General features: G+C 63.2%; 42 protein-coding genes and 1 riboswitch. Of the genes, 32 read left to right on the forward strand and 10 right to left on the reverse strand.

Going from position 1 to position 47,049, the window contains the following annotated elements; genetic code table 11:
- The 4 genes from MESS2_RS03450 to uraH all read right to left on the reverse strand — a co-directional run.
- Nucleotides 1-292 (reverse strand): XdhC family protein (locus MESS2_RS03450; protein WP_040591992.1); only part of this gene is annotated, 292 nt, incomplete at its 3' end.
- Between the two features lie 62 nt (nt 293-354).
- Complete coding sequence (gene xdhB, locus MESS2_RS03455) at nt 355-2,703, reverse strand: xanthine dehydrogenase molybdopterin binding subunit (protein WP_008872684.1); 2,349 nt, start codon at nt 2,701-2,703, stop codon at nt 355-357.
- A gap of 206 nt (nt 2,704-2,909) precedes the next feature.
- Nucleotides 2,910-4,391 carry a xanthine dehydrogenase small subunit gene (gene xdhA / locus MESS2_RS03460; RefSeq protein ID WP_008872685.1) on the reverse strand — a complete coding sequence of 494 codons (1,482 nt, stop codon included), beginning with the start codon at nt 4,389-4,391 and terminating at the stop codon, nt 2,910-2,912.
- A gap of 3 nt (nt 4,392-4,394) precedes the next feature.
- Nucleotides 4,395-4,769 carry a hydroxyisourate hydrolase gene (uraH, locus tag MESS2_RS03465; protein ID WP_008872686.1) on the reverse strand — a complete coding sequence of 125 codons (375 nt, stop codon included), beginning with the start codon at nt 4,767-4,769 and terminating at the stop codon, nt 4,395-4,397.
- Nucleotides 4,770-4,966: 197 nt separating this feature from the next.
- On the opposite strand from uraH, the gene puuE reads away from it, so the two are divergent.
- The 11 genes from puuE (at nt 4,967) to MESS2_RS03520 (ending at nt 18,263) form a co-directional block, all read left to right on the forward strand.
- Complete coding sequence (puuE, locus tag MESS2_RS03470) at nt 4,967-6,391, forward strand: allantoinase PuuE (RefSeq protein ID WP_008872687.1); 1,425 nt, start codon at nt 4,967-4,969, stop codon at nt 6,389-6,391.
- An 11-nt stretch (nt 6,392-6,402) separates the two neighbouring features.
- Nucleotides 6,403-7,266 carry a bifunctional allantoicase/(S)-ureidoglycine aminohydrolase gene (locus tag MESS2_RS03475; protein WP_040591994.1) on the forward strand — a complete coding sequence of 288 codons (864 nt, stop codon included), beginning with the start codon at nt 6,403-6,405 and terminating at the stop codon, nt 7,264-7,266.
- Nucleotides 7,263-7,766 (forward strand): ureidoglycolate lyase, encoded by a 504-nt coding sequence (locus MESS2_RS03480; protein ID WP_008872689.1) that lies wholly within the window; start codon nt 7,263-7,265, stop codon nt 7,764-7,766. Before MESS2_RS03475 ends, MESS2_RS03480 begins: the two co-directional genes overlap by 4 nt.
- On the forward strand, nt 7,766-8,359 hold the full coding sequence (locus MESS2_RS03485) for a nucleoside deaminase (protein WP_008872690.1): 594 nt from the start codon (nt 7,766-7,768) through the stop codon (nt 8,357-8,359). The genes MESS2_RS03480 and MESS2_RS03485 overlap by 1 nt, the downstream gene beginning before the upstream one ends.
- A 70-nt stretch (nt 8,360-8,429) precedes the next feature.
- Nucleotides 8,430-10,415, forward strand: a complete 1,986-nt coding sequence (locus tag MESS2_RS03490; protein WP_040592001.1) for a CocE/NonD family hydrolase — start codon at nt 8,430-8,432, stop codon at nt 10,413-10,415.
- Nucleotides 10,416-10,570: 155 nt separating this feature from the next.
- Nucleotides 10,571-12,157 carry an ABC transporter substrate-binding protein gene (locus MESS2_RS03495; protein WP_008872692.1) on the forward strand — a complete coding sequence of 529 codons (1,587 nt, stop codon included), beginning with the start codon at nt 10,571-10,573 and terminating at the stop codon, nt 12,155-12,157.
- 16 nt (nt 12,158-12,173) lie between these two features.
- Nucleotides 12,174-13,133: an ABC transporter permease gene (locus MESS2_RS03500; RefSeq protein ID WP_008872693.1), complete on the forward strand. Its 960-nt coding sequence runs from the start codon at nt 12,174-12,176 to the stop codon at nt 13,131-13,133.
- A gap of 10 nt (nt 13,134-13,143) precedes the next feature.
- Nucleotides 13,144-13,968 (forward strand): ABC transporter permease, encoded by an 825-nt coding sequence (locus MESS2_RS03505; RefSeq protein WP_008872694.1) that lies wholly within the window; start codon nt 13,144-13,146, stop codon nt 13,966-13,968.
- Nucleotides 13,968-15,623, forward strand: a complete 1,656-nt coding sequence (locus MESS2_RS03510) for an ABC transporter ATP-binding protein (protein ID WP_008872695.1) — start codon at nt 13,968-13,970, stop codon at nt 15,621-15,623. Before MESS2_RS03505 ends, MESS2_RS03510 begins: the two co-directional genes overlap by 1 nt.
- 118 nt (nt 15,624-15,741) lie before the next feature.
- Nucleotides 15,742-17,331 (forward strand): ABC transporter substrate-binding protein, encoded by a 1,590-nt coding sequence (locus MESS2_RS03515; protein ID WP_008872696.1) that lies wholly within the window; start codon nt 15,742-15,744, stop codon nt 17,329-17,331.
- A gap of 92 nt (nt 17,332-17,423) precedes the next feature.
- On the forward strand, nt 17,424-18,263 hold the full coding sequence (locus MESS2_RS03520) for an alkaline phosphatase family protein (protein ID WP_083918350.1): 840 nt from the start codon (nt 17,424-17,426) through the stop codon (nt 18,261-18,263).
- A 203-nt stretch (nt 18,264-18,466) separates the two neighbouring features.
- On the opposite strand, the gene MESS2_RS03525 is transcribed toward MESS2_RS03520, so the two are convergent.
- Entirely contained in the window at nt 18,467-19,489 is a 1,023-nt protein-coding gene (locus MESS2_RS03525; RefSeq protein WP_008872699.1) for a substrate-binding domain-containing protein, read from the reverse strand.
- 362 nt (nt 19,490-19,851) lie between these two features.
- Between MESS2_RS03525 and MESS2_RS03530 the strand changes: the two genes are divergently transcribed.
- From MESS2_RS03530 to MESS2_RS03550, 5 genes are all read left to right on the forward strand, one after another.
- Nucleotides 19,852-21,207 (forward strand): ABC transporter substrate-binding protein, encoded by a 1,356-nt coding sequence (locus tag MESS2_RS03530; protein WP_008872701.1) that lies wholly within the window; start codon nt 19,852-19,854, stop codon nt 21,205-21,207.
- A gap of 231 nt (nt 21,208-21,438) precedes the next feature.
- Complete coding sequence (locus tag MESS2_RS03535; protein WP_008872702.1) at nt 21,439-22,452, forward strand: carbohydrate ABC transporter permease; 1,014 nt, start codon at nt 21,439-21,441, stop codon at nt 22,450-22,452.
- Between the two features lies 1 nt (nt 22,453).
- Nucleotides 22,454-23,608, forward strand: coding sequence for a carbohydrate ABC transporter permease (locus tag MESS2_RS03540; protein WP_008872703.1), 1,155 nt, complete (start codon nt 22,454-22,456; stop codon nt 23,606-23,608).
- 4 nt (nt 23,609-23,612) lie between these two features.
- Nucleotides 23,613-25,277, forward strand: coding sequence for a beta-galactosidase BglA (gene bglA / locus MESS2_RS03545; RefSeq protein ID WP_008872704.1), 1,665 nt, complete (start codon nt 23,613-23,615; stop codon nt 25,275-25,277).
- Between the two features lie 27 nt (nt 25,278-25,304).
- Entirely contained in the window at nt 25,305-26,417 is a 1,113-nt protein-coding gene (locus MESS2_RS03550; RefSeq protein ID WP_008872705.1) for an ABC transporter ATP-binding protein, read from the forward strand.
- An 82-nt stretch (nt 26,418-26,499) separates the two neighbouring features.
- Here MESS2_RS03550 and MESS2_RS03555 read toward each other — a convergent pair whose 3' ends face one another.
- The 3 genes from MESS2_RS03555 to MESS2_RS03565 all read right to left on the reverse strand — a co-directional run bounded on the left by MESS2_RS03555 (nt 26,500) and on the right by MESS2_RS03565 (nt 27,352).
- Nucleotides 26,500-26,736, reverse strand: coding sequence for a DUF680 domain-containing protein (locus MESS2_RS03555; protein WP_008872706.1), 237 nt, complete (start codon nt 26,734-26,736; stop codon nt 26,500-26,502).
- A gap of 130 nt (nt 26,737-26,866) precedes the next feature.
- Nucleotides 26,867-27,073 carry a DUF680 domain-containing protein gene (locus MESS2_RS03560; RefSeq protein WP_008872707.1) on the reverse strand — a complete coding sequence of 69 codons (207 nt, stop codon included), beginning with the start codon at nt 27,071-27,073 and terminating at the stop codon, nt 26,867-26,869.
- Nucleotides 27,074-27,145: 72 nt separating this feature from the next.
- Complete coding sequence (locus tag MESS2_RS03565) at nt 27,146-27,352, reverse strand: DUF680 domain-containing protein (RefSeq protein ID WP_008872708.1); 207 nt, start codon at nt 27,350-27,352, stop codon at nt 27,146-27,148.
- 511 nt (nt 27,353-27,863) lie between these two features.
- A riboswitch (cobalamin riboswitch) is annotated at nt 27,864-28,068 on the forward strand.
- Nucleotides 28,069-28,179: 111 nt separating this feature from the next.
- On the opposite strand from MESS2_RS03565, the gene MESS2_RS03570 reads away from it, so the two are divergent.
- The 16 genes from MESS2_RS03570 to dhaL (MESS2_RS03650) all read left to right on the forward strand — a co-directional run bounded on the left by MESS2_RS03570 (nt 28,180) and on the right by dhaL (MESS2_RS03650) (nt 45,595).
- Nucleotides 28,180-29,424, forward strand: coding sequence for an aromatic ring-hydroxylating oxygenase subunit alpha (locus MESS2_RS03570; protein WP_008872709.1), 1,245 nt, complete (start codon nt 28,180-28,182; stop codon nt 29,422-29,424).
- A 20-nt stretch (nt 29,425-29,444) separates the two neighbouring features.
- Nucleotides 29,445-30,545, forward strand: a complete 1,101-nt coding sequence (locus tag MESS2_RS03575) for an FAD-binding oxidoreductase (RefSeq protein WP_008872710.1) — start codon at nt 29,445-29,447, stop codon at nt 30,543-30,545.
- A 164-nt stretch (nt 30,546-30,709) separates the two neighbouring features.
- Nucleotides 30,710-31,138, forward strand: a complete 429-nt coding sequence (locus MESS2_RS03580; RefSeq protein WP_008872712.1) for a PqqD family protein — start codon at nt 30,710-30,712, stop codon at nt 31,136-31,138.
- Between the two features lie 53 nt (nt 31,139-31,191).
- Nucleotides 31,192-32,250: a serine kinase gene (locus MESS2_RS03585; RefSeq protein WP_244439860.1), complete on the forward strand. Its 1,059-nt coding sequence runs from the start codon at nt 31,192-31,194 to the stop codon at nt 32,248-32,250.
- A complete protein-coding gene (locus tag MESS2_RS03590) occupies nt 32,247-32,999 on the forward strand; it encodes a glycosyltransferase family 2 protein (RefSeq protein WP_008872714.1) in 753 nt (250 codons plus the stop codon). The genes MESS2_RS03585 and MESS2_RS03590 overlap by 4 nt, the downstream gene beginning before the upstream one ends.
- A 76-nt stretch (nt 33,000-33,075) precedes the next feature.
- Entirely contained in the window at nt 33,076-33,828 is a 753-nt protein-coding gene (locus MESS2_RS03595; RefSeq protein ID WP_008872715.1) for a glycosyltransferase family 2 protein, read from the forward strand.
- A 16-nt stretch (nt 33,829-33,844) separates the two neighbouring features.
- Entirely contained in the window at nt 33,845-34,522 is a 678-nt protein-coding gene (locus tag MESS2_RS03600; protein WP_008872716.1) for a glycosyltransferase family A protein, read from the forward strand.
- Nucleotides 34,522-36,012: a nucleotidyltransferase family protein gene (locus MESS2_RS03605; RefSeq protein WP_040591999.1), complete on the forward strand. Its 1,491-nt coding sequence runs from the start codon at nt 34,522-34,524 to the stop codon at nt 36,010-36,012. The genes MESS2_RS03600 and MESS2_RS03605 overlap by 1 nt, the downstream gene beginning before the upstream one ends.
- A gap of 347 nt (nt 36,013-36,359) precedes the next feature.
- Entirely contained in the window at nt 36,360-37,838 is a 1,479-nt protein-coding gene (locus MESS2_RS03610) for a sugar ABC transporter ATP-binding protein (protein ID WP_008872719.1), read from the forward strand.
- 40 nt (nt 37,839-37,878) lie between these two features.
- Nucleotides 37,879-38,919 carry an ABC transporter permease gene (locus MESS2_RS03615; RefSeq protein WP_051069026.1) on the forward strand — a complete coding sequence of 347 codons (1,041 nt, stop codon included), beginning with the start codon at nt 37,879-37,881 and terminating at the stop codon, nt 38,917-38,919.
- Between the two features lie 141 nt (nt 38,920-39,060).
- A complete protein-coding gene (locus MESS2_RS03620) occupies nt 39,061-40,047 on the forward strand; it encodes a substrate-binding domain-containing protein (RefSeq protein WP_008872721.1) in 987 nt (328 codons plus the stop codon).
- A 57-nt stretch (nt 40,048-40,104) separates the two neighbouring features.
- On the forward strand, nt 40,105-40,875 hold the full coding sequence (locus tag MESS2_RS03625; RefSeq protein ID WP_008872722.1) for an SDR family oxidoreductase: 771 nt from the start codon (nt 40,105-40,107) through the stop codon (nt 40,873-40,875).
- Nucleotides 40,876-40,897: 22 nt separating this feature from the next.
- Nucleotides 40,898-41,890: a dihydroxyacetone kinase subunit DhaK gene (locus tag MESS2_RS03630; protein WP_008872723.1), complete on the forward strand. Its 993-nt coding sequence runs from the start codon at nt 40,898-40,900 to the stop codon at nt 41,888-41,890.
- 10 nt (nt 41,891-41,900) lie between these two features.
- A complete protein-coding gene (gene dhaL, locus MESS2_RS03635) occupies nt 41,901-42,563 on the forward strand; it encodes a dihydroxyacetone kinase subunit DhaL (RefSeq protein ID WP_008872724.1) in 663 nt (220 codons plus the stop codon).
- Between the two features lie 203 nt (nt 42,564-42,766).
- The gene (locus MESS2_RS30580; protein ID WP_008872725.1) at nt 42,767-44,863 is read left to right on the forward strand and encodes a bifunctional sugar-binding transcriptional regulator/dihydroxyacetone kinase subunit DhaK; all 2,097 of its coding nucleotides are present in this window, start codon (nt 42,767-42,769) and stop codon (nt 44,861-44,863) included.
- Between the two features lie 63 nt (nt 44,864-44,926).
- Nucleotides 44,927-45,595: a dihydroxyacetone kinase subunit DhaL gene (gene dhaL, locus MESS2_RS03650; RefSeq protein ID WP_008872726.1), complete on the forward strand. Its 669-nt coding sequence runs from the start codon at nt 44,927-44,929 to the stop codon at nt 45,593-45,595.
- A gap of 35 nt (nt 45,596-45,630) precedes the next feature.
- On the opposite strand, the gene MESS2_RS03655 is transcribed toward dhaL (MESS2_RS03650), so the two are convergent.
- Nucleotides 45,631-46,377 carry an FAD-binding oxidoreductase gene (locus MESS2_RS03655; RefSeq protein WP_008872727.1) on the reverse strand — a complete coding sequence of 249 codons (747 nt, stop codon included), beginning with the start codon at nt 46,375-46,377 and terminating at the stop codon, nt 45,631-45,633.
- The gene (locus MESS2_RS03660; RefSeq protein WP_008872728.1) at nt 46,374-46,985 is read right to left on the reverse strand and encodes a molybdopterin-dependent oxidoreductase; all 612 of its coding nucleotides are present in this window, start codon (nt 46,983-46,985) and stop codon (nt 46,374-46,376) included. The genes MESS2_RS03655 and MESS2_RS03660 overlap by 4 nt, the downstream gene beginning before the upstream one ends.
- Nucleotides 46,986-47,049: the final 64 nt, after the last annotated feature.

Below are 47,049 nucleotides of genomic sequence, written 5' to 3' on the forward strand. Positions count from 1 at the left end.
CATTATACGGGGAGAGGGTCCCGGCAGGGGGATGAGGGGCAGCGTCGACATTGGCAATTTCTGGAGAACTGAAACTTGAAGAGGCAGATCGAACCAGCAGCTGGCGCGCCTTGTCGATGGCCATGTATTCGAGCTGGCCGCCGCCGATCGTGCCCGATATCGCCGATGCCGAGACCAGCATGAAGGCGCCCTTCTCGCGCGGCGTCGAGCCCTTTGTGCCGGCGACCTCGACCAGCGCAATGCGGCCTTGCCCAGCAAGGAAGTCTTTCAGGCTTTGCACTTTCGAGTTCATGGCTCACGTTTCCGAAGGGGAAATATAGGCTTTGTCGACCGGTTTTGCACGGTTTGGCCGATTCAGTCCCTAGTCTTGGCCTCCCGCTTCAGCCGCTCGATCGCCATCAGCACGCGCTCCGGCGTCGCCGGTGCATCGAGGCGCGGGCAGACCTGGTGACCGGCAACGCTCGCCACCGCATCCGACAGCGCATGCAGCACCGACATGCCGAGCGGGAAGGGCGGCTCGCCGACGGCCTTGGAGCGATGCACCGTCGGCTCGCTCGCTTCCGGCCAGTCGGCCAGCGTGACGTTGAAGATCTTCGGCCGGTCGGAGGCCAGGGGGATTTTGTAGGTCGACGGCGCATGGGTGCGCAGCCGGCCCTTGGCGTCCCACCACAATTCCTCGGTCGTCAGCCAGCCCATGCCCTGGATGAAGCCGCCCTCGATCTGGCCGAGGTCGATGGCGCGGTTCAGCGAGCGGCCGGTCTCGTGCAGGATATCGGTGCGCTCGACCACATATTCGCCGGTCAGCGTGTCGACCGAGACTTCCGAGCAGGAGGCGCCATAGGCGAAATAATAGAAGGGACGGCCCTGGCCCTTGTCGCGGTTCCAGTGGATTTTCGGCGTCTTGTAGAAACCCGCCGCCGAAAGCTGGATACGGGCCATATAGGCCTGTTTGACGAGGTCGGCGAAGGCGATCTCCTGATTGCCGATGCGCACCCGGTTGGGCAGGAACAGCACCTGATCGCGCGGCACCTGGTATTTTTCGGCGGCGAAATCGGTCAGCCGGTCCTTGATCTGGCGGGCGCCGTTCTGCGCCGCCATGCCATTGAGGTCGGAACCGGAGGAGGCAGCGGTGGCCGAGGTGTTCGGCACCTTGCCGGTCGTCGTTGCGGTGATCTTGACCTGGTCGAGATCGATCTGGAACTCTTCGGCCACCACTTGCGCGACCTTGAGATAGAGGCCCTGCCCCATCTCGGTGCCGCCATGGTTCAGATGCACCGAACCGTCTGTGTAGACATGCACCAGCGCGCCGGCCTGGTTGTAATGCGTGGCGGTGAAGGAGATGCCGAACTTGACCGGCGTCAGCGCCAGGCCGCGCTTGACGAAGCGGCTGTTGGCGTTGAAGGCTTCGATGGTGCGGCGGCGGCGTGCGTAGTTGGAACCCGCCTCCAGTTCGGCGACGATGCGATGGATGATGTTATCCTCCACCGTCTGGTGATAGGGCGTGATGTTGCGGTCTGAGGTGCCATAAAAATTCTGCTTGCGGATTTCGAGCGGATCCTTGCCGACGGCAAAGGCGACCTCGTCGATGACACGCTCGGCGCCGACCATGCCTTGCGGGCCGCCGAAACCACGAAAGGCGGTGTTCGACACGGTGTTGGTGTAGAGCGGCGCCGACTGTGCATGCACCGCCGGCCAGAAATAGGTGTTGTCGCAATGGAACAGAGCGCGGTCGGTGACCGGGCCGGACAGGTCCGACGAGAAGCCGCAGCGCGCCGCGAACATGAAGTCGACGCCAAGGATGTTGCCCTCATCGTCGAAGCCGACTTCGTAGTCGACGAGAAAGTCATGACGCTTGCCGGTGGCGATCATGTCGTCGTCGCGGTCGGGGCGGATTTTGACCGCGCGATGGTGCCGCTTCGCAGCGATTGCCGCGAGCGCGGCGAACTGGTTGCCTTGTGTCTCCTTGCCCCCAAAGCCGCCGCCCATGCGGCGGATTTCCACGGTGATGGCATTGCTCGGCACGCCGAGCGCGTGGCTGACCATATGCTGGACTTCGCTCGGATGCTGGGTCGAGGAATAGATGGTGACATCCTGGTCCTCGCCGGGAATGGCCATGGCGATATGGCCTTCGAGATAGAAATGCTCCTGGCCGCCGACGCGCATCTGCCCCTGGAGCCGGCGCGGTGCCGCCTTGATCGCGGCGGCGGCATCGCCGCGCTTGAGGGTCAGAGGCGGCGTGACCAGCTTGTCCTTGCGGGGATCGAGTTCGCCGATGTCGGTGACGAAAGGCAATTCCTTGTACTCGACCTTGGCCAGCCTGGTGGCGCGGCGCGCCAGTTCGCGCGTCTCGGCGATGACGCAGAAGATCGGCTGGCCGTAAAACTGAACCTTGCCGTCTGCAAGCACCGGCTCGTCGTGACGGCCGGTCGGCGAAATGTCGTTCTCGCCGGGCACGTCCCTGGCCGTCAGCACGTCGACGACGCCGGGTGCGGCGCGCACCGCCGAAAGGTCCATCTTCGTGATGGTGGCATGCGTGGCAATGGAAAGTCCGAGGCAGCCATGCAGCGTGCCTGCCGGCTCCGGCATGTCGTCGATATATATAGCCGTGCCGCTGACATGCTTGTGCGCGGAATCGTGGCGCTGGTCGGTGGCGACGCCGCCCTTGATCTTCTGCGCCTTGAGGTTGGGGGCATGTTTGGTCATTCAGCCTCCTTTCCCTTCTCCCCGTTCACGGGGAGAAGGTGGCCCGAAGGGTCGGATGAGGGGAAGCAATGACGTTGACGACCTCGCAGACAACGATCGACGACGGCGCCGCCCCTCATCTGCCTGCCGGCATCTTCTCCCCGTGAGCGGGGAGAAGGACGCTATTCGCGACAGTTCGGCTGTTTGTTCGCTGGCGTTGATGTACATCACGCTGCCTCGTACCGCGTCACCTGGATCGGCGCCTTGGTGCCGCTGCTTTCGGCGAAGAAACGCAGCAACAGGTTCCTCGCCGCCAGCGCCCGGTATTCAGCGCTTGCCCGCATATCGGTCAGCGGTGTGAAATCGCTGACGTATTCGGCCATCGCAGCCTCTACACTGGCTTCCGTCCAAGGCTTGCCGAGCAGTGCCTTCTCGACCCTGAAAGCCCGCTTCGGCGTTGCCGCCATGCCGCCATAGGCGATGCGGATATCGACCACGCTGCCGTCCCTGGCGAGCGTCAAATAGAAGGCGCCGAGGACTGCGGTGATGTCCTCGTCGCGGCGCTTGGTGATCTTGTAGACGGCAAACTTTGTGCCCTTGGCCGGCACCGGCACGTGCACGGCCTCGACGAATTCGCCTGATAGCCGATCCTGCTTGCCATAGGCGATGAAGAAGTCTTCCAACGCAATCGTGCGCCACTTCTTGCCTCGGCGCAGCGTGAGTTGTGCACCCAGCGCGATGAGCGGCGGCGGGGTGTCGCCGATCGGCGAGCCGTTGGCTATGTTGCCGCCGATCGTGCCCATGTTGCGCACCTGCTCGGCGCCGAGGCGGTCGAACAATGGCCCGAGCGTCGGAATGCGCTTCGACAGCAGCGCGAAGGCGTCGCTATAGGTGACCCCGGCGCCGATCGAAATCACGCCCTTATCCTCGGAAATCGTGCACAGACCGTCGAGATTGCCTATGAAGACTGCCGGCGCGATGTCGCGCATATGCTTGGTGACCCACAGGCCGACATCGGTCGAGCCGGCAACGATGGTGGCGCTTGGCTCCTTGTCGAGCACGCTTGCCAGATCGTCGGCGTTGGCCGGCACAACCAGCCGCTGCTTGCCGACGCCGATCTCGACGCGCGAACCATCCTTCATCGCCGAAAGCCTGATGGTGATCGCCTTGCGTTCCGCCGCCAACGGATCCTTAGCCGCCTTGCCGTAGCTGGAGATGGCGCGTGCGGCCCGTACAATCGCCTCATAGCCGGTGCACCGGCAGAGATTGCCCTGCAAAGCCTTCTCTATGGCCGCGTCCGACGGCTCGGGCGAGCGCATCCACAGAGCATAAAGCGACATGACGAAGCCCGGCGTGCAGAAACCGCATTGCGAGCCGTGGAAATCGACCATCGCCTGCTGCACGGGATGCAGTTTTTCACCATCGCCGCGCAGATGCTCGACGGTGACGACGTGCGTTCCGTCGAGCGAGCCGAGGAAGCGGATGCAGGCATTGACGCTTTCATAGACCAGCCTGCCGGCGGAAAGCCGCCCGACCAGTACGGTGCAGGCGCCGCAATCGCCCTCGGCGCAGCCCTCCTTGGTGCCGCGCAGCGAACGGTTGAGCCTGAGCCAGTCAAGCAAGGTCGCGTCGACCGCGACAGTCGTCAGCGCCACATCCTCGCCGTTCAGGATGAAGCGGATTTCGTTGCGGGTTCTGACTTTGGCCATGGCTCAACTCCCCCTGTAGGTCGAATAGCCGTAGGGCGAGATCAGCAACGGCACATGATAGTGCACCGGTTCGGCCATGCCGAAGCGGATCGGCACCCTGTCGAGAAAGGCCGGTTCCGGCAGTTTTGTTGCCTGCCGGCGCAGATAGTCGCCGGCGGCAAAGACCAGTTCGTATTCACCAGCGTGGAAGTCGGCGCCGGCAAGCAGAGGCGCGTCGCAGCGACCGTCATTATTGGTGACCACCGTCTTCAGATGCGTGCGCGTGTCGCCATCGAGACGGTAAAGCGCAATCGACAGGCCCGCCGCCGGTCGGCCGGTCGCGGTGTCGAGGACATGGGTCGTCAGACGCCCGCCATCGGCTTTCGACGTTTCTGCCACCTAGCCGTCTCCTGTTTTTCGATATGAACGAATTGGCCCGGTACAATCGAACATAGTGATGAATTGTGCGCCCATTAAAGGCCATGCATAAGTCCCGGTCGAGCGGATCGCGGCAAAAAGCACTTTCAAAAATTTTCGGGGGAATGCGCGGGCGCTCCTTTCGATATCTTCACCTCAACCATCCGGCAGGAGTGACAATGCGTTACGAACGGGACATGCGCGGCTACGGAGCCAATCCGCCCGATCCGGAATGGCCCGGCGGCGCGTATGTTGCGGTGCAGTTCGTCGTCAACTACGAGGAAGGCGGCGAGAACTGCGTGCTGCATGGCGACAAGGCGTCGGAAGCGTTCCTGTCCGAGATCGTCGGTGCCGCACCCTGGCCCGGCCAGCGCCACTGGAACATGGAATCGATCTACGAATATGGCGCCCGCGCCGGTTTCTGGCGGCTGCACCGGCTGTTCACCGAGACGCAAGTGCCGGTGACCTGCTACGGCGTCGCCACCGCACTGGCACGCTCGCCCGACCAGGTGACGGCGATGCAGGAGGCCGGCTGGGAGATCGCTTCTCACGGGCTGAAATGGATCGACTACCGAGACCATGCGCCGGAAGACGAGCGCCGCGACCTCGAAGAGGCGATCAAGCTGCACTACGAGGTGACCGGCGCGCGGCCGACCGGCTGGTACACCGGCCGCACCTCGGTCAACACTGTGCGGCTGGTGGCCGAGGAGGGCGGCTTCGACTATGTGTCGGACACCTATGACGATGAGCTGCCCTACTGGCTCGAGCATGACGGAGCCGAAAAGCCGCAGCTCATCATCCCCTATACGCTCGACGCCAACGACATGCGTTTCGCCACGCCGCAAGGCTTCAACTCCGGCGACCAGTTCTTTGCCTATCTGAAGGACAGTTTCGACACGCTCTATGCCGAGGGCAAAGATGGGCGGCCGCGCATGATGAATATCGGCCTGCACTGCCGGCTCGTCGGCCGGCCGGGCCGGGTCGCGGCGCTGAAGCGCTTCGTCGACTACGTCAAGTCGCATGACAAGGTCTGGCTGGCGCGACGCATCGACATCGCCAGGCATTGGCGTGAGACGCATCCGTACAAGCCGCCGGCACTACGTCCTTCAAAAATGGAATTCGAGGCCTTCGTCCACGCTTTCGGTGGCGTGTTCGAACATTCGCCCTGGATTGCCGAGCGCGCCCATGAATTGGAACTCGGCGCGGCGCATGACAGTGCCGGCGGCCTGCACAATGCGCTCTGCCGGGTCTTCCGCGCGGCGACAGAGGCCGAGCGGCTGTCCGTGCTCAACGCCCATCCCGACCTTGCCGGCAAACTGGCAAAGGCCAAGCGGCTGACGGCAGAGTCGGCGAAAGAGCAGGCTTCCGCCGGGCTCGACGCGCTGACCGACAGGGAGCGCGAGCTGTTTTCCAAGCTCAACGCCGCCTACGTCACCACTTTCGGCTTTCCCTTCATCATCGCGGTGAAGGGCAAGACCAGGCAAGAGATCCTGGCGGAATTCGAGACGCGCATCGGCAACAGCCGCGGCGCCGAATTCGACACCGCCTGCAAACAGGTCGAGCGCATCGCGCTGCTTCGGCTGAGAGACATGCTGCCGCAATAGGTTTGAAACCCATGGATACGATTAGGATGCCCGAGCGAACCTATTATGCGCCGCATGGCGGCCATCCCGGCCAGAGCGAGCTGTTGACCGGCCGCGCCGTTTTCACCGAGGCCTATGCCGTCATTCCCAGGGGGGTGATGCAGGACATCGTCACCAGCGCCCTGCCATTCTGGGACAAGACGCGAGTCTGGGTGCTGTCGCGGCCGCTATCGGGCTTTGCCGAGACGTTCTCGCAATATATCGTCGAGGTGGCGCCAGGCGGCGGCAGCGAGCGGCCGGAACCTGATGCCAGCGCCGAAGCCGTGCTGTTCGTGGTCGAGGGCGAGCTCAGCGTTTCGCTGGCCGGCAAAAAACATCTGCTTAGGCCGGGCGGCTTTGCCTTCCTGCCGCCGGCCAGCGGCTGGACCGTCCGCAACGAAAGCGGGGCGGCTGTGCGCTTCCACTGGGTCCGAAAAGCCTATGAGGCGGTCGAGGGCCTCGATACGCCGCAAGCCTTCTTCACCAGCGAACAGGACGTTGCGCCGGGCCCGATGCCCGGCACCGAGGGGCGCTGGGCGACGACACGCTTCGTCGATCCTGAAGACATGCGCCACGACATGCATGTCACCATCGTCACGCTGGAGCCGGGCGCCGTCATCCCCTTCGCCGAAACCCACGTCATGGAGCACGGCCTCTATGTGCTTGAAGGCAAGGCGGTCTACCGCCTCAACCAGGACTGGGTCGAGGTCGAGGCCGGCGACTATATGTGGCTGCGCGCCTTCTGCCCGCAGGCTTGCTATGCCGGCGGCCCGGGCAAATTCCGCTATCTGCTCTACAAGGACGTCAACCGGCACGCCAAGCTCGGCGGGGCTGGTGTCGGGGGTCAAGCGCGGTGACCCGCATCACCGCCCGGCCGCTGACCCGCGAGAGCTTCGCCGAATTCGGCGACGTCATCGACATGGGCGGCGACAATCACTACCCGATCAATGGCGGCAAGGCCGAGCGTTACCACGGGCTTGCCACCGCGGAAGCCCAGGGGCCGAATGCGCGCGTGCTGATCTCCATGGTGCGAGGCACGCCCTGCGAATTGCCGCTGAAGCTGACCATGGTCGAGCGCCATCCGTTCGGCAGCCAGGCTTTCATCCCGCTGTCGCCGCGGCCGTTCCTGGTCGTCGTCTGCCATGACGGCAAGGACGGCCCCGGCGAGCCGCACGCCTTCATCACCGCTCCAGGGCAAGGCATCAACTATCGGCGCAACCTCTGGCACGGCGTGCTGACGCCGATCGGCGAGGCTCAGGACTTCCTGATCGTCGACCGTGGCGGCGACGGCTCTAATCTCGAGGAGTGCCATTTCTCGCACCCTTACGAGATCCATCTTCCTGACAGGATTGCATAGTGACCGACATATCGCTGATCGACCGCCTGCTGGACGTGATCGAGCACGACATCGTGCCGAAGACGGAAGCAGGCGTCGCCCATGGCAACAAGCTGTTCGGCGCGGCGATCCTGAGCAAGGACGACCGCTCGCTGGTGCTGGCCGAAACCAACAACGAGATCGAAAACCCGCTCTGGCATGGCGAAGTGCACTGCCTGAAGCGCTTTTATGAGATGCCCAAGGCCGAGCGCGTCGATACGAAGGACGCCATCTTTCTCGCCACGCACGAGCCTTGCTCACTCTGCCTGTCGGCGATCACCTGGACCGGCTTTGACAATTTCTACTATCTGTTCAGTCACGAGGACTCTCGCGACAGCTTCGCCATCCCGCATGATTTGAAGATCCTGAAGGAGGTCTTCACCCTCGACCCAGGCGGCTACAATGCCGAAAACGCCTATTGGAAGAGTTTTTCCATCCGCAAGCTGGTGCGGGCGCTGCCGGAAGCCGAGCGCCAGCGGCTGGAAGCGCGCATCGGCAAGATCTCCGCTCGCTACGACGAGCTGTCCGGCGCCTATCAGGCAAGCAAGGCCGAGAACGACATTCCGCTGAATTGACGCGGATTGACCAGCCGATTTCGCCGGCTGGCCCATGACGCAACGGCGCGCGCTCCATCATGTGCCTGCCATGAAAACCGTCACCGAATTTCCCCGCAAGGTCGTCGAATTCCCTGACATGGGCATCGTCATGCCGGATGGCTGCCGGCTGTCGGCGCGGGTGTGGATGCCGGAAGACGCCGGCGACGATCCGGTGCCGGTCATCCTCGAACATCTGCCCTACCGCAAGCGCGACGGCACGATCTTTCGCGATCAGCTGACGCATCCCTATTTCGCCGGCCACGGTTACGCTTCGATCCGCGTCGACATGCGCGGCAATGGCGATTCCGAAGGGCTGATGGACGACGAATATTCCGAGCAGGAATTGCAGGACGCCTGCGATGTCATCGCCTGGGCGGCATCGCAGCTCTGGTGCAACGGCAATGTCGGCATGATGGGCATTTCCTGGGGCGGCTTCAACTGCCTGCAGGTGGCGGCCAGGCAGCCGCCGGCGCTGAAGGCGGTGATCAGCATCTGCTCGACCGTCGACCGTTATGCCGACGACATCCACTACAAGGGCGGCTGCCTGTTGATCGAGAATTTCGGCTGGGCCTCGACGATGCTCTCCTATTCGTCGCGGCCGCCGGACCCGTTGCTCGCCGGAGACAATAGGTGGCGCGATTTGTGGCTGACCCGGCTGGAGAACCAGACCTTCCTGGCGCCGCTGTGGCTGAAGCACCAGCATCGCGACGCCTATTGGAAGCGCGGCTCGATCTGCGAGGATTTTTCCGCCGTCAAGGCTGCGGTACTGTCGATCGGCGGCTGGCATGACGGCTACCGCAACACGATTTCCCATCTCGCGACCAACATCGAAGCGCCGGTCAAGGGCATCGTCGGCCCCTGGATCCACAAATACCCGCATTACGCGGCACCCAAGCCCGCCATCGGTTTCCTGCAGGAAGCCTTGCGCTGGTGGGACCGCTGGCTGAAGGGCATCGACACCGGCGTCGAGGCCGACCCGGCCTATCGTGCCTATGTGATGGACAGCGTGCGCCCGGCGCGCTGGCACCCGGAACGGTCGGGCCGCTGGGTCGCGGAACAGGAATGGCCGTCGTCCGACATCAAGACGCAGACGATCGAGCTGATCCCCGAAGGCAACAGACCGGCCATCGTCGCTTCGCCGCAGAGTTGCGGTCTTGCCGGCGGCGAATATTTCCCCTTCACCTTCGGCCCGGAACTGCCCGGCGACCAGCGCCCCGACGATGCGCTGTCGGTGTGTTTCGACCAGCCGGCGCTCACCGAGGCGATAGACATTTTAGGCGCGCCGGAGGTTCTTATCAGGGCTGCCTCCGACCGGCGCCAGGCGAATATCGCGGTGCGGCTGTGCGACGTGCACCCGGACGGCGCCTCCGAGCTGATCTCCTACGGCGTGCTCAACCTGACGCATCGCAACTCGCATGAATTTCCGCAGGCGCTGGTGCCGGACGAGACGGTTTCGGCGCGGATCGTGCTCGACCAGTGCGCCTACCGCGTGCCTGCCGGCCATCGCCTGCGCATTGCCGTCTCCAACGCCTATTGGCCGATGATCTGGCCCTCGCCCGAGCCTGCACGCCTCGACCTGTCGGCGGCGACGCTGATGCTGCCGCTGCGCCCGTTGGCGAAGGGCGACGAAATCAGTTTCCTCGCCCCCGAAGGTGCTTCGCCCTGGGCAACCGAGACGGTTCGACCCGCAAATTCCGAGCGTCATGTCGATCGCGACGAGAAGACCGGCACCGTCACGCTCTCCATAACAGACGATTTCGGCGAAGTGCGCGATCTCGCCCACGGCCTTGCCAATGGCAGCATCGCCCGCGAGACCTGGACAATCCATCCTGACGATCCCTTGTCAGCATCGGGCAAGACCCACTGGACGCAAACCCTGTCGCGAAATGGATGGTCGGTGCGCACCGAAACATCGGCCGAAATGCGCTCCGATGCGCAAAACTTCGTGGTTACGGCCAGAATCGAGGCCTATGAGGGCGAAATCCTGGTTTTCGAGCGCGATTTCGAGGAGAAAATCCCCCGCTCCCTTGTCTGAGCGCTTATCGGATTGGTCCAATTGCGACGTACGATTTACGCCACGGCATGTCGCATTCGGTCTTGCTTACCGCTTTCCCTTGCGGTCATTATTCTCCTCACAAGAAACAAGAAAAACGACCGTAAGGTCGTACCAACAGAGTGAGGAACTCAAACATGTCCAATGAACTGGAATATCTCAGCAGGCGCGTCGCGTTCGGCAAACTCAGCCGTCGTGATTTTCTCGGCCGGGCGGCAGCGCTCGGCGTCACCGCAGCCTTCGCCAACTCGCTGCTTTCAAGCGCAGCCCGCGCCGCCGGTCCGGTCAAGGGCGGCACGCTGAAGGCCGGCCTTGTCGGCGGCGAATCCACCAACAGCCTCGACCCGGCGCTGATGATGACGCAGGTGCCGTTCGCCTTCGGCAAGTGCTGGGGCGAAATGATCGTCGAGCTCTCGCCCGAGGGCAAGATCGAGAGCCGCATCGCCGAGGAGATCGGCTCGTCGGACGACGCCAAGGTGTGGACGCTGAAGATCCGCGACGGCGTCGAATTCCACAATGGCAAGACGGTGACAGCCGAGGACGTGGCCGCCACGCTCGAACGCCATTCCGACGAGAAGTCGAAGTCCGGCGCGCTCGGCTACATGAAGGGCATCGAGACCATCAAGGCCAGCGGCAAGGAAGTCGTGCTAACCTTGAAGGAGGCGAACGCCGACCTTCCCTACCTGCTCACCGACTACCACCTGATCGTCCAGCCGAACGGCGGCAAGGACAAGCCCGATGCCGGCATCGGCGCCGGCCCGTACAAGGTCGTGACCAACGAGCCTGGTGTTCGCCATGGCGGCGAGCGTTTCGCCAATTATTGGCAGGGCGACAAGATGGGCCATGCCGACCAGATCGAGGTCATCGTCATCAACGATGCCACGGCGCGCACGTCAGCCCTGCAGGGCGGCCAGGTCAACATGATCAACCGCGTCGAGCCGAAGATCGTCGACCTGATCAAGCGCCTGCCCGGTGTCACCATCCGCAACCATGCCGGTCCCGGCCACTACGTGTTCATCATGCATTGCAACACGGCGCCGTTCGACAACAACGACCTGCGCATGGCGCTGAAGCTGGCGATCGACCGCGAGGAGATGCTGGACAAGATCCTGCGCGGCTACGGCTCGCTCGGCAACGACTTCCCGATCAACGCGTCCTATCCGCTGTTCACTGAGATCGAGCAGCGCAAATACGACCCCGACAAGGCCAAGTTCCATTTCAAGAAGTCGGGTTACGACGGCAGCGTGCTGCTCAGGACCTCGGACGTCGCCTTCCCGGGCGCCGTCGACGCCTCCCAGCTCTTCCAGCAGAGCGCGGCCAAGGCCGGCATCAAGATCGAGCTCAAGCGCGAGCCCGGCGACGGTTACTGGAACGAGGTCTGGAACAAGCAGCCCTTCTCCGCCTCTTATTGGGGCGGCCGCTCCACGCAGGACCAGATGTATTCGACCGCCTATCTGTCGACGGCCGACTGGAACGACACGCGTTTCAAGCGCCCGGACTTCGACAAGATGGTGCTGGCGGCGCGCGCCGAGCTCGATGAGACCAAGCGCAAGCAGATGTATCACGACATGGCTGTCATGGTGCGCGACGAGGGCGGCCTCATCCTGCCGATGTTCAACCAGTTCATCGACGCGACGGGTGCCAAGGTCGGCGGCTGGGTCAACGACCCGCATCAGGAACTGATGAACGGCTACGCTTTGGCGAAGTGCTGGCTCGAAGCCTGAGCCTGGCCTTGCGGATATGTCCTCACCCATCGTGAAACTGGTGGCCCAGCGCGTTGCGCTGGGCATCCTTCTCCTGTTGGCCGTTTCGGTCCTGATTTTCGCCGGTACCCAGATCCTGCCGGGCGACGTCGCGCAAGCCATTCTCGGACAGTCGGCGACACCGGAGTCGCTCGCCAATCTGCGCGAGCAGCTCGGCCTCAACCAGCCTGCCTATATCAGGTATTTCCAATGGCTCGGTGGCGTGCTGACCGGCGATCTCGGCACCGCGATGTCGAGCGGGCAGGACATTGCGACATCGATCAAGGGACGGCTCTGGAACACCCTGTTCCTCGCCTTCTGGGCGGCAATCGTGGCCGTGCCGCTGGCGATCATCCTGGGATTGATCGCGGTGCGCTACCGCAATGGCTGGGTCGACAAGCTGATCTCCGGCCTGGCGCTCGCCTCGACCTCGTTTCCCGAATTCTTCATCGGTTATGTGCTCGTCTATTTCTTCGCGGTGAAGTGGCAGATCTTCCCCGGCATCTCGACCGTCTATGACGGCATGCCCTTCGGCGAGCGCATGCAGGCGATCGCGCTGCCGGCGACAGCGCTGACGCTGGTGGTGCTTGCCCATATGATGCGCATGACGCGCGCCGCGATCCTCAACGTCATGCAGTCGGCCTATGTCGAGACGGCGGAACTGAAGGGGCTTTCGGCCTTCAATGTCATCCGCAAGCATGCCTTTCCCAACGCCATTGCGCCAATCATCAACGTCGTCATGCTCAACCTCGCCTATTTGATCGTCGGCGTCGTCGTGGTCGAGGTGATCTTCGTCTATCCGGGCATGGGGCAGTATCTCGTCGACCACGTCACCAAGCGCGACGTACCGGTGGTGCAGGCGGTCGGCCTGATCTTTGCCGCCGTCTATATCAGCCTGAACATCATTGCGGACATAGCGGCCATCATCGCCAATCCGCGCCTCAGACATCCGAAGTGAGGGAGCGGGCATGCTCGATATCAAACGCATCCCCATTCCCGCGCTGATCGGCATCGTGCTGACGGCGCTGTTCGTGCTGGCGGCGATCTTCGCGCCGTTGATCGCGCCGTACGGCAATGGCGAAATCGTTGGCGACGTCTGGGAACCGATGTCGGCGACCCATTTGCTTGGCACCGACAATCTCGGGCGCGATCTGCTGTCGCGCATGATCTACGGCGCCCGCATCACCCTGTTCATCGCGGTGCTGGCGACCGCGCTGTCGTTCTCGCTCGGCGCCGTCCTCGGCTTCTCGGCGGCGGTTTTCGGCGGCTGGTTCGACACGCTTTTGTCGCGCCTCGTCGATCTCCTGATGTCGATCCCGACGCTGATCATGGCTCTTGTCGTGCTCTCGGTGCTGCCGACCAATCTGGTGACGCTGATCCTGGTCATGGGCATTCTCGACTCGACCCGCGTCTACCGCCTGTCGCGCGCCGTCGCCGTCGACATCAACGTCATGGATTACGTCGAGGCTGCCAAGCTGCGCGGCGAAAACGAGGCCTGGATCATCTTCCGCGAGATCCTGCCCAATGCGTTGTCGCCGCTGGTCTCGGAACTCGGCCTGCGCTTCATCTATGCGGTGCTGTTCCTGTCGACCCTGTCCTTCCTCGGCCTTGGCGTACAGCCGCCTGACGCCGACTGGGGCGGCATGGTCAAGGAGAACAAGGACGGCATCGTCTTCGGCATAGGGGCAGCCCTCATCCCGGCGGCGGCAATTGCCGCGCTGGCGATCTCGGTCAACCTGGTCGCCGACTGGGTGCTCAACCGCACGACAAGCCTGAAGGGAGGACGCGGGTGATGGCTGACAACAAAGCGAAATCCGGCCTCCTGCTCGACATCCGCAATCTGCGCATCGAGGCCACGGTGTTCCCGCCGGGTGAAGCGCCAAAGAACATCGTGCTTGTCCACGACGTCTCGCTGACACTCGAGAAGGGCAAGGTGCTTGGCCTGATCGGCGAGTCCGGCGCCGGCAAATCGACGATCGGCCTGTCGTCGATGGGTTATGGCCGCGGTGGCGTGCGCATCACCGGCGGCGAGGTCATCCTGAACGGCCGCGACATCCTCAAGGGCGGCAAGGAGGGTTTCCGCAAATTGCGCGGCCGCGAGGTCTGCTATGTCGCACAATCGGCGGCGGCGGCCTTCAACCCGGCGCACAAGCTGATGGACCAGGTGGTGGAAGCCACGCTGTTGCATGGCACGGCGACGCGGGCAGAGGCCGAAAAACGTGCCGTCGCGCTGTTCAAGAAACTCAGCCTGCCCAATCCCGAAAGCATCGGCGAGCGCTTTCCGCATCAGGTGTCCGGCGGCCAGCTGCAGCGCGTGATGACGGCGATGGCGCTGTGCTCGGAGCCCGATCTGATCGTCTTCGACGAGCCGACCACGGCGCTCGACGTGACGACGCAGATCGACGTTCTGGCGGCGATCAAGGACGCCATCCGCGATACCCATGTGGCAGCCCTTTACATCACCCACGACCTTGCCGTCGTCGCCCAGGTGTCGGACGAGATCATGGTGCTGCGCCACGGCCGGCTGGTCGAATGGGGCGGCACGCGCCAGATCATCAAGGAACCGCGCCAGGAATACACCAATGCGCTGGTCTCGGTGCACGAGATAGAACACCAGGAGCAGAACCCCGGCACGACGCCATTCCTGTCGGTCAAGAACGTCACCGCCGCCTATGGCCGCAGCCATATCAAGGTGCTGAAGAACGTTTCCGTCGATATCTATCCGGGTCAGACCCTGGCCGTCGTCGGCGAGTCCGGCTCCGGCAAGTCGACGCTGGCGCGGGCCATCACCGGGCTGTTGCCGCCCGAAGAGGGCACTGTCACTTTCGACGGCAGGCCGCTTGCCAACAAGCTTGCCGACCGGCCGAAGGAGGATCTGCGCCAGTTGCAGATGATTTACCAGATGGCCGACGTGGCGATGAATCCGCGCCAGGCCGTCGGCACCATCATCGGGCGGCCGCTCGAATTCTATTTCGGCATACGCGGCCGCGAGCGCGACAGGCGCGTCGCCGACCTGCTCGACAAGATCGAGATGGGCAAGGGTTTCATCGACCGCTATCCGGCGGAGCTGTCCGGCGGCCAGAAGCAGCGCGTCTGCATTGCCCGCTCGCTCGCCGCCAAGCCGAAACTGATCATCTGCGACGAGGTGACTTCTGCGCTCGACCCGCTGGTGGCCCACGGTATTTTGAAGCTGCTGCTCGACCTGCAGAAGGAAGAGAGCGTCGCCTATCTGTTCATCACCCATGACCTTGCAACGGTGAAGTCGATCGCCGATTCGATTGCGGTGATGTATCGCGGCGAGGTGGTGCGCTATGGCGCCAAGAGCACGGTGCTGACGCCGCCCTTCGACGCCTATACCGATCTTCTCCTGTCCTCCGTTCCCGAAATGGAGATCGGCTGGCTGGAAAAGGCGATCAAGGGACGGCGCATGGCGAGTGCGGGGAATTAAGGTCCAGGCGGCCGCGCCAAGGGTGAATGGCGGCCGTCATCCAGATGCAACGTGAAACAGGGAGGATCGGCACCAGCGGGCGGTGCTCGTGGGACGCTGTCAGGAAAAGGGGTAGCAAATGCGGAACGAACTCGACCATCTCGCTGATCTCGCCGGCAAGGGCGGGATATCGCGCCGCGACTTTCTCGGCCGCGCGGCAGCGCTCGGCGTGTCGGCGGCACTGGCGCCGGTACTGGCCGGCAAGGCCTTTGCGCAGACGCCGGTCAAAGGCGGCATCATCAAGGCGGGCCTGCAGGGCGGCGAATCGACCAACAGCCTCGATCCGGCACTGAACCTCAGTCAGGTGACCTACAATTTCTGCAAGCAATGGGGCGAGTTCCTTGTCCGCCTGAAGCCGGATGGCGGCGTCGAAAACCTCATCGCCGAGGAGATCGGCGCGTCGGATGACGCCAAGACGTGGACGATCAAGGTGCGTGACGGCATCGAATTCCACGACGGCAAGACCGTCACCGCCGAGGATGTCGCGGCCACTCTCGAGCGCCATGCCGACGAGAAATCCAAGTCGGGCGCGCTCGGCGTCCTGAAGAACATCAAGACGATCAAGCCGAGCGGCAAGGAGGTGATCGTCACGCTGCGCGACGCCGACGCCGACTTCCCCTATCTGATGGCCGACTACCACCTCGTCATCCAGCCGAATGGGGGCAAGGACAACCCGAATGCCGGCATCAGCGCCGGCCCGTACAAGGTCAGCGTCAACCAGCCCGGCGTGCGCCATGGCGGCGAGCGCTTCGCCAATTACTGGCAAGGCGACAAGACGGGCCATGCCGACCAGATCGAGATCGTCGTCATCAACGACGCGACGGCGCGGCTCGCCGCGCTGCAGGGCGGCCAGGTCCAGCTGATCAACCGCGTCGAGCCGAAAGTTGTGGATCTGGTCAAGCGCATTCCCGGCGTCAGCATCGAGAACGTGTCGGGCCGGGGCTACTATCCGTTCAACATGTTCTGCGACACGGCTCCCTTCGACAACAATGATCTGAGGATGGCGCTGAAGCTCGCCATGGACCGCGACGAGATGCTGGAAAAGATCCTGCGCGGCTATGGTTCGGTCGGTAACGACTTCCCGATCAACGAGGCCTATCCGCTGTTTTCGACGGATATCGAGCAGCGCAAGTTCGATCCGGAAAAGGCGGCGGCAGCCTACAAGAAATCGGGCCATAGCGGCTCGGTCCTGCTACGCACCTCCGACGTCGCCTTCCCGGGCGCGGTCGACGCCGCCCAGCTCTACCAGCAGTCCTGCGCCAAGGCCGGCATCAAAATCGAGATCAAGCGCGAGCCTGGCGACGGCTACTGGTCGGAAGTCTGGAACAAGCAGCCCTTCTCGCTGTCCTACTGGGGCGGGCGGCCGACGCAGGACCAGATGTATTCCACCGGCTACGTCTCGACCGCCGACTGGAACGACACCCGCTTCAAGCGGCCGGAGTTCGACAAGATGCTGTTTACCGCCCGCGCCGAGCTCGACCAGGCCAAGCGCAAGGCGATCTACCACGACATGGCGGTGCTGATGCGCGATGAAGGCGGGCTGATCGTGCCGTTCTTCAACCAGTTCATCGACGCGGCCGCCACCAACAAGATAGGCGGCTACGTCAAGAACCCGAATGGCGAGATGATGGACGGCTATGCGCTTGGCGCGTGCTGGCTGATCGCCTGATTTCGGCCTCTCCACTTCACAAGCAGGAACGCCGCGTGTCACAGAGACTCGCGGCGTTCTGATTTCAACTAACAAATCGCATGGAGCCGCCCGTGGCGCCCGAGACAAAACTCCTGCTCATCATCCTTGACGGCGTGCCCTATCGGAACTGGCGACGGCTGATGGGCAATCTCGAAGGCTGGGTGCAATCGGGCGAGGCGCGCGTCTGGAAGATGCGTTCGGTGCTGCCGTCGACCTCGGCCTGCTGCTATGCCTCGATCCACACCGGGGTTGCGCCGCAAGTGCACGGCATCCTGTCCAATGAGAACCGGTTTCGCGTCGAACAGCCGGATATCTTTTCGGAAGTCGCCAGGGCCGGCGGCAAGACCGGCGCGGTGACCCATTCCTACTGGTCGGAATTCTTCCGGGCCTATCCGTTCGACCTGGTCGAGGACATGGAGTTCGACGAGCCGGGCGGGCCGATCACGCATGGCCGCTTCCACACCATGACCGGCTACAATCTGCGCAACCAGATGACGCCCAGCGACGCCGACCTGTTCGCGACGCTGACCATGCTGACCAGGCGCCACGGCATCGACTACGGCATCCTGCACACCTGCACGCTGGACTCGATGGGTCACCGCTTCGGCCACGACTGCCACGAGATGGATCACGCCGTCTATGCCATGGACGGCATGCTGGCCGCCTTCCTGCCGGGCTGGCGAGAAGCCGGCTACGAAGTGATCGTCACCGCCGATCACGGCCAGACCGACCGTGGCCATCATGGCGGCCATGACGACGAGATGCAGGATTTCGCTCTGTATTATTTCGGGGCGGGCAAGGGTCCGGAGGCCGAGACGCTGCTCGACCAGTTGCAGCTGGCGCCGACGGTGCTGAAGCGTCTCGGCGTGCCCATCCCCGCTACGATGAAGGCCAAGCCGTTTCTCGACTGAAGGATTGGCCGCCACGTTTGCGCGCCCCTCTCCCCGTCCCTTACGGGGAGAGGGTAAGGGTGAGGGACAGCGCCAACGTTGGGTAGCAAGCAGCGAGCGCTGGCGCCGCCCCTCATCCGCCGGCAGGCCAGAGGGGGGTGTGACGGAACTCGACGGCGAGTGCTGGTTTCAGTCGGCACACCCGTCGGAACACGATCCCTAGCCTAGCCCGGCGCCCCGGCCACCGATCCCCTGACCACCAAATCCACCGGCCAGACCTCGCCTCGCGCCCCCTCTTCAAGCCCTGATATCCGCGCCGCCAGCCGCTCGGCGATGCGGGCGCCGGCCATGCGGATGGACGAGCGGGTCGTCGACAGCGGCACGGAAAAATTCTCCGGCTTCAGCCAGGGGAAAACGTCGTCATGGGCGATCAGCGACAGGTCGCCCGGAATGGTCAGGCCGAGGTCGCGGACGGCGCGCACGACGCCGAGCGCCATGATCAGGCTGGAGCAGGCGATCGCCGTCGGCGCGTCGCTCTGCTCGAGCAGGCGCCTAGTGGCGCGGTAGCCGTTCTCCTCGGTCATGACCACGGAGCAGACATGGCGCTCGCCAAGCGTCAGGCCGCTGGCGGCGAGCGCCCGGCGCACGCCGCTCTCGCGATGGATGGCGAAGGTCTCGCGGTCGTCGCCGTTGATCAGCGCCAGCCGCCGGTGACCGAGCTGGACGAGCAGCCGCGCCGCCTCGTGGAAGGCGCCCTCATTGTCGATGTCGGTGAAGGGGTAGTCGAAATCGAAGCCTTCGCTGCGGCCATGGACGATGAAGGGGATGCCGAGCGTGTTGACCAGCGCCACCCGCCGGTCGGCCGGCCGCGGCGAAGAGATGTAGACGGCGTCGACCTGGCGGTTGGCGACGATACGCCGGTAGGTCGTCTCCTGGTCGTCGGCGTCGGCCGGCGACAGCACCAGGTCGAGCTCGTGCGAGCGGGCATAGTCGCCGAGGCCGGACAGGAATTCGACAAAGTGCGGATCGATGTCGACGCTGGTTCCGGTCGGCAAGACATAGCCGATCATTCCGGTCTTGCCGGTCGCCAGCCGGCGCGCGCTCGGGTTGGGGCGGTAGCCATGGCGCTTGGCGGCGTCCATCACCCGCCGACGCGTTTCCTCGTTGACCTCGGGATAGCCGTTCAGCGCGCGGCTCACCGTAGTCTGCGAGAGCGACAGCATATGCGAGAGCTGCTTGAGGTTCACGGGAGGCCTCCAAGCCTCAAAGCGCTTTCAATTCTAGATTCCGCCTGCAATAAAAGCGGCGGAGCCAGCGTCCGGCAACCATAAGCAGTGTTGGGACCAGTTTGCAGCAAAAATTGCTGCTGCATCGCCAAAAAAGCATGCTGCAGCGCACATTTTGTACCCTTAATCGCAGAAATTAAATCGATTAGCTCAATGCCCCTCTTGACTTCCGGTCGATTCAATGGCGGGATCAGGAAAGCCAAAGCGCTTTGGAAGACTCTGCGGAAGGTTGCGGTTCCCTTTCGACTGAGTCACAGTCCTGCAGCGCCGGCGGGCGGAATGGAGGTTTCGTCCGGTGTTTGTCACACTGGGAGGAAATACCGATGAAGAAAATGCTTCTGCTGAGCGCCGCTTTTGCCACGCTCGCCCTCAGCGCACCGGCTCAAGCCGAACTGAAGTTCAAGCCGGGCGAGGATCCCCGCTTCAACTGGGCGAACTACGAAGAGCTCAAGAAGGTCGACCTCAAGGGCGAAACGCTGACGATCTTCGGGCCATGGCGCGGCGAGGACGAGGGCCTGGTGCGCGGCGTTCTCGACTATTTCTCGGAAGCCACCGGCGTCGATCTCAAATATTCCTCCTCGGAAAATTACGAACAGCAGATCGTCATCGACACGCAGGCCGGCAGCCCGCCCAACATTGCCGTGCTGCCGCAGCCAGGCCTGATCCAGGACCTGGCATCGAAAGGCCTGCTGACGCCGCTTGGCGACGACACCGCCAATTGGGTGAAGGACAATTACGGCGCCGGCCAGTCCTGGGTCGATCTCGGAACCTTCAAGGACAAGGACGGCAAGCCGGGCTTCTTCGCCTTCCCCTACAAGGCCGACGTGAAGTCGCTGGTCTGGTACTCGCCGGACAATTTCGAGGAAGCCGGCTACGAGGTACCGAAGACGCAGGAAGAGCTGGCCGATCTCGAAAAGAAGATCATCGCCGACGGCGGCACGCCGTGGTGCATCGGGCTCGGTTCGGGCGGAGCGACGGGCTGGCCGGCGACCGATTGGGTCGAAGACATCATGCTGCGCACCCAGTCGCCCGATATCTACGACAAATGGGTGAAGAACGAGATCCCGTTCAACGATCCCGCGGCGGTCAACGCCATCGACATTTTCGGCAAGATCGCGACCGACGACAAGATGGTCGATGGCGGCGCCAAGGCGGTTGCCGCGACCGACTTCCGCGACAGCCCGAAGGGCCTCTTCTCGGTACCGCCGAAATGCTATTTGCATCATCAGGCGTCGTTCATTCCGACCTTCTTCCCGGAAGGGACGAAAGTCGGCGAGGATGCGGACTTCTTCTACTTCCCGCCCTACGCCTCCAAGCCCGATCTCGGCACGCCGGTGCTCGGCGCCGGCACGCTGGCCATGATCACCAAGGATAGCAAGAGTGCCCGCGCGTTCATCGAATTTCTGAAGATGCCGCTCGCCCACGAGATATGGATGGCCGAGGGCGGCTTCGTGACGCCGTTCAAGTCGGTCAACAAGGAGGCCTATGCCAGCGACGCGCTGAGGAAGCAGGGCGATATCCTCGCCAATGCCTCGACCTTCCGCTTCGACGGGTCCGACCTGATGCCGGGCAAGATCGGCGCCGGCGCCTTCTGGACCGGCATGATCGATCTGGTCGGCGGCAAGTCCGCCCAGGATGTCGCCACCGACATCCAGAAGAGCTGGGACGCAATCAAGTAGACGGCCGATCATCGGCTTACCCATCCTTACTGGATCCGGGCCTCGATGGCCCGGGTTCCACCCGTCGGCCCGACTGTATTTTTCGTGAAGCATAGAATTCCGGCATGAAGCGTGGCCGGCCGGGGCAGAAGCCTGCCTGGCACCCGCTCGCGCTTCACAACTGAATCGACTCATGATCCATCGCCAAGGACCATTCCCGATTGGCGGATCAAAACGCAGGGAGAGGGACCCATGGCGGCTCAGATCTTTTCGGCCATAACAGTCATCATCGTCGGCGTTGGCGGCTGCGTCGCCTATTTCTGGGGCGCCAACAGACTGGTGGACATTATTTTCCCGTCGCGCGGCGTCCAGGGTGCGGCAGCCATCGACAATCTGCGCCGGCAAGGAATGATCCGCCCGTGGCTGTTCGTCGGCCCGGCCATGATCATCCTCACCATCTACCTGATCTACCCGGTGATAGAGACGCTGAGGCTGTCGTTCCTCGATCGCGGCGGCGTCAATTTCGTCGGCCTCGCCAACTATCAATGGGCGTTCGGCGACCGCGAGTTCCGCAACTCGATCCTCAACAACATCATCTGGCTGGCGGTGGTGCCGGCCGCCTGCACCTTCCTCGGGCTGATCATCGCCGTGCTCACCGACAAGATCTGGTGGGGCACCATCGCCAAGAGCCTGATCTTCCTGCCGCTCGCCATCTCTTTCGTTGGCGCCAGCGTCATCTGGAAGTTCATCTACGAGTATCGCGGCGAGGGCCAGACGCAGATCGGCCTGCTCAACGCCATCATCCAGTATTTCGGCGGCCAGCCGCAGGTCTGGATATCGCTGCCGTTCTGGAACAATTTCTTCCTGATGATCATCCTGATCTGGATCCAGACCGGCTTTGCCATGGTCATCCTGTCGTCGGCCTTGCGCGGCATTCCCGAAGAGACGCTGGAAGCGGCCGTCATCGACGGCGCCAATCCGTTCCAGATCTTCTGGAAGATCATGGTGCCGCAGATCTGGGGGACGATCGCCGTTGTCTGGACCACCATCACCATCCTGGTGCTGAAGGTCTTCGACATCGTGCTGACCATGACCAACGGCCAATGGAACAGCCAGGTCCTGGCCAATCTGATGTTCGACTGGATGTTTCGCGGCGGCGGCGATTTCGGCCGCGGCGCCACCATCGCCATCATCATCATGATCGCGGTCATTCCGATCATGGTCTGGAACATCCGCCAGGCGAACAAAGAGACGGGGGGACATTGAGATGGCCGTCACAACCGGAAAGTCCTTTGTCGGCCGCTTCGGCGTCCATATCGCAGTGCTGATCTTCGTCGCGATCTGGACCGTGCCGACGCTCGGCATTCTTGTCTCGTCGCTGCGCGACAAGGACCAGATCATCGCTTCGGGCTGGTGGAACTCATTCGCCAGTTCCAGCCAGACCGAAGCGGGCCGGCTGCCGCCCGCCTCGGTGCAGGTTGAGAAGGACGGCAAGTTCGTGCTCGAAGGCAACATCTTCGGCGACGGTGCGGCCCGCGACATCAGCGCCTTCGGCGTCAAGTCGGCCGCGCCGACGCAATATCCCGCCGGCACGACAGCCGAGCTTGGCGACGGCGTCACGCTGCAACTCAACGCCGATGGCGGTTTCGTGATGACCTCGCCAAAGGCCTTCGAGGGCGCGCGCGGCCAGCGCGTCTACTATGCTTCGTCGGCGCCGCCAAAATTCACCAGCGACAACTACAAGACCGTGCTGTTTTCGGAGGGCATCGGCCGGTCCTTCATGAACTCGCTGACCGTCACCATTCCGGCGACCGTCATCCCGATCCTGATCGCGGCCTTCGCGGCCTACGCGCTGGCCTGGATGCGCTTTCCCGGCCGGGCGCTGCTGATCGCGGTCATCATCGGCCTGCTGGTGGTGCCGTTGCAGATGTCGCTGATCCCTCTGCTGAAGCTCTACAACGGCGTCGGCTCCTTCTTCGGCGTGCCGTCGAAGACCTATCTCGGCATCTGGCTGGCGCATACCGGCTTCGGCCTGCCGTTCGCCATCTATCTCCTGCGCAGCTATATTGCCGGGCTGCCGCGCGAAATCATGGAATCGGCGCGCATCGACGGCGCCAGCGATTTCGAGATCTTCGTCAAGATCGTGCTGCCGCTGTCGTTCCCGGTCCTGGCCTCCTTTGCCATCTTCCAATTCCTCTGGGTATGGAACGATCTGCTGGTGGCGATGGTTTTCCTGGGTACCGAGGGCGACCAGATCGTGCTAACCGCCAAGCTCAATGCGTTGCTCGGTTCGCGCGGCGGCGACTGGGAGATCCTGACGACATCGGCCTTCGTGACCATCATAGTGCCGCTGATCGTGTTCTTCTCGCTGCAGCGCTATTTCGTCCGCGGGCTGCTCGCCGGCTCGGTGAAAGGAGGCTGAGACCATGCAATCGGCACTGAAAGCGACCTCGAAACCCGACCTTGCCGTCGATCGCGACTGGTGGCGCAGCGCGGTGATCTACCAGATCTATCCGCGCAGCTACCAGGACTCCAACGGCGACGGCATCGGCGATCTCAAGGGAATCATCCGCAGGCTCCCCTACATTGCCTCGCTTGGCATCGACGCCATCTGGATCTCGCCCTTCTTCAAGTCGCCGATGAAGGATTTCGGCTACGACGTGTCGGACTATTGCGACGTCGATCCGATGTTCGGCACGCTGACCGATTTCGATGCGCTGACGGCGGAGGCGCACCGGCTGGGGCTCAAGGTGATGATCGACGAGGTGCTGTCGCATACCGCCGACAGCCATCCGTGGTTCAGCGAAAGCCGCGCGAACCGCACCAACCCCAGGGCGGACTGGTACGTCTGGGCCGACGCCAGCCCAGACGGCACGCCGCCCAACAACTGGCTGTCGATCTTCGGCGGCTCGGCCTGGCAGTGGGATACCGGCCGGCAGCAATATTATCTGCACAATTTCCTGGCCGAGCAGCCCGATCTCAACTTCCACAACCGAGCGGTCCAGGACGCGCTGCTCGACATCACCCGCTTCTGGCTGGAGCGCGGCGTCGACGGCTTCCGCCTCGACACCATCAATTTCTACTTCCACAGCCAGGGGCTGGAGAACAATCCGCCGCTGCCGCCGGAAGAGCGCAACGACCAGACGGCGCCTGCCGTGAACCCCTACAATTACCAGGATCATCTCTACGACAAGAGCCGCCCGGAAAACCTCGACTTCCTCGAACGCTTCCGCGCGCTGCTCGACGAATATCCGGCGACCGCCGCGGTCGGCGAGGTCGGCGATTCCCAACGGGGGCTGGACGTGGTGGCGGCCTACACCGCCGGCGGCAAGCGCGTGCACATGTGCTACTCCTTCGATTTCCTGGCACCCGAAAAGATCAGCGCAGCCAAGGTGCGCTCGGTGCTGGAAGCCTTCGGCAAGGTCGCAAGCGACGGCTGGTCGTGCTGGGCCTTCTCCAACCACGATGTGATGCGCCCTGCCTCGCGCTGGGCCGCGGACGAAGCAGACCAGACCGCCTATCTCAAGGTAATCTCGGCGCTGCTGATGTCACTGCGCGGCTCGGTCTGCATCTATCAGGGCGAGGAGCTCGGTCTTGGCGAAGCGGAATTGCAATTCGAGGATCTGCAGGATCCCTACGGCATCCGCTTCTGGCCGGAGTTCAAGGGCCGCGACGGCTGCCGCACGCCGATGGTATGGGATGGCAGCGCCCAAAATGGCGGCTTCTCGACAGCAAAGCCATGGCTGCCGGTGCCGGCCAAGCACCTTGCGCAGGCGGTCAATGTGCAGCAGGGCGACGACAATTCGCTGCTCGAGCACTATCGGCGCTTCCTCTCTTTCCGCCGCCTGCATCCGGCGTTGGCGAAGGGCGATATCGCCTTCATCGAAAGCGAGAGCGACACTGTCGCCTTCACCCGCCGCGAGGGCAATGAGCAGATCGTCTGCGCCTTCAATCTCGGCAGCCGGCCGGCGGAAATCAATCTCGGCGGCCGCTCGCTGCAGCCCTTGCCGGGACACGGGTTTTCGGGACAGACTGAAGCCGGCTCCATCCGCCTCGGCGGCTACGGCGCCTGGTTCGGGCGCATCGACTGAATTTGCAAGGGACCATTGGAGGGAATCATGGCCGATGTCACGCTAAGGCAGGTGAAGAAATCATATGGCAGTCTGAACATTCTGCATGGCATCGACCTCGACATAAAGTCGGGCGAATTCATCGTCTTCGTCGGCCCTTCGGGTTGCGGCAAGTCGACCTTGCTCAGGTCCATCGCCGGACTTGAGGAAATCACCTCGGGCGAGCTCAAGATCGATGGCGACGTGGTGAACGACGTGCCGCCGTCGAAGCGCGGCATCGCCATGGTGTTCCAGTCCTATGCGCTCTACCCGCACATGACCGTCTACGACAATATGGCGTTCTCGATGAAGATCGGCAAGGAAAGCAAGGCCGAGATCGACAAGCGGGTGCGTCAGGCGGCGGAGATCCTGCAACTCACCAAATATCTCGACCGCTTGCCCAAGGCGATGTCTGGCGGTCAGCGCCAGCGCGTCGCCATCGGCCGCGCCATCGTGCGCAATCCGAAAGTCTTCCTGTTCGACGAACCGCTGTCGAACCTTGACGCGGCGCTGCGCGTCGCGACCCGCATCGAGATCGCCAAGCTCAAGGAATCGATGCCTGCCACAACGATGATCTACGTTACCCATGACCAGGTCGAGGCGATGACGCTGGCTGACCGTATCGTGGTGCTCAAGGAAGGCCATATCGAGCAGGTCGGCACGCCGATGGAACTCTACAAGAGGCCCGGCAATCTGTTTGTCGCGCAGTTCATCGGCTCGCCGGCCATGAATATCCTGCCGGCCACCATCGACAAATCAGGCAGTCCAACCATCGTCAACCATGTCGGCGGACGCAAGGCGACAGTGCCGATCGCCACGCCGGCGTCGGCGAAGGGCGCGTCGGTGAGTTTCGGCGTTCGGCCGGAAGATCTGATGATTGCGACAGGCGCGGATTATCTGTTCGAAGGGACGGTCGACTATGTCGAGCAGCTCGGCGAGGTTCAGCTCGTCTATGTCGACATCGGCCGCGCCGACCTGCCGCTGGTGACCAAGCTGCCCGGCAATGTCGAGGTCAAGCGCGGGGCAAAGCTGCGGCTGAGCGCCAATGCCGAGGACCTACATATCTTCGACGCGGACGGCCATTCTTTCTCGCTCCACTCGGCGGAAGCGCAGGCGGCCTGAGAACCCGGCGAACGATCTGCCGGGAAAAACAAGAGCGGCGGACCCAACCCGCCACTCTTGTCTTTGGGATCGATTTCGGCTGCTAGCGGCCGAAGAGATTCCGGTCGCTGCCCTGAGGGGCGGACTTCTGTACTTCGCCCGACGAATTGAGCAGCTTGTAGACCGGCGAACCGGTGTTGCGCACCGAAGACGTCCGGGTGTTGTCGACGTTGACGGTCGCCTGCTTGTTGATGTCGGTCCCGCCAACATTGTCATTGGCGGCATAGGCGCTGCCGGCGGCAATCAAAAGCGCGGCGGCAGTAAGAACAATCTTCTTCATTTTTGGTACTCCTGGATTTCATATGCCGGGATTTCGTATCCCTGCACGGCGGCGGGCAACCCGCCGCTCCCTGTCTGATCGACCATGATCTTGCCGAACCCAGGGTTCGAGACCATGAGTCTGGATCGGCTTAGTTATTGCCGAACAGATTGCGGTCGCTGCCGTGCATGACAGGCTTCTCGGCAGCAGGTTCGGACTGCTTGACGGAGGCCGTGTACGAGCTGTCGACTGCGACGGCCGGCTGGTTGGCGCCGTTGGAGCCATAATTGTCGCTACCGGCCAAAGCGCTGCCCGACATGGCCAGAACGGCGGCGGCAGCAAGAACGATCTCTTTCATTTTAATACTCCAGAATTTCTGAAACCCAAGATCCCGGGCGGCAGGCAATCCGCCGCCCTGCTATCTCAGCTGTTAGCGGTTGCCGAACAGGTTGCGGTCGCTGCCCTGAACGATGGGCTGCTCATCAGCGTGCGCCGACTTCTGAGTGGAGGCCGTGTACGAGCTGTCGACTGCGGCGGCAGGCTGGTTCGCACTATTGGAACCATAGTTGTCGCTGCCAGCGAAGGCACTGCCGGTGATGGCCAGAAGGGCGGCGGCAGTAAGAGCGATCTTTTTCATTTTTTGATACTCCGGTATCTCAGTTTTTGCGTCCGTCTAGCGACGTGTCCTGGGAGGAATTCGCGTCGTCCGAACAGCCCCGATGTGGGTGGGTCGTTCACCGGTTTCCAATCACGAAGTTGTTTCGTGTGGACCATGACTCTACATCTTGAAATTGTACCGAGGGTTCCTACCACCATATTTTTTATCAATATTATCAATCTGTTATATTAAATCGGTCAGCGGATCACCAAGTGTGTCGGAGCGCCAGTGTTCACACTGTCCTGCACGCAGCGTCAACAGAAACGAACCGTTCGGTTCGATTTTAGAAACAGCTAATAGTCACTTTTGGAAACTGTTAACCTTTTTTGCCCCCGCCGCGGGTCGGATTCGACGGTGCCGGCAGCCGACAAAGACAGCCGGCAAAATGGGGTTTCAGCCGCGCTATTGCCGGCTTGCAGGTTTCGCCGGCCGTGTCGCGCCGCATGGATACGATGTCGCTTTCATGCCGACAGTCGGCCGGCTGTCGTGATTAGATCATGGCATCTCGGGTGCCGCCTCGTGACGACGAGGCGGAGAATTGGGAAGCCGGTCAGAGTCCGGCGCTGCCCCCGCAACGGTGGTGGAGTTCAAGTCGCAACGGGAGACCACTGGGCCCATAAGCCTGGGAAGGTGTCGCGATGAGTCCGCAAGGACAACTCCAGAGCCCGGAAACCAGCCCGAGGTGTTGAACTCGACTGATCGCGGTGGGCGGTCAAGAGGTGGATAGTGCATGCCGGCCGTTTGCCGGCCTGCGGCCGATCCTTCCTCCATCACCACCAGTTCAGTCCTTAGCTAGAGGACAGGACATGGACACGCGCAACGACATGCTGAGGCTCTTGCATAACCGCAGGGAAGGCTTCTCCCTCGAACAGCCCTTCTACACCGATCCCGATTTCTTCAGGCTCGACATGGAGCTGATCTGGCATCGCGACTGGCTGTTCATCGGCCATGATTGCGAATTGCCGAAGCCGGGCAGCTACCTCACCGCCCAGATCGGCGACTATCCGATCGTGCTGGTGCGCGACCAGCAAGGCAAGATCAACGCCTTCCACAATTCCTGCCGCCATCGCGGCAGCCGCGTCTGCAGCGCCGACAAGGGCACGGCGGCCAAGCTCGTCTGCCCCTATCACCAGTGGACCTATGAGTTGGACGGAAGGCTGCTGTTCGCCCGCCAGATGGCGGACGGTTTCGACAAGAGCCAGTTCGGCCTGAAGCCGGTCGCCTGCGAAAGCGTCGGCGGCTATATCTTCATCTGCCTGGCCAAGGAGCCGGCGGATTTCGCCCCGATGCGGACGATGATCGAACCCTACCTGCTGCCGCACCGGCTGCGCGAGGCAAAGGTCGCCTTTGAATCGACCATCGTCGAGAAGGGCAACTGGAAGCTCGTCTGGGAAAACAACCGCGAGTGCTATCATTGCGCCGGCAACCATCCGGAGCTCTGCAAGACATTCCCGGAGGCGCCGACGGTGACTGGCGTGCAAGGCGCCGACAGCGACCCGGAGATGCTGGCGCATTGGGCCAAATGCGAGGCGGCCGGCCTGCCGAGCAAGTTCCGCATCGATTCGGCCGGACAATACCGCGCCACCCGCGCGCCGCTGCTGCGCGACGCCGTCAGCTACACGATGACGGGCAAGCGCGCCGTGAAGAGGAACCTTTCGGACAGCGTTGCCACGGACCGCATCGGCTCGCTGCTGCTCTATCACTATCCGACCACCTGGAATCACATCCTCGGCGATCACGCCGTCACGTTCCGCGTGCTGCCGATCAGCGCCACGGAAACCGCCGTCACCACCAAATGGCTGGTCCACAAGGATGCGGTCGAAGGCGTCGACTACGATCTCGCCGAACTCACCCATGTCTGGACCGAGACCAACGACCAGGACCGCCGCATCGTCGAGGAAAACGCCTTCGGCATCCTGTCGCCGGCCTACGAGCCTGGCCCCTATTCGGAACTGCATGAAGGCGGCGTCATCCAGTTCGTCGAATGGTACGCGTCCTTCATCGGGCCACGCCTTGCCGAAGGCCGGCCGGCGCTGCGCAGCGTTGCCTGAGGGACCGGGGGATGAATGCGATGACCGACCTTGGCCTCTACCGCCATCTCGACGAGATGGCGCCGTGGAACGACCGGCTGCAGGTGCTGGAGGTGATCGGCGTCAGCGACGAAGCGCCTGACGTGAAGACCTTCACCTTCCGCTCCGACAACCAGACCTGGTTCCGCTACAAGCCGGGGCAATTCGTGACACTGGAATTGCCGACCGCCGACGGTCCGCTGATGCGCACCTATACGCTGTCGTCCTCGCCATCGCGGCCGTTCTCGATCGCGGTGACGGTGAAAGCGCAGGCCGGCAGCATCGGCACGCGCTGGATGTTCGACAATTTGAAACCGGGCGCCCATGTGAAGGCCTACGGGCCGGCGGGCGACTTTTCGCTGCACAGCCATCCGGCAGCCAAATATCTGTTCATTTCGGCGGGCTCCGGCGTGACGCCGATGATGTCGATGCTGCGCTGGCTGAACGACTGCGCGCCATGGACCGATGTCGGCTTCGTCAACTGCGCGCGGCGCGCGGAAGAGATCATCTTCCGCAAGGAACTCGAACTGCTGGGCAGCCGCATGCCCGGCCTCACGCTTGGCTTCATGATCGAGGAACGCTCCAGCCGCGAGGGCTGGTTCGGCCATATGGGCCGGATCGACGCAATCAGGCTGCCGCTGCTCGCACCCGATTTCCGCGAGCGCGAAATCTTCTGCTGCGGCCCCGATCCGTTCATGCGCGCGGTGCGGCAGATGCTGGAGGCTGCCGGCTTCGCCATGGACAACTATCACCAGGAAAGCTTTGCCGCGCCCGCCGTGGAGGAAGTACCGGCTCCCTTTGCCTCGCCGGCGGGAGGCGGGACAGAGATGCCTGCCGCGGTAGCAACGCCGATCCGGTTCTCGCTTTCGGATGTCGATGCCAAATGCCTTGCCGGCCAGACGGTGCTGCAGACGGCACGCGCCTCGGGCGTCAGGATCCCCGCGGCCTGCGAGTTCGGCCTGTGCGGAACCTGCAAGGTGAAGAAGATCTCGGGCAGCGTCGAGATGAGCCACAATGGCGGCATCCTCGACCACGAGATCGACGACGGCTTCATCCTGGCCTGCTGCTCGAAGCCGATGACGGCGATCGAGGTCGAAGCCTGAACGGTCTTCGACCATTTGTCCCGTGCAAAATGTGCCGGGCCGGTCGTTGGTCGGCGCTCTATCTTGCCAAAGAAGGGGCAACTGGCTAGATGCTTTCCCCAGCGGCGGGGCGGACCGCGACGAGCGGCGATTCGCTTCCCGTGCGTCCGAGGCGGGGAAGAACGATGCAACAATTGGTCTACGCGGTGGCGAGCAAGGACATTGTTTTTGAGTCCTTCGACGGCGAAGCCGTCGTGCTCGACCTTTCAACCGGAAAATATTTCGGCTTCTCCGATTCGGGCAGCAGGGTCTGGGAAGCGCTGTCGTCCGGCGTTGCCGCCCATGCGTTGGTCGGACAGACGGCGGGCACGTCAACGATAAGATTGGCCGAGCTCGAGAGCTTCATTTCACAGCTGCTCGAATTCGGCCTGCTCGCACCTGCGGCCGATGCGGCGGCGCAACCCATTTCGGGCGCTCTTCTTGCGGAACTCGCCGACACCAGCGAGCCGCTCAAGGTCGACATCCATGACGACCTTGCCGATCTTATCGTGGTCGATCCGATCCATGAGGTCGAGGAACCTCTCGGCTGGCCGGCGGTCAAACAGGCGTCCTGAAACACAAGGAGCGGCCCGGTCGCCCCTTCGCCACATCGGGGCGATACTGGAACATGTCAGCCATGCCGCGCGTCAACCTCCAATCGCTGCCGGACTATGCCCGCTATATACTGGCTGCGGCGGAAGGTGCTGCCGCCGGCTATGCTGTCACCGCGAAGGTCGACTTGCCGCGGCTGGAGCTGACGGCGCATCTGAGCCCTGGCCCGCTGGCGGCGGCCATCGATCAGGCTTTTGTCCGGGCTCGGGATGACCGAACCGCAACAGGCGACTGCCGTATTTTCTTGGCCAGCCCCGACATTGAGGTCATTCCCGTCCCGGCGAGCTGGGGCCAAGCCCATTTCACGCATCATGCCTTCGCCACCAGCCTGGCCGAGGCCGGACTGCGCGGCAACCACTATCACGACCTGGATTTCTGGCAGTTCTACGATCCGGAGCGCCGCGTCGGGGTGCAGTTGATGGCATCGCCAGAGGCTTTTCCGCCGTGGGAGCCCGGAGCGCCGCTGCGCGCCTTCCTGCATTGGGAGTATGCTGCGCGCGGCATGCGGCTGGCCCACGCCGGCACGCTGGGTATCGATGGCAAAGGCATTCTGCTGGCCGGCTCGGGCGGAGCCGGGAAATCGGGAACGGTCGTCGCCGGCCTGCTCAACGGACTGGACAGCGTCGGCGACGACTATGTGCTGATCGATGCGGCCAATGGCGTGAAAGCCCATCCGCTGTTTGCCACGCTGAAGCAGGATCCCAAGGGTTTCCAGCGGCTCGGGCTGAAGCACAAATTGACGTCTTATGGTCCGTTGAACTGGCAAGGCAAGCATCAGTTCCGCATCGACGACATCGCGGCGCGGCCGGTGCCCGCAAGTCTGGACATCGTCGCGCTGCTGGTGCCACATATCGGCGGAGGTGAAGCAAGCTCGATCATGCCCGTTTCGCGCAAGGACGCCATGATTGCATTGGCGCCATCCGGAATCGCCCAGATGCCGGGCGAGCGGGAAAGCGGCTTTCGCTTCTTCAGCGACCTTACGCGCCTGCTGCCATGCTATCGCCTGTCGCTGGGGACGCGACCGGAGGAGATCGCCGGGACGATTTCGGCGTTTCTCGCGCGGAGCACGCCATGACGCTGAGCGTGATCATGCCCGCCTACAACCGCGAGCGCTACATCGTTTCCGCGCTGCGCTCCCTGCTCAGGCAACGCGACGCCGCCGACCTCGACATCATCGTCGTCGATGACGGCTCGACAGACGGCACGGCCGACGCCGTGCGCGCCATGATCGACGAAACGTCCTGCATTCGCCTGTTCCGGCAGGCGCATATGGGCATCAGCAAGGCGCGCAACAGCGGGCTGAGGCAGTTGCTGCCGCAGACAGAGCTGGTGTCGTTTCTCGATTCCGACGACGTCTCACCCGCCGGGCGCTTCAAGGCCGATCTTGCCTGTTTCGCGGCCGATCCCGGCCTTGACCTGACCTATTCGCTGATGATGCTGGTCGATGGCATAGACGACGAGACGCTGGAACCGGCCGCCGGCTGCCGCACGATGATGCTTCGCGGGCTTTCGCTGAGTGTCGGGATATTCAGCCGGAAGCTCATCGACCGAACCGGCGGCTTCGACGAGGCGTTCAGGCAATCCGAAGACACCGATTACCTGTTGCGCATTTTCGAAAGCGGCCCCCGCTACACACTGCCCGACACCGTGGCGATCTATTACAGGCGCCACCCAGGCAATGCGACGAGGGAGCAAGGTGTCCCGCTTCGCGAATACCTACGGGCGCTCCACAAATCGATGCGGCGGCGCAAGGCCGATCCTTCGCTCCGCCAGGTCGAGGGTATTTTCGAACTCAGGAGCCCGGCCGATTGGCAATTCACGTGACATGTCCAAGGAGAGGATCATCGTCGCCCGTTGTCGGGGCAGGTCGCGCTGCTCTGGCGCGATTGCGGGGTGATGCATGAAACTGAGCGTGATCATGCCTGTCTACAACCGCGAACGCTATGTCGGTTCGGCGTTGCGTTCGCTGCTCCGGCAATGCGATGACGCCGATCTCGACATCATCGTTGTCGATGACGGCTCGACCGACGCGTCGGCAGAGACGGTGCGCTCGCTGATCGAGCAGGCGCCTTGCATCCGCTTGTTCCAGCAAGCCAATATGGGTGTCACCAAGGCGCGCAACACGGGGCTGCGGCAATTGCTGCCGGAAACGCGGCTCATATCGTTTCTCGATTCGGACGACATCTCGCCCGCCGGCCGCTTCAGGGCCGATCTTGCCTGTTTCGCAGCCGACCCAGACCTTGATCTGACCTATTCGCGGATGACGCTTATCGACAGTCTAGACGACGAGACGCAGGAACCGGCCGCCGACAGCCATTCCATAACCGTTCGCGGGATCCATCTGTCCGCAGGCATTTTCGCCCGAAGCCTTGTCGAGCGGATCGGCGGCTTCGATGAGGATTTCAGCCAGGCCGAGGACACCGACTACCTGCTGCGCGTCTTCGAGAGCGGCCCGAGATTCCTCATGCCCGATACTGTTGCCCTCTACTACCGGCGCCACCCCGGCAACATGACCAAGGAAAAGAATGTGCCCTTTCGCGAATTCATGCGCGCTATCCACAAATCGATAAAACGGCGCAAGGCCAATCCTTCCCTGCACGCGGTCGACGGTATATTCGATTTCAAAGACCTCGCGCATTGGCGTTTCCTGTGATGGGGCGTTTCCTGTAATGTCGGGCTACGGCGTCGTTATTCCGGCCTTCAACGCGGCCACCACCATCGCCGAGACGTTGCGATCGGTCGTGGCTCAGTCGGTCAAGCCTGACGCCGTCATCGTCGTCGACGACGGCTCGACCGACGATATGGCGGCCGTGATCAATGCGCTGAACCTGAAGGTGCGGCTTTTGCGCCAGGAGAACACAGGGCCGGGCAGCGCCACGACCAGAGGCATTGCCGCGCTGTCGACGCCGTTCATCGCCACGCTCGACGCCGACGATTTGTGGTTGCCGACCAAGATCGAAGAACAGCTTGCGCATTTCAGGCGGTTTCCGCAGGTAGCGGGCGTCTTTACCCATTGGCGTAATTTCCACCATGACCGGCCCGATGCTCCCGAGGCCGTCACCGTGCCCGGCTGGTCGCGTTCGACAATGATGATCCGCCGCGAGGTCTTCGATGCCGTCGGACCGATCGTCGATCCGCCGGGTGGACGCGGCGAAATGATCGACTGGATCGCCCGGGCACGCGAGGCGGGCCTGGTTCTCGACATGCTGAATGAGGCGCTGACATTGCGTCGCATCAGGCCCGGCAGCCTATCCTATGGGCGCGATGCCGCGCGTGACCGCGGCTATCTCGAAGTCGCCCGGCTCGCCATGCAGCGTCGGGCGCGAAACAGGACGGAACCCAGTTGATGGCCAGGACGATCCGGCGTATCGGCCGCCGGTTTCCGGACTATGGCTGGTCCTGGCCGACCGGCAAGCTCGACCAGTTGCTCAAGGCGGCGCTTCTTCCCGATGAGGAAGCGGCCTGCCAATGCGCCATGCGCTGGCTTGATGAAAACGACATCGACCTCGTCTCCTTTCGCGAGCACCGGCTGCTCGCCGCGATTTCCGACAGGTTCGGCAGGAAGCTTGCCGTCCATGCCGCCTACCCGCGCCTTGTCGGCCTGCAAAAAATGCTGTGGACCAAATCGCGGATGGCGATGCGCGAGGCCGAGCCGGCGTTGAAGGCGATGGTGGAGGCCGGATCGGCGGTGATGTTGATCAAGGGCGCCAGCCGCATTGCCGTCGATGCGTCGGCGCAGCGCGGCCGGGTGGCGCATGACATCGATATTCTGGTGCGCCCGCAGGACATGGTCGCTGCCTTCGATGTGCTGCGCGACCGCGACTGGCAGATCGCCACCGGCGTCAGCCCGCAATATCTCAGGACCAGACTGTCGTCCGTGCGCTCGATGAACTTCTTCAAGGGCAGCTTCGGCGACATCGACCTGCATCAGTTCGGCTATGACGGTTCACAATCCAGCGCGGAAGACGATCTGGCGATCTGGCGACGGGCGATAGCGGCCGAATTCAGCGGCGTCAGCGTATCTGTTCCATCGCCGGCCGATCGCATCGCACTCGCGATCGCGCATGGCGGTCTCGACGCTCACACCCACAGCGACTGGCTGGTCGATTGCGCGGTGGCCATCGATGGCGGCGATGTCGACTGGGATGTGTTCCTCGATATCGCCGCCAGACGCCGCCTTGCCGTGGCGGCGGCGGTGGCGCTCTCCTATCTCGCGCTGGAGATCGGCATTGCCGTGCCCGAGGCGCCACTGGCAAGCATAGTGGAGATGGCGGATCGCGCCGGCCTGGCGCGCTGGTCCTCGGTGCTGCAAGCCAAGCCGCGCACGGATTTCGGCGGCCTCGTCTGGCTGTCGCGCGGGTTTGCCAAGCAGTTGCGCTTGAAACGCAAGAAGGGCCGGCTGCGGCAATCGGCGCCTGATGTCGTCTGGCGCGGCAAATCGGCGACGCAGAAGGTGAAGACGGCGCCCGCGCCATTCGTGCTTTCACAAACGATTCCCTATCCCCAGACGACTCCCTATTTGGAAATGACTGGCGACGTGATGCTTGAGGTGGCCGTCAGGATCTCCGTTCCGCCGGTCCGGCGCCGCATCGAAATGGAGATCAACGCCGCCGGCCGGCATGTTGCCCGCTTGCGGTCCGTGGTGATCAGCCGCACTGGTGGGGAGAGGGTGCTGCACTTTCGCGGCAAGGTGACGCTGGACGGTGAAAGCCAGGCATTGGTGCTCGAAGCCCGGCCATCCCGCCAGTTCCGGCAGTGGGACGATGAGGCGACTGTCGCCACCTATGGCGCGCTGCCGTTCCAGTTGCTGTCGGCGCGTTTTTCGCCACTCGACTGAAGCCGCCCCGCGAGGGAACCGCAGGTACAGGCAACTGGCCGAGTGACCCGGCACCGCGTGGCATGCAACCTGCAAAATGCCGACGCGGCTCTTTGATCCTGACTTCCAGCAGCACGATCCGATCCATGGCCCGATCCCGTCCGGACACAATCCGGATAGCCTATCTATCGGTTTTTTCAATGATTTTTTGGGTACCGAGCTTCATCTCGATGGCCACGCACTAAAACTCTCGATGCGCCTTGACATTTGTCGACCTTAAATTGACTATTGTCACCTTCGACGCTCGGGCGGAGGTCACCCAGCGTCGATCGGCTCCAGGGATTGCCGGATACACGGGAGGAGAGAAGGTGGAGCTTTTGCTCGAGGTGGAAGGGCTGAAGAAGTCGTTTGGTGGCGTCGCCGCCTTGCGCGACGGCCGCTTCCAGCTTCGCGCCGGCACCGTTCATGCACTCTGCGGCGGCAACGGCGCCGGCAAATCGACCTTTCTCAAGATACTGATGGGCATCTTCGGCCGTGATGCCGGCTCGATCCGCCGCCGCGGCAAGGAGGTGGAATTCGCCAGCCCAGCCGACGCACTGGCCTCGGGCATCGCCATCATCGAGCAGGAGCTCAGCCCCGTTCCCCACATGACGGTTGCCGAGAACATCTATCTCGGCCGCGAGCCCAAGGCGCGGTTCGGCGGCATCGATTTCCGCGCGATGAACCGATCCGCGCAGAAACTGCTGGACGATCTCGAATTCGATATCCGGGCCACGCAGTACATGATGAACCTCTCCGTTGCGCAGATGCAGCTCGTCGAGATCGCCAAGGCGCTCAGCCACAACGCGGAGGTCATCTTCATGGATGAGCCGACCTCGGCGATCGGCGAGCGAGAGGCACAGCATTTGTTCGCCGCGATCCGCCGCCTGCAGGCACAAGGGCGCGGCATCGTCTATGTTTCCCACCGCCTGTCGGAGATCTTCCAGATCGCCGATTCCTACACGGTCTTTCGCGACGGCGCCTATGTCGGCAGCGGGGCGCTCGCAGACATCGATCGACCCGGCCTGATCCGCATGATCGTCGGCCGCGAGCTGTCGGAAGAATTCGCCAAGACCAACACGCCGACATCGGAACCCGGTATCGAGGTTGCCGCGCTCTCTTGCCCGAACAAGATCGAGGACATCTCATTTTCGGTGCGCAAGGGCGAGATTTTCGGCATTTACGGCCTGATGGGGGCCGGTCGCACGGAGATCTTCAATTGCCTGTTCGGTCTCGACAGGCCTTCGGCGGGAAGCATCAGGGTCGACGGTACCGAGGTCAGCATTGCAAAGCCTGCGGATGCGATGGCGCATGGGCTGGCGCTGGTCACCGAGGACCGCAAGCTGACCGGTCTCAATCTCGCCGATTCCGTGCGCGCGAACATCTGCATGGCGAGCCTGCCCGAAATGAGCCCCGCCTTCACCATGGATCGGGCGCGGGAGGCGGACGCAAGCCGCGGCATGCGGGAGAAGTTCCAGATCAAGGCGGCCCGCGACACGATGCCGGTTTCCGGCCTCTCAGGCGGCAACCAGCAGAAGGTGGTGCTCGGCAAATGGTTCCTTCGCAATCCGAAGGTGCTGCTTCTGGACGAGCCGACCCGCGGCGTCGATGTCGGCGCCAAGCGTGAAATCTACCGGATCATCAGCGACTTCGCCTCCTCCGGCGGCACGGTGGTGATGATCTCGTCGGAAATCGACGAGGTTCTCGGCATGTCGGACCGGATCATGGTGATGCGGGCCGGCAGAAGTGCCGGGACCTTCCGCCGGGAGGAAACGGATGCCCAATCGCTCGTCCATCTATCAACCTGAACAGGGACAGGGTGTTCGCTCAATGGCAGAGGAATCAGTGATGTCGGCTGGCGGCAACAAGAATGCTAAGGGCGGGAAGAATGCGAACGGCGGCAAGAATGCAAATGGCTGGCTCGGTTCGGAGCAGCGCCGGCTGTTGATCCAGGAATACGGCATCTTCCTTGCCTTCCTGATCCTGGTCGCGGTTCTTTCGGTCTCCAACGAGTTCTTCCTGACGGCCGGCAACATCTCGAACGTGCTGCTGCAGACCTCGATCAACGGCGTGCTCGCCATCGGCATGACCTTCGTCATCCTGACGCGCGGCATCGATCTCTCGGTCGGCTCCGTCGTCGCGCTTGCCGGCATCGTCAGCGCGAGCTTCGTGACCAGTTCGGCGACCGCCGGGATTTCCGGCGCGCCTTATCCGGTCGCCCTGGGCCTCGGCATCGGCCTGCTGGTCGGCATTGCCTGCGGCGCCATTTCCGGCGTGATCGTATCGCGGTTTTCGGTGCCGGCCTTCGTGGTGACGCTGGGCATGCTGTCGGCGGCGCGTGGAATGACCCTCATCTACGGCGGCGGCCGTCCCGTCCCGGCGTTGACGCCGGCCTTCCGCTGGATCGGCACAGGCAACATCCTCGGCATACCCGCGCCGGTCGTCATTCTCGCAGTCGTGTTCGCCATCTCCTGGTGGATCCTCGACCGCACCCGCTTTGGCCGCTACATCTATGCCGTCGGCGGCAACCCGCATGCGGCCAGGACCTCGGGCATCAACATCACCCGCACGCAGTTTGCCGTCTATGTCATCTCCGGCGGTCTTGCCGGCCTCGCCGGGATGCTGCTCAGCGCCCGCACCGGTTCCGCCCTGCCCCAGGCCGGCATTGCCTATGAACTGGACGCGATCGCGGCGGTGGTGATCGGCGGAACCAGCCTTTCCGGCGGAGTCGGCCGGGTGACCGGCACGCTGATCGGCGCGCTGATCATCGGCGTCATGAACAACGGCCTCGATCTGATGGGTATCCAATCCTACTACCAGCAAGTCCTCAAGGGCGCGCTGATCGTTGGCGCCGTGATGCTCGATCAGAAGAGAAACTACGGGGCTTAGAGCATCGGACCCAAAAGTGGGACCCGGTTTTGGGAAAATCCGATGCTCAAACAAAAAGCCCCCTTCCGGTACCGGACCTGCAACACGCGCGTCCGTATAAGGCGAACCATGTCGGTCGCTCGCTCAAGTGGAGGTAACGAAATGAAAAGATTGATGATTGCGCTCGCATCCGCGACCGCTCTGCTGGCCTCGTCGGCCATGGCGCAGGAGAAGATCAAGATCGGCGCGGCACCTTACGGGCTGAACGCCGAGTTCATGCAGATCTGGGCGGCAGCGCTCCAGGAACACCCGGCCGTCAAGAGCGGCGAAGTCGAACTGACGGTCTTCGACGGCCGTTATGACGCCCTGGTCCAGCAGGACCAGTTCAAGACGATGGCGACGCAGAAATACAGCGCCATCATCTTCGCTCCGATCGACGTCGACGCCGGCGCCGCGGCGGTGCAGACGGCCGCCGATGCCGGCATTCCGGTCATCGGCTCGAACACCCGCGTCAATTCCGATCTGCTGACCTCCTATGTCGGATCCGACGACACGATCTCGGGCTACATGGAAGCAAGGACGGTGCTCGACAAGATCGGCTGCAGGGGCAATGTGGTCATCCTCGAAGGGCCGATCGGCCAGTCGGCGCAGATTTCCCGTCTCGAAGGCAACAAGAAGGCGCTTGCCGAGTGCCCGGATGTCAAAATCCTCGAGGACCAGACCGCCAACTGGTCGCGCGCCGAAGCCCAGACGCTCATGGAAAACTGGCTCACCGCCCACCCGAACCAGATCAACGGCGTGATCGGCCAGAATGACGAAATGGCCCTCGGCGCCATCGAGGCGATCAAGGCCGCCGGCCTCGACTTGAAGAGCTTTACCATTGCCGGCATCGACGGCATCACCGACGCACTTCACGCCGTCAAGGCCGGTGAGATGACCTCGATCCTGCAGGACGCGCGCGCCCAGGCTCAAGGCGCGCTCGACCTTGCCATCCTTGCTGCCAGGAAGGGTGACTACAAGCCGCAGTCCGATATCTGGGCAACCTACAAGGACATGCCGTGGAAAGACGGCAAGGAGAAGATCTACAATGTGCCGTGGACGCCGGTGACGGCGGAAAACGTCGACCAGCTTCTGGCGACGCGCAAGTAATCCGGCCGTGGGGTGCGCTCTCCTGGCGCACCCCACGTTCCAACAGAGAAGAGAACCATGACAGATTCAATCCAGGTCGATCTCAATTTTTCGCTGGGCGGCAAGGTCGCCCTGGTCACCGGCGGCGCCTCCGGCATCGGCAGCGCCATTGCGTCGGCATTTGCCGCGAAGGGCGCCACTGTCGGGGTGATCGATATCAATGAATCGGTGGCGAAGGCGAAGGCCGACGAACTCGGCAACGGCGCTAAATCCTTCGTCTGCGATGTATCCGATCCGCGATCCGTGGAAGCCGTGTTCGCGGCGGCGCAAGCGGCCTTCGGCCATATCGATATCGTCGTCAACAGCGCCGGCATCGCCGTTCTCGCTCCCGCCGAGGAGCTCAGCCTCGATGCCTGGGACAAGACAATCGACATCAATCTCAAGGGAACGTTTCTGGTCTCCCAGGCCGCCGGACGCGCCATGATCAAGGCCGGCAAGGGCGGCAAGATCATCAACATGGCCTCGCAGGCAGGCACCGTCGCGATCGACCAGCACGTCGCCTATTGCGCCTCGAAATTCGGCGTCATCGGCCTGTCCAAGACGCTTGCCGCGGAATGGGGCAAACACGGCATCACGGTCAATACGATTTCTCCGACCGTGGTGCTGACCGACCTCGGCAGAAAGGCCTGGGACAACCCACGCGGCGAGGCGCTGAAGCAGCGCATTCCGACCGGCCGCTTTGCCTTTCCGCAGGAGATCGCCGCCGCGGCGGTGTTCCTGGCATCGAACGGCGCCGACATGATCAACGGCGCCGACCTGCTGGTCGACGGCGGCTACACCATTGTCTGAGCGGCGCAAGATTGGAGCAACAATGCAGCGGTTCATCAACAATCCCGACGAGGTCGTCGAGGATACGGTCAAGGGCTTCGTCAAGGCGCATGCCGACATCGTCAGGCTCGCCAGCAATCCCCGCGTCATCGCCGCCCGCCATGCGCCGGTCGGCGGCAAGGTCGGCGTGATCACCGGCGGTGGTTCCGGCCATGAGCCGGCCTTCATCGGCTACACCGGCCGCAATATGCTGGACGCAGTCGCGGTCGGCGAACTCTTCTCGTCACCGACGGCAAAGAGCTTTCTCGACGCCGCCCGGGAGGCCAATGGCGGCAAGGGTGTCGTCTGCCTCTATGGCAATTACGCCGGCGACAACATGAACGTGAAAATGGCCATCAAGCTAGCGGCCAAGGAAGACATCGAGATCGCAACCGTCGTCGCCAATGACGATGTCTGCTCGGCGGGGCCGGACGAGCGCGAAAAGCGCCGGGGCGTCGCCGGCGAGATCTTCATGTGGAAATGCGCCGGCGCCCTGGCCGCGGAAGGCGCCAGCATCGAGGCCGTGCGGGCGGTGGCGCAACGGGCTATCGACAATTGCCGTTCGATCGGCGTCGGCCTCGGCCCATGCACGCTACCGGCGGTCGGGCACCCCAATTTCCTGATCGAGCCGGGCACGATGGAAGTCGGCATCGGTCATCACGGCGAACCGGGCGTGCGGGTCGAACCGCTGAAGCCCGCCGCCGAAATCGCGCGGGACATGGCCAAGATCGTCCTCGATGACCACGATCTGGCGGCGGGAACCGAAGTTGCGGTGCTGGTGTCCGGCCTCGGCGCAACGCCGGTCAACGAGCTCTACATCCTCAACGATACGATCGAACAGGAGATCACCGGACGCGGCTTGACCATCCACAAGACCTATATCGGCAACTATTTCACCTCGCTGGAAATGGTTGGCGCCACGCTCACGGTCATGGCGCTCGACGCCGAATTGAAACGGCTGCTGGACGTGGCTGTCGATTGTCCGGCAAGGCTTTAGGAACAGGCGAATGCAGCAGTTTGAAAACGCTTCCGCTGGCGACATCGTGCTTTCGATCGCCGACCGGATCATCGAAAATCGTGCCTATCTGAGCGAGATCGACGGCAAGATCGGCGACGGCGACCACGGCGTCAACATGGCCAAGGGTTTCGGCATGGCGGCGGACAGGATCCGGGGCAATGACATGTCGCTGGCCACGGCATTCGACACGCTGGGCACCGTGCTGATGACCGAGATCGGCGGCTCGATGGGTCCGCTCTATGGCGTCATGTTCACGCAATTCGCCGAAACGATCGAGAAATCCTCTTCCATCGACGCCCCGGCATTCAGCGCGATGCTCAGCAATGGTCTCGACGGCATCCAGTCGATCGGCTCGGCCAAGGTCGGCGACAAGACGCTGCTCGACACACTCGTCCCGGCCATTGCGGCCTTCGACGCCGCCAACGCCGACGGCAAGCCGTTCCCGGAAGCCCTGGATGCGCTCGTCCTCGCGGCAGAAAAAGGCCGCGACAGCACCAGGGATCTCGTGGCGAGGATCGGCCGGGCCAGCCGTCTCGGCGAACGCTCGGTCGGCGTCCTCGACGCGGGCGCCACATCCTGTGCGCTGATCCTGAAAGCCCTGGCGCTTGGTGCCAAGCAGAAACTGCTGATATCGGCGACCGCCGGTCGTTGAATTGTGAGATATGCTCCTCCCGAGCAAAGGCTCCCGGCTGACCTTCCAGCCGGGAGCGAGTTCGAGCATGATCCCGAAAAGTGGGAACCGGTTTTCGGAAAAGATCATGCTCAAACAATAAGTTGGAATCCGACCAAGATTGAGAGTTCTTGCATTTGCGCTCATCTTGGCGATCGATCTTGGATTCGGGGAAACCAGGCAGCATGACGGTCAAGACGTTATCGGCGCGGAAGAATGGAACGGCGCGGGCGGGAGCCGAGGCCGGCACCGAGCCGATTCCGCTGCGCTACGGCGACGACCCGTATGTCTGGGCCTGCTGGCTCTACTACGAAGACCACATGACACAAGGCGACATCGCCGAGATCATGGGCATTTCACGGGCGACGGTGAACAGCTACCTGGCCGATGCCCGCGCCCGCGGCATCGTCAACATCTCGCTCGAGCCGTCACGGCTGAGCTCGCTGTCGATCGCGCAGGAACTCAAACGGCATTTCGGCCTGCATGACTGTCTCGTCGTACCGAGCGACGACAATACGCGGCCGCTGATCGATCGCCTTGGCGGAGCGGCGGCGCAGGCGCTTGCCAAGCTTCTGAAATCCGGCGACACGCTTGCTGTCGCCTGGGGGCGAACGGTGCTGGCGATCGCGGAGCAGGCATCGGTACCCGGCCTTCAGGACGTCACCGTCGTGCAGGCCACCGGCGGAACCGCCGCCAATTTTGCCTATACGCCGGAGCTATGCGCTTCGGTCATGGCCGGCGCGGTCAACGCAAGGCTGGTCAACATCACGGCGCCGGCGGTCGTTTCCACGGCCGAGATTCGCGACATGCTGTTGCGCGAGCCGTTGATCGAAAGCCAGTTCGACGCGCTTGGCAAAGCCAACAAGGCGCTGTTCGGCATCTCGTCGTTGCGCCCGAACTCGACGATCCACACCAGCGGCTTCTTTGAATCGGTTTCGCTGCAGCAATATCTCGCCAGGAATGCGGTGGGCGTCGTCGCCGGCCGCTTCATCGACGGGCAGGGCAAGCCGGTGGCCGGCCCGCTCGACGACCGGATCATCGGCATCTCGCTCGATATGCTGAAGGCCATCAACTTGCGCATCGCCGTCGCCGGCGGTTTCGACAAGGTGCCGGCAATCCTTGCCGCGCTGCGCGGCGGCTATGTCAATGTGCTCATCACCGACGCCGCGACCGGTCGCGGCATCCTCAATGCCGACGGCGTGACGGAGCTTGACCAGAAGCTCTCGCAACGCCCGAAGATCGACCACCGCGCGGCCCTGCCCAGCAACTTCCGCACCCATATCAAGAAGTTCCTCAATGATCCCAACGACGTTGTCGAGGAAATGCTCGACGGCGTGGTGAAGGCGCATGCCGGCTATATAAGGCCGATAAAGGGTTCGCATCGCGCCCTCGTCGCCCGCACCGGGCCGAGGCCAGGCAAGGTCGGGCTGGTGATCGGCGGCGGCACAGGGCACGAGCCGTGCTTTCTCGGCTATGTCGGAAAAGGGCTGGCCGACGCCGTTGCCGTCGGCAATATCTTTTCGTCACCGCCTCCCGGCACGATCTTTCAGTGCGCCAATGCCGCATCGGGCGGGCAAGGCGTGCTCTTCGTCTACGGCAATTATGCCGGCGACGTGATGAATTTCGACATGGCGGCCGAGATGGCGGCGGAACACAATATCGAGGTTCGTACGGTGGTGACGACGGACGATATCGCCTCGTCGCCGATCGAGGACAAGGAAGGCCGGCGCGGCGTTGCCGGCAACTTCTTCATGTTCAAGACCGCCGGGGCGGCCTGCGACCGCGGATTGTCGCTCGATGCCTGCGAGGCGGCGACCCGCAAGGCCAATGCACGAACGTTCACGATGGGCGTCGCGCTGGAGCCTTGCTCCATGCCGCAGACCCGCCGCCAAAACTTCGAGATCGGCCCCGACGATATCGAAATCGGCATGGGCATCCACGGAGAACGCGGCGTCATCCGCGACAAGATGATGAGCGCCGACGAGATCGCCGACCGGGTGATGGACCGCATCTTTTCGGAGATGAAGGCGGCGCCGGGAGATCGCGTTGCGGTGCTGGTCAATTCATTTGGCGCGACGCCATTGATGGAACTCTACATTCTGTTCAGGCGTGTCGAGCAGCGGCTGAGCGCCAAGGACATCAAGATAGAGGCGAACTGGGTGGGGCACTATTGCACCTCGCTCGACATGGTCGGTGCATCCATATCGGTCTTGCATCTCGACAACGAGCTGACGGAACTGTTGCATCATCCCTGCGATACGGCCGTCCTGCGGATCGGCTGAAGATAAAGACAGGCGTCCCCGTGAAAGACGGGGCTGCATCCTGCTTGAACCGGGAGGAAGACCATGTCGGACAATGCGGCGCGACGCCTGAGCAGGATGTTCTATCGCATTTCCATTGCGATCGAGGCGGGAAAGGACCACCTCTCGGACCTCGACGGCGCCATAGGCGACGCCGACCATGGCATCACCATGTCGCTCGGCTTCATGGCGGTGAATGCCGAGCTCGCCAAGCTCAACCTCGACAACACGCTGCCGTCGGAGGTTTTCGCGGTCGCCGCGTCAGCCTTTCTCGATGCCGTCGGCGCATCCACGGGGCCACTCTACGCGAGCGCGTTCCGCAGGGCGGCGCAAGCCCTCAAGAAGGATGAATGCCTGTCGCCCGCCGACCAGGCGGCGATCGTCGAGGCGATGACGACCGGCATCAAGGAGCGCGGCAAGGGGCAGCGCGGCGACAAGACGATGCTCGATGCCTGGGTTCCCGCAACGGAAGCGGCCGTCAACGCGCGTGCCCGCGCTGCCGGAGGCCCGGAAATGTGGAACAGCATATTGGAGGCCGCCGAAGCCGGCGCGAATTCGACACGGTCGATGGTCGCTGCCCGTGGCAGGGCGGCGAGACTGGGGGAACGATCGCTTGGCCACATGGATCCGGGCGCGGCCTCGGCCGTCATCATCCTGCGGGCGATGAAGGACACGTTTGACGAGGGCGAGCGGGAAAAATCAGGCCCCCGCTAACGACGGCGCGTTAGTCTACCGCTCCAATCGCCCGTTCAAACGCCGTAGCGTTCGGTGCGGATGAGGCCTGCCGGAACGCCGGCATCGATCAGCGCCTGGGCGGCGCTCGACACGAAGGCATTCGAACCGCAGACGAAGGCCAGGCCTGGCGATCCGGGCAACCGCATCATCGTTTGCACCATCATCTGGGCGTCGACCCGCCGCGCATAATCCTGCGGACGCCGGGCCGGCTCGCGCGTCAGCGTCAGCACCAGACCGAAGCCGTCCTGGCGGTCGTCGAGGCCGATCAGTTCGTCGCGAAAGATGACGTCGTCCCAGACCCGCGCGGAAAATACCAGTGCCGCGGGTACCAATGATTTGCGCGCTACGCGATGGCGGATCATCGCCATCAGCGGCACCACGCCCGAGCCGCCACCGACCAGGAGAAGCGGCCCGCCGTCGCTGTTGGACCAGACGAAGTGTCCGCCGAGCGGTCCGCGCAATTCGACCTCGTCGCCGACCGCCGCCACCTCGTGAAAAAACGGCGAGACCTCGCCGTCGTCGAGCTTTTCGATCGCCAGTTCGATCGTCTCGCCCGCTTCCGGCGCCGAGGCGATGGAGTAGGAGCGGCGTGCCTGGTAGCCGTCCGGCGCCGTCAGCCTGACGTCGACATGCTGCCCGGCGCGATAGGCGAAGGGCCGCGACGGCTGCAGGAAAAAGCTGGTGACGCGCGGCGTGCGCTTTTCGATGCGGGTGATGGTGACCGTCTGCCAGGGCGACTGCGCCGCCGCTGCCTCGCTCATGGGTCGCCCGTGTAGCGCTGCTCGCTCCACGGGTCGCCATAGATGTGGTAGCCACGCAATTCCCAGAACCCGGGCTCGTCGCGCTCGGTGAACTGCAGCCCGTTCAGCCATTTGGCCGATTTCCAGAAATAGAGATGCGGAACCAGCAGCCGCGCCGGACCGCCATGGTCCGCCGCGATCGGCTTGCCTTCGTAAAGCAGCGCCACCATCGCCTTGCCGGCGGCGAGATCCTTGGTCGGCACATTGGTTGTATAGCCGTCGAAGGACAGCGCCAGCGTGAAGGCGGTCGGCGGCTCGATACCGGCATCGGCCAGAATGTCGTCGACCAGCACGCCCTGCCAGGCCGTGTCGAACTTGGTCCATGCGGTGACGCAATGGATGTCGCGGGTCATCTTGCTCATAGGCAAGGCGTTGAATTCGGCCCAATTCCACTTCTTGATCGGCCGCGGTCCGTGCTTGAGCGTGAACGACCACTCCTCGGTGCGCACGCGCGGCGTCGGCCCGGCCGACAGAACCGGGAAGCCCTGTTCGAGATACTGCCCGGGCGGAATGCGCGCGTCAGTATCGGTGGGCGGCCGGCGTCCAGAAAAGAAACCGCGAGTGACCATCGGGAGTATCCGTTTTGAATCGGACCGTTCGTGTCAGGCCGCTTGTCGTTCCTCGGCAGTCTTC

Source organism: Mesorhizobium metallidurans STM 2683 (assembly GCF_000350085.1).
Taxonomy (GTDB): domain Bacteria; phylum Pseudomonadota; class Alphaproteobacteria; order Rhizobiales; family Rhizobiaceae; genus Mesorhizobium; species Mesorhizobium metallidurans.

Excerpts from the sequence above, each read along its gene's own strand:
- MESS2_RS03660 (WP_008872728.1), bottom strand. The coding sequence starts at position 46,985 with ATGGTCACTCGCGGTTTCTTTTCTGGACGCCGGCCGCCCACCGATACT.
- puuE (WP_008872687.1), top strand. The coding sequence starts at position 4,967 with ATGCGTTACGAACGGGACATGCGCGGCTACGGAGCCAATCCGCCCGAT.
- xdhA (WP_008872685.1), bottom strand. The coding sequence starts at position 4,391 with ATGGCCAAAGTCAGAACCCGCAACGAAATCCGCTTCATCCTGAACGGC.
- MESS2_RS03585 (WP_244439860.1), top strand. The coding sequence starts at position 31,192 with ATGTCAGCCATGCCGCGCGTCAACCTCCAATCGCTGCCGGACTATGCC.
- MESS2_RS03565 (WP_008872708.1), bottom strand. The coding sequence starts at position 27,352 with ATGAAAAAGATCGCTCTTACTGCCGCCGCCCTTCTGGCCATCACCGGC.
- MESS2_RS03580 (WP_008872712.1), top strand. The coding sequence starts at position 30,710 with ATGCAACAATTGGTCTACGCGGTGGCGAGCAAGGACATTGTTTTTGAG.
- MESS2_RS03540 (WP_008872703.1), top strand. The coding sequence starts at position 22,454 with ATGGCCGTCACAACCGGAAAGTCCTTTGTCGGCCGCTTCGGCGTCCAT.
- MESS2_RS03595 (WP_008872715.1), top strand. The coding sequence starts at position 33,076 with ATGAAACTGAGCGTGATCATGCCTGTCTACAACCGCGAACGCTATGTC.
- MESS2_RS03590 (WP_008872714.1), top strand. The coding sequence starts at position 32,247 with ATGACGCTGAGCGTGATCATGCCCGCCTACAACCGCGAGCGCTACATC.
- MESS2_RS03555 (WP_008872706.1), bottom strand. The coding sequence starts at position 26,736 with ATGAAGAAGATTGTTCTTACTGCCGCCGCGCTTTTGATTGCCGCCGGC.
- MESS2_RS03600 (WP_008872716.1), top strand. The coding sequence starts at position 33,845 with ATGTCGGGCTACGGCGTCGTTATTCCGGCCTTCAACGCGGCCACCACC.
- MESS2_RS03515 (WP_008872696.1), top strand. The coding sequence starts at position 15,742 with ATGCGGAACGAACTCGACCATCTCGCTGATCTCGCCGGCAAGGGCGGG.
- dhaL (WP_008872726.1), top strand. The coding sequence starts at position 44,927 with ATGTCGGACAATGCGGCGCGACGCCTGAGCAGGATGTTCTATCGCATT.
- MESS2_RS03575 (WP_008872710.1), top strand. The coding sequence starts at position 29,445 with ATGACCGACCTTGGCCTCTACCGCCATCTCGACGAGATGGCGCCGTGG.
- MESS2_RS03530 (WP_008872701.1), top strand. The coding sequence starts at position 19,852 with ATGAAGAAAATGCTTCTGCTGAGCGCCGCTTTTGCCACGCTCGCCCTC.
- MESS2_RS03510 (WP_008872695.1), top strand. The coding sequence starts at position 13,968 with ATGGCTGACAACAAAGCGAAATCCGGCCTCCTGCTCGACATCCGCAAT.
- MESS2_RS03505 (WP_008872694.1), top strand. The coding sequence starts at position 13,144 with ATGCTCGATATCAAACGCATCCCCATTCCCGCGCTGATCGGCATCGTG.
- MESS2_RS03605 (WP_040591999.1), top strand. The coding sequence starts at position 34,522 with ATGGCCAGGACGATCCGGCGTATCGGCCGCCGGTTTCCGGACTATGGC.
- MESS2_RS03655 (WP_008872727.1), bottom strand. The coding sequence starts at position 46,377 with ATGAGCGAGGCAGCGGCGGCGCAGTCGCCCTGGCAGACGGTCACCATC.
- MESS2_RS03490 (WP_040592001.1), top strand. The coding sequence starts at position 8,430 with ATGAAAACCGTCACCGAATTTCCCCGCAAGGTCGTCGAATTCCCTGAC.
- MESS2_RS03560 (WP_008872707.1), bottom strand. The coding sequence starts at position 27,073 with ATGAAAGAGATCGTTCTTGCTGCCGCCGCCGTTCTGGCCATGTCGGGC.
- MESS2_RS03495 (WP_008872692.1), top strand. The coding sequence starts at position 10,571 with ATGTCCAATGAACTGGAATATCTCAGCAGGCGCGTCGCGTTCGGCAAA.
- MESS2_RS03475 (WP_040591994.1), top strand. The coding sequence starts at position 6,403 with ATGGATACGATTAGGATGCCCGAGCGAACCTATTATGCGCCGCATGGC.
- MESS2_RS03625 (WP_008872722.1), top strand. The coding sequence starts at position 40,105 with ATGACAGATTCAATCCAGGTCGATCTCAATTTTTCGCTGGGCGGCAAG.
- MESS2_RS03630 (WP_008872723.1), top strand. The coding sequence starts at position 40,898 with ATGCAGCGGTTCATCAACAATCCCGACGAGGTCGTCGAGGATACGGTC.
- MESS2_RS03615 (WP_051069026.1), top strand. The coding sequence starts at position 37,879 with ATGTCGGCTGGCGGCAACAAGAATGCTAAGGGCGGGAAGAATGCGAAC.
- MESS2_RS03570 (WP_008872709.1), top strand. The coding sequence starts at position 28,180 with ATGGACACGCGCAACGACATGCTGAGGCTCTTGCATAACCGCAGGGAA.
- MESS2_RS03535 (WP_008872702.1), top strand. The coding sequence starts at position 21,439 with ATGGCGGCTCAGATCTTTTCGGCCATAACAGTCATCATCGTCGGCGTT.
- bglA (WP_008872704.1), top strand. The coding sequence starts at position 23,613 with ATGCAATCGGCACTGAAAGCGACCTCGAAACCCGACCTTGCCGTCGAT.
- MESS2_RS03620 (WP_008872721.1), top strand. The coding sequence starts at position 39,061 with ATGAAAAGATTGATGATTGCGCTCGCATCCGCGACCGCTCTGCTGGCC.
- MESS2_RS30580 (WP_008872725.1), top strand. The coding sequence starts at position 42,767 with ATGACGGTCAAGACGTTATCGGCGCGGAAGAATGGAACGGCGCGGGCG.
- xdhB (WP_008872684.1), bottom strand. The coding sequence starts at position 2,703 with ATGACCAAACATGCCCCCAACCTCAAGGCGCAGAAGATCAAGGGCGGC.
- dhaL (WP_008872724.1), top strand. The coding sequence starts at position 41,901 with ATGCAGCAGTTTGAAAACGCTTCCGCTGGCGACATCGTGCTTTCGATC.
- MESS2_RS03550 (WP_008872705.1), top strand. The coding sequence starts at position 25,305 with ATGGCCGATGTCACGCTAAGGCAGGTGAAGAAATCATATGGCAGTCTG.
- MESS2_RS03500 (WP_008872693.1), top strand. The coding sequence starts at position 12,174 with ATGTCCTCACCCATCGTGAAACTGGTGGCCCAGCGCGTTGCGCTGGGC.